At 72.4% G+C, this 57,465-nt stretch carries 48 protein-coding genes and 1 riboswitch (1 of these 49 only partly in view); of the genes, 33 read left to right on the top strand and 15 right to left on the bottom strand.

The genetic code is table 11. The features are described from left to right. A protein-coding gene (whiG, locus tag AC3EUJ_RS25635) for an RNA polymerase sigma factor WhiG (protein WP_431965224.1) crosses the window boundary here: on the top strand, window positions 1–599 show its 3' portion. The gene continues 238 nt to the left of window position 1, outside the view; only the last 599 of its 837 coding nucleotides appear in the window; its start codon lies off the left edge, out of view; its stop codon occupies window positions 597–599. 80 nt (window positions 600–679) lie between these two features. Then, on the top strand, window positions 680–1,237 hold the full coding sequence (locus AC3EUJ_RS25630) for a TetR/AcrR family transcriptional regulator (protein WP_431965263.1): 558 nt from the start codon (window positions 680–682) through the stop codon (window positions 1,235–1,237). On the opposite strand, the gene AC3EUJ_RS25625 is transcribed toward AC3EUJ_RS25630, so the two are convergent. After that, a complete protein-coding gene (locus AC3EUJ_RS25625; protein ID WP_431965222.1) occupies window positions 1,206–1,850 on the bottom strand; it encodes a murein hydrolase activator EnvC family protein in 645 nt (214 codons plus the stop codon). The two genes, AC3EUJ_RS25630 and AC3EUJ_RS25625, sit on opposite strands and share 32 nt — an antisense overlap. A 285-nt stretch (window positions 1,851–2,135) precedes the next feature. Here AC3EUJ_RS25625 and rpsB point away from each other — a divergent pair, with 285 nt between their 5' ends. From rpsB to AC3EUJ_RS25600, 5 genes are all read left to right on the top strand, one after another. Beyond that, on the top strand, window positions 2,136–3,026 hold the full coding sequence (gene rpsB, locus AC3EUJ_RS25620; protein ID WP_431965220.1) for a 30S ribosomal protein S2: 891 nt from the start codon (window positions 2,136–2,138) through the stop codon (window positions 3,024–3,026). A 115-nt stretch (window positions 3,027–3,141) separates the two neighbouring features. Then, window positions 3,142–3,978, top strand: a complete 837-nt coding sequence (gene tsf, locus AC3EUJ_RS25615) for a translation elongation factor Ts (protein WP_431965218.1) — start codon at window positions 3,142–3,144, stop codon at window positions 3,976–3,978. 160 nt (window positions 3,979–4,138) lie between these two features. After that, the gene (pyrH, locus tag AC3EUJ_RS25610; protein ID WP_431965216.1) at window positions 4,139–4,903 is read left to right on the top strand and encodes a UMP kinase; all 765 of its coding nucleotides are present in this window, start codon (window positions 4,139–4,141) and stop codon (window positions 4,901–4,903) included. A gap of 134 nt (window positions 4,904–5,037) precedes the next feature. Then, the gene (gene frr, locus AC3EUJ_RS25605) at window positions 5,038–5,595 is read left to right on the top strand and encodes a ribosome recycling factor (protein WP_319159891.1); all 558 of its coding nucleotides are present in this window, start codon (window positions 5,038–5,040) and stop codon (window positions 5,593–5,595) included. A 115-nt stretch (window positions 5,596–5,710) separates the two neighbouring features. Further along, the gene (locus tag AC3EUJ_RS25600; RefSeq protein WP_431965214.1) at window positions 5,711–6,712 is read left to right on the top strand and encodes a phosphatidate cytidylyltransferase; all 1,002 of its coding nucleotides are present in this window, start codon (window positions 5,711–5,713) and stop codon (window positions 6,710–6,712) included. 37 nt (window positions 6,713–6,749) lie between these two features. On the opposite strand, the gene AC3EUJ_RS25595 is transcribed toward AC3EUJ_RS25600, so the two are convergent. Then, entirely contained in the window at window positions 6,750–7,589 is an 840-nt protein-coding gene (locus tag AC3EUJ_RS25595; protein WP_431965212.1) for a sulfurtransferase, read from the bottom strand. A 186-nt stretch (window positions 7,590–7,775) separates the two neighbouring features. Between AC3EUJ_RS25595 and AC3EUJ_RS25590 the strand changes: the two genes are divergently transcribed. Next, window positions 7,776–8,165, top strand: coding sequence for a DUF6233 domain-containing protein (locus tag AC3EUJ_RS25590; protein ID WP_431965210.1), 390 nt, complete (start codon window positions 7,776–7,778; stop codon window positions 8,163–8,165). Window positions 8,166–8,340: 175 nt separating this feature from the next. Here AC3EUJ_RS25590 and AC3EUJ_RS25585 read toward each other — a convergent pair whose 3' ends face one another. The 3 genes from AC3EUJ_RS25585 to AC3EUJ_RS25575 form a co-directional block, all read right to left on the bottom strand. Beyond that, window positions 8,341–9,744, bottom strand: coding sequence for a vanadium-dependent haloperoxidase (locus AC3EUJ_RS25585; RefSeq protein WP_431965208.1), 1,404 nt, complete (start codon window positions 9,742–9,744; stop codon window positions 8,341–8,343). Window positions 9,745–9,996: 252 nt separating this feature from the next. Further along, complete coding sequence (locus tag AC3EUJ_RS25580) at window positions 9,997–10,734, bottom strand: hypothetical protein (protein WP_431965206.1); 738 nt, start codon at window positions 10,732–10,734, stop codon at window positions 9,997–9,999. 439 nt (window positions 10,735–11,173) lie between these two features. Next, window positions 11,174–11,896, bottom strand: a complete 723-nt coding sequence (locus tag AC3EUJ_RS25575) for an SMI1/KNR4 family protein (protein ID WP_431965204.1) — start codon at window positions 11,894–11,896, stop codon at window positions 11,174–11,176. Between the two features lie 410 nt (window positions 11,897–12,306). Between AC3EUJ_RS25575 and AC3EUJ_RS25570 the strand changes: the two genes are divergently transcribed. From AC3EUJ_RS25570 to AC3EUJ_RS25550, 5 genes are all read left to right on the top strand, one after another. Next, a complete protein-coding gene (locus AC3EUJ_RS25570; protein WP_431965202.1) occupies window positions 12,307–12,969 on the top strand; it encodes a Type 1 glutamine amidotransferase-like domain-containing protein in 663 nt (220 codons plus the stop codon). A 337-nt stretch (window positions 12,970–13,306) separates the two neighbouring features. Next, window positions 13,307–14,413, top strand: coding sequence for a dual-specificity RNA methyltransferase RlmN (rlmN, locus tag AC3EUJ_RS25565; protein ID WP_431965200.1), 1,107 nt, complete (start codon window positions 13,307–13,309; stop codon window positions 14,411–14,413). Between the two features lie 67 nt (window positions 14,414–14,480). Then, window positions 14,481–14,585, top strand: a riboswitch (TPP riboswitch). Further along, the gene (locus tag AC3EUJ_RS25560; RefSeq protein ID WP_431965198.1) at window positions 14,577–15,662 is read left to right on the top strand and encodes a thiamine ABC transporter substrate-binding protein; all 1,086 of its coding nucleotides are present in this window, start codon (window positions 14,577–14,579) and stop codon (window positions 15,660–15,662) included. It overlaps the preceding riboswitch by 9 nt. A 68-nt stretch (window positions 15,663–15,730) precedes the next feature. Then, window positions 15,731–17,344 (top strand): ABC transporter permease, encoded by a 1,614-nt coding sequence (locus tag AC3EUJ_RS25555; protein ID WP_431965260.1) that lies wholly within the window; start codon window positions 15,731–15,733, stop codon window positions 17,342–17,344. After that, the gene (locus tag AC3EUJ_RS25550) at window positions 17,344–18,369 is read left to right on the top strand and encodes an ABC transporter ATP-binding protein (RefSeq protein WP_431965196.1); all 1,026 of its coding nucleotides are present in this window, start codon (window positions 17,344–17,346) and stop codon (window positions 18,367–18,369) included. The genes AC3EUJ_RS25555 and AC3EUJ_RS25550 overlap by 1 nt, the downstream gene beginning before the upstream one ends. A gap of 105 nt (window positions 18,370–18,474) precedes the next feature. On the opposite strand, the gene AC3EUJ_RS25545 is transcribed toward AC3EUJ_RS25550, so the two are convergent. The 5 genes from AC3EUJ_RS25545 to AC3EUJ_RS25525 form a co-directional block, all read right to left on the bottom strand. Continuing rightward, window positions 18,475–19,584, bottom strand: coding sequence for an LOG family protein (locus AC3EUJ_RS25545; protein ID WP_431965258.1), 1,110 nt, complete (start codon window positions 19,582–19,584; stop codon window positions 18,475–18,477). Window positions 19,585–19,639: 55 nt separating this feature from the next. Further along, complete coding sequence (locus tag AC3EUJ_RS25540; RefSeq protein ID WP_431965194.1) at window positions 19,640–20,794, bottom strand: hypothetical protein; 1,155 nt, start codon at window positions 20,792–20,794, stop codon at window positions 19,640–19,642. Further along, entirely contained in the window at window positions 20,776–21,501 is a 726-nt protein-coding gene (locus AC3EUJ_RS25535; RefSeq protein WP_431965192.1) for an ABC transporter ATP-binding protein, read from the bottom strand. The genes AC3EUJ_RS25540 and AC3EUJ_RS25535 overlap by 19 nt, the downstream gene beginning before the upstream one ends. Before the next feature lie 494 nt (window positions 21,502–21,995). Further along, the gene (locus AC3EUJ_RS25530) at window positions 21,996–23,357 is read right to left on the bottom strand and encodes an aspartate aminotransferase family protein (protein WP_431965190.1); all 1,362 of its coding nucleotides are present in this window, start codon (window positions 23,355–23,357) and stop codon (window positions 21,996–21,998) included. A 2-nt stretch (window positions 23,358–23,359) separates the two neighbouring features. Continuing rightward, on the bottom strand, window positions 23,360–23,863 hold the full coding sequence (locus AC3EUJ_RS25525) for an Lrp/AsnC family transcriptional regulator (protein WP_431965188.1): 504 nt from the start codon (window positions 23,861–23,863) through the stop codon (window positions 23,360–23,362). A 164-nt stretch (window positions 23,864–24,027) separates the two neighbouring features. Here AC3EUJ_RS25525 and AC3EUJ_RS25520 point away from each other — a divergent pair, with 164 nt between their 5' ends. Further along, window positions 24,028–25,464: a gamma-aminobutyraldehyde dehydrogenase gene (locus AC3EUJ_RS25520; protein ID WP_431965186.1), complete on the top strand. Its 1,437-nt coding sequence runs from the start codon at window positions 24,028–24,030 to the stop codon at window positions 25,462–25,464. A gap of 82 nt (window positions 25,465–25,546) precedes the next feature. Further along, window positions 25,547–26,047 (top strand): hypothetical protein, encoded by a 501-nt coding sequence (locus tag AC3EUJ_RS25515; RefSeq protein WP_431965184.1) that lies wholly within the window; start codon window positions 25,547–25,549, stop codon window positions 26,045–26,047. A gap of 195 nt (window positions 26,048–26,242) precedes the next feature. Here the strand turns inward: AC3EUJ_RS25515 and AC3EUJ_RS25510 are convergent, their stop codons facing one another. Together AC3EUJ_RS25510 and AC3EUJ_RS25505 are read right to left on the bottom strand one after the other, a co-directional pair. Beyond that, window positions 26,243–26,905 (bottom strand): glycerophosphodiester phosphodiesterase, encoded by a 663-nt coding sequence (locus tag AC3EUJ_RS25510; protein ID WP_431965182.1) that lies wholly within the window; start codon window positions 26,903–26,905, stop codon window positions 26,243–26,245. Further along, on the bottom strand, window positions 26,893–27,927 hold the full coding sequence (locus tag AC3EUJ_RS25505) for an adenosine deaminase (RefSeq protein WP_431965180.1): 1,035 nt from the start codon (window positions 27,925–27,927) through the stop codon (window positions 26,893–26,895). Before AC3EUJ_RS25505 ends, AC3EUJ_RS25510 begins: the two co-directional genes overlap by 13 nt. A 114-nt stretch (window positions 27,928–28,041) precedes the next feature. Between AC3EUJ_RS25505 and AC3EUJ_RS25500 the strand changes: the two genes are divergently transcribed. After that, window positions 28,042–29,547, top strand: coding sequence for a DUF4190 domain-containing protein (locus AC3EUJ_RS25500; RefSeq protein ID WP_431965178.1), 1,506 nt, complete (start codon window positions 28,042–28,044; stop codon window positions 29,545–29,547). 18 nt (window positions 29,548–29,565) lie between these two features. On the opposite strand, the gene AC3EUJ_RS25495 is transcribed toward AC3EUJ_RS25500, so the two are convergent. After that, complete coding sequence (locus AC3EUJ_RS25495) at window positions 29,566–31,215, bottom strand: PucR family transcriptional regulator (protein ID WP_431965176.1); 1,650 nt, start codon at window positions 31,213–31,215, stop codon at window positions 29,566–29,568. Between the two features lie 282 nt (window positions 31,216–31,497). Here AC3EUJ_RS25495 and AC3EUJ_RS25490 point away from each other — a divergent pair, with 282 nt between their 5' ends. From AC3EUJ_RS25490 to AC3EUJ_RS25450, 9 genes are all read left to right on the top strand, one after another. Next, a complete protein-coding gene (locus AC3EUJ_RS25490) occupies window positions 31,498–33,015 on the top strand; it encodes a gamma-aminobutyraldehyde dehydrogenase (RefSeq protein ID WP_431965174.1) in 1,518 nt (505 codons plus the stop codon). 90 nt (window positions 33,016–33,105) lie between these two features. Beyond that, window positions 33,106–34,335, top strand: coding sequence for a polyamine ABC transporter substrate-binding protein (locus AC3EUJ_RS25485; RefSeq protein ID WP_431965172.1), 1,230 nt, complete (start codon window positions 33,106–33,108; stop codon window positions 34,333–34,335). A gap of 29 nt (window positions 34,336–34,364) precedes the next feature. Continuing rightward, window positions 34,365–35,549: an ABC transporter ATP-binding protein gene (locus AC3EUJ_RS25480; protein ID WP_431965170.1), complete on the top strand. Its 1,185-nt coding sequence runs from the start codon at window positions 34,365–34,367 to the stop codon at window positions 35,547–35,549. After that, entirely contained in the window at window positions 35,549–36,484 is a 936-nt protein-coding gene (locus AC3EUJ_RS25475) for an ABC transporter permease (protein WP_431965168.1), read from the top strand. The genes AC3EUJ_RS25480 and AC3EUJ_RS25475 overlap by 1 nt, the downstream gene beginning before the upstream one ends. Further along, window positions 36,484–37,284 (top strand): ABC transporter permease, encoded by an 801-nt coding sequence (locus AC3EUJ_RS25470; RefSeq protein WP_431965166.1) that lies wholly within the window; start codon window positions 36,484–36,486, stop codon window positions 37,282–37,284. Before AC3EUJ_RS25475 ends, AC3EUJ_RS25470 begins: the two co-directional genes overlap by 1 nt. A gap of 34 nt (window positions 37,285–37,318) precedes the next feature. Further along, window positions 37,319–38,713 carry an NAD(P)/FAD-dependent oxidoreductase gene (locus AC3EUJ_RS25465; protein ID WP_431965164.1) on the top strand — a complete coding sequence of 465 codons (1,395 nt, stop codon included), beginning with the start codon at window positions 37,319–37,321 and terminating at the stop codon, window positions 38,711–38,713. Window positions 38,714–38,851: 138 nt separating this feature from the next. Then, complete coding sequence (locus AC3EUJ_RS25460; protein WP_431965162.1) at window positions 38,852–39,322, top strand: hypothetical protein; 471 nt, start codon at window positions 38,852–38,854, stop codon at window positions 39,320–39,322. Window positions 39,323–39,475: 153 nt separating this feature from the next. After that, window positions 39,476–40,168 carry a nucleotidyl transferase AbiEii/AbiGii toxin family protein gene (locus AC3EUJ_RS25455; RefSeq protein WP_431965160.1) on the top strand — a complete coding sequence of 231 codons (693 nt, stop codon included), beginning with the start codon at window positions 39,476–39,478 and terminating at the stop codon, window positions 40,166–40,168. A gap of 90 nt (window positions 40,169–40,258) precedes the next feature. Beyond that, on the top strand, window positions 40,259–41,764 hold the full coding sequence (locus AC3EUJ_RS25450; protein WP_431965158.1) for a CoA-acylating methylmalonate-semialdehyde dehydrogenase: 1,506 nt from the start codon (window positions 40,259–40,261) through the stop codon (window positions 41,762–41,764). Window positions 41,765–41,905: 141 nt separating this feature from the next. Here AC3EUJ_RS25450 and AC3EUJ_RS25445 read toward each other — a convergent pair whose 3' ends face one another. Both AC3EUJ_RS25445 and gabT read right to left on the bottom strand, forming a co-directional pair. Continuing rightward, window positions 41,906–42,544, bottom strand: a complete 639-nt coding sequence (locus AC3EUJ_RS25445; protein ID WP_431965156.1) for a phosphatase PAP2 family protein — start codon at window positions 42,542–42,544, stop codon at window positions 41,906–41,908. Between the two features lie 346 nt (window positions 42,545–42,890). Beyond that, on the bottom strand, window positions 42,891–44,222 hold the full coding sequence (gene gabT / locus AC3EUJ_RS25440; RefSeq protein ID WP_431965154.1) for a 4-aminobutyrate--2-oxoglutarate transaminase: 1,332 nt from the start codon (window positions 44,220–44,222) through the stop codon (window positions 42,891–42,893). Window positions 44,223–44,509: 287 nt separating this feature from the next. Here gabT and AC3EUJ_RS25435 point away from each other — a divergent pair, with 287 nt between their 5' ends. The 8 genes from AC3EUJ_RS25435 to AC3EUJ_RS25400 all read left to right on the top strand — a co-directional run. Continuing rightward, a complete protein-coding gene (locus AC3EUJ_RS25435; protein WP_431965152.1) occupies window positions 44,510–46,729 on the top strand; it encodes a type IV secretory system conjugative DNA transfer family protein in 2,220 nt (739 codons plus the stop codon). A 293-nt stretch (window positions 46,730–47,022) separates the two neighbouring features. Further along, entirely contained in the window at window positions 47,023–48,558 is a 1,536-nt protein-coding gene (locus AC3EUJ_RS25430) for a PucR family transcriptional regulator (RefSeq protein ID WP_431965150.1), read from the top strand. A 90-nt stretch (window positions 48,559–48,648) separates the two neighbouring features. Continuing rightward, window positions 48,649–50,094: an aldehyde dehydrogenase family protein gene (locus AC3EUJ_RS25425; RefSeq protein ID WP_431965148.1), complete on the top strand. Its 1,446-nt coding sequence runs from the start codon at window positions 48,649–48,651 to the stop codon at window positions 50,092–50,094. Between the two features lie 148 nt (window positions 50,095–50,242). Further along, window positions 50,243–52,435: a M48 family metalloprotease gene (locus AC3EUJ_RS25420; RefSeq protein WP_431965146.1), complete on the top strand. Its 2,193-nt coding sequence runs from the start codon at window positions 50,243–50,245 to the stop codon at window positions 52,433–52,435. A 122-nt stretch (window positions 52,436–52,557) separates the two neighbouring features. Beyond that, window positions 52,558–54,495: an acyl-CoA dehydrogenase family protein gene (locus AC3EUJ_RS25415; RefSeq protein WP_431965144.1), complete on the top strand. Its 1,938-nt coding sequence runs from the start codon at window positions 52,558–52,560 to the stop codon at window positions 54,493–54,495. Window positions 54,496–54,584: 89 nt separating this feature from the next. Next, on the top strand, window positions 54,585–55,853 hold the full coding sequence (dxr, locus tag AC3EUJ_RS25410) for a 1-deoxy-D-xylulose-5-phosphate reductoisomerase (protein ID WP_431965142.1): 1,269 nt from the start codon (window positions 54,585–54,587) through the stop codon (window positions 55,851–55,853). After that, window positions 55,850–57,175: a M50 family metallopeptidase gene (locus AC3EUJ_RS25405; RefSeq protein WP_431965140.1), complete on the top strand. Its 1,326-nt coding sequence runs from the start codon at window positions 55,850–55,852 to the stop codon at window positions 57,173–57,175. Before dxr ends, AC3EUJ_RS25405 begins: the two co-directional genes overlap by 4 nt. A 101-nt stretch (window positions 57,176–57,276) precedes the next feature. Next, window positions 57,277–57,465: flavodoxin-dependent (E)-4-hydroxy-3-methylbut-2-enyl-diphosphate synthase (locus tag AC3EUJ_RS25400; protein ID WP_431965138.1), on the top strand; the 189-nt coding region annotated here is incomplete at its 3' end.

Below are 57,465 nucleotides of genomic sequence, written 5' to 3'. Positions count from 1 at the left end.
GCGTCTTCGGGCTCATCGACGCCATCGAGAAGTTCGACCCGGAGCGCGCGATCAAGTTCGAGACCTATGCGATCACCCGGATCCGCGGTGCCATGATCGACGAGCTGCGCGCCCTGGACTGGATCCCGCGCTCGGTGCGCCAGAAGGCCCGCGCCGTCGAGCGCGCGTACGCCACGCTCGAGGCCTCCCTGCGGCGGACCCCGAGCGAGTCGGAGGTCGCCGCCGAGATGGGTATCGCCCTGGAGGAGCTGCACGGCGTCTTCAGCCAGCTCTCCCTGGCCAACGTCGTCGCCCTGGAGGAACTGCTCCACGCGGGCACCGAGGGCGGCGACCGGCTCACCCTGGTCGACACCCTGGAGGACACCGGCGCCGACAACCCCGTCGAGGTCGCCGAGGACCGCGAGCTGCGCCGGCTGCTGGCCCGTGCCGTCAACACGCTGCCCGAGCGCGAGAAGACCGTGGTCACCCTCTACTACTACGAGGGGCTGACCCTGGCGGAGATCGGTCAGGTGCTCGGGGTCACCGAGAGCAGGGTCAGCCAGATCCACACCAAATCCGTTCTGCAATTGCGCGCGAAACTGGCCGACGTGGGCCGTTGACCCCGCTTTGCCGACGGGTGCGCCCGGTGGGCGGACCGCTTCCGTACAGTGGTGAGGTGCCCAAGATTCGAGCGGCCTCGGTGGCCGAGCACCGGTCGATGCAACGCGACGCCCTGCTGGACGCCGCACGCAGTCTGCTCTCCGAGGGCGGGACGGAAGCCCTGACCTTCCCCGCCCTGGCGGAGCGCACCGGGCTGGCCCGGTCCTCCGTCTACGAGTACTTCCGTTCCCGGGCCGCCGTCGTCGAGGAGCTGTGCGCCGTCGACTTCCCCGTCTGGGCGGCCGAGGTCGAGGCGGCCATGGAGGCCGCCCCCACCGGCGAGGCCAAGATCGAGGCCTACGTCCGCAGCCAGCTCGCGCTCGTGGGTGACCGCCGGCACCGCGCCGTGGTCGCGATCTCAGCGGGCGAACTCGACGTCGGCGCCCGCGAGAAGATCCGTGCCGCCCACGGCGGTCTGGTCACCATGGTCGTCGCGGCCCTCGCCTCGCTGGGCCACCGCGAGCCGAGGCTCACCGCGATGCTGCTCCAGGGCATCGTCGACTCCGCTGTCCGCCGGATCGAGCTCGGCGCCGCCGAGGAGCCGGACACCATCGCCGACGCGGCCGTCACCATGGCCCTGCGCGGAGTCCTGGGCTGACCGGCCGTATCGCTCCGAGGGCTCCGGCCGGCCCCACCGCCCCGCCCAGGCTGTCGGGCAAGGGCACCTCGAAGACCGGCAGCAGCCGCGACGGCCCACCGCGCAGCAGCCGCTCCGGCAGCAGCGACAACGGGTCGAGGTAGACCTCCCCGCGCAGCAGCCCCCAGTGCAGGCACCCGCCGGTGCAGTGCCACGGGCCCTCGGTGAGCACTCCCACCACCTGCCCCGCGCCGACCCTGTCGCCCACCGCGACCGAGGCGCGCACCGGCTGGTACGTGATGCGCAGGCCACCCGCGAGCTCGATCGCCACCACTTGGCGCCCCGCCACCTGCCCGGCGTACGACACCTTGCCTGGCGCCGCCGCGCGCACCGGTGCGCCCGGTCCCGCACGCAGGTCCACCCCGCGGTGCCCCGCAGCCCACGGCACCGCCGGCGGATCGAAGCCCCGCTCCACGACCGGTCGCCGCTGTCCGCCGGACGGCGCCACGGGCCAGGCCCGCTCCGCGTCCCCGCCGGCCGGGACGACCGGTGTCCGAACAGCCGCCCCCACCGGGTGCACGAGCCCCGCCAGCCACGACAGCACCGCCAACACCACAACCACGTATGTCCTCATGCTCCAACGATGACGTGTTCCGCCACATCGGGACGATCATGGAACCGGCCTGTGGACAACCCCGGACGGCCCCCGCCCCCAGGCACGATGTCGCCCGCCGCTCCGGCGGTCCCGTACACTTTCCATGGCGATCCGGGTCACCGGGTCGACTTCGCACGCCCCGCCACTGCCCTACAGCGAGCGGTGGACGCGCTCCTCGGTCCCTCGTGGCACGGCGCGTTCGGGGCGTCAGGCGTGGCCGCCGTCCGGCGGCCGCGAAAACCGAGTATCTCTAGGAGTACGGCCATGGCCGTCGTCACGATGCGGGAGCTGCTGGAAAGCGGCGTCCACTTCGGGCACCAGACCCGCCGCTGGAACCCGAAGATGAAGCGCTTCATCTTCACCGAGCGCAACGGCATCTACATCATCGACCTGCTCCAGTCGCTGTCGTACATCGACCGCGCCTACGAGTTCGTCAAGGAGACCGTCGCGCACGGCGGCACCATCCTCTTCGTCGGTACGAAGAAGCAGGCCCAGGAGGCCATCGCCGAGCAGGCGACCCGTGTCGGCATGCCCTACGTCAACCAGCGCTGGCTGGGCGGCATGCTCACCAACTTCTCGACCGTCTACAAGCGCCTGCAGCGCCTGAAGGAGCTCGAGGAGATCGACTTCGAGGACGTGGCCGCCTCCGGCCTCACCAAGAAGGAGCTCCTGGTTCTCTCCCGTGAGAAGGAGAAGCTGGAGAAGACCCTGGGCGGCATCCGCGAGATGCAGAAGGTGCCGAGCGCCGTCTGGATCGTGGACACCAAGAAGGAGCACATCGCCGTCGGTGAGGCGCGCAAGCTCCGCATCCCGGTCGTCGCGATCCTCGACACCAACTGCGACCCCGACGAGGTCGACTACAAGATCCCGGGCAACGATGACGCGATCCGCTCCGTCACCCTGCTGACCCGTGTGATCGCCGACGCCGTCGCCGAGGGCCTCATCGCCCGCTCCGGTGCCGCCACCGCCGGTGACAAGGCCGAGGGTGAGCCGCTCGCCGCCTGGGAGCGCGAGCTGCTCGAGGGCGACAAGGCGAAGGCCGAGGAGACCGCCGCCGAGGCTGCTCCGGCCGAGGCCGCTCCGGCTGAGACCCCTGCCGAGGCGCCCGCCGCCGAGACCGCCGAGGCGCCCGCCGCCGACGCCGAGCAGGCCTGAGCCTCAGCCCGCCTTCCGATGCGTGTGAGGACGGCGGGGGCTCCGGCCCCCGCCGTTCGTCCGTAGAACCACCGCTCACCGGATCCACCGACTTCCGAGAAGAGACTGACAGACCATGGCGAACTTCACCGCCGCCGACGTCAAGAAGCTCCGCGAGCTGACCGCCGCGGGCATGATGGACTGCAAGAAGGCGCTCGAGGAGGCCGAGGGCGACCTGGACAAGGCCGTCGAGATCCTCCGCGTCAAGGGCCAGAAGGGCGTCACCAAGCGCGAGGGCCGCTCCGCCTCCAACGGCGCCGTCGTGTCCCTGATCGCCGGTGACAACAGCGAGGGTGTCCTCGTCGAGCTCAAGTGCGAGACCGACTTCGTCGCCAAGGGCGACAAGTTCATCGCCGCCGCCGACGCCATCGCGGCCCACGTCGCCGCCAGCAAGCCGGCCGACCTGGAGACGCTGCTCGCCTCCGAGATCAAGGACGGCCAGACCGTCCAGGCCTTCGTCGACGAGGCCAACGCCACCCTCGGCGAGAAGATCGTCCTGGACCGCTTCGCGCAGTTCACCGACGGCTACGTCGCCTCCTACCTGCACCGCACCAGCCCCGACCTGCCCCCGCAGGTCGGTGTCCTGGTCGAGCTGGACAAGGCCGACGCCCAGGTCGCCAAGGACGTCGCGCAGCACATCGCCGCCTTCGCCCCCACCTTCCTGTCCCGCGAGGAGGTGCCCGCCGAGACCGTCGAGAACGAGCGTCGCGTCGCCGAGGCCACCGCCCGCGAGGAGGGCAAGCCCGAGGCCGCCCTCACGAAGATCGTCGAGGGTCGCGTCAACGGCTTCTTCAAGGAGAACGTCGTTCTCGAGCAGGCCTTCGCCAAGGACAACAAGAAGTCCGTCCAGAAGGTGCTCGACGAGGCCGGCGTCTCGCTGAAGCGCTTCGCCCGCTTCCGCGTCGGCGTCTGAGCGACCACCGCGCAAGCGACAGACCGACGGCCCCGATAGGGTCGTACGCAGCCGGCCGCTCACCGGCAGGCCGCAGTTGTGACGAGGAGGCCATTGCCCACAGGGAACCATCACGGACCCTCGGCAATGGCCTTCTTCGTACGTGCACGAGGAGACCTCCATGGAACAGGACGCCGACAAGGCACCCACCGAGACCGGCAGCACGCACAAGGGCCGGTACCTGCTCAAGCTCTCCGGCGAGGCCTTCGCCGGCGGAGGGGGACTCGGAGTCGACCCCGACGTCGTGCACACGATGGCCCGTGAGATCGCCGCGGTCGTCCGCGACGGCTACGAGATCGCCGTCGTCATCGGCGGCGGCAACTTCTTCCGTGGTGCCCAGCTCCAGCAGCGCGGCATGGACCGGGCCCGTTCCGACTACATGGGCATGCTCGGCACGGTCATGAACTGCCTCGCCCTCCAGGACTTCCTGGAGAAGGAGGGCATCCAGTCGCGCGTGCAGACGGCGATCACCATGGGCCAGGTCGCCGAGCCCTACATCCCGCTGCGCGCCGTGCGCCACCTGGAGAAGGGCCGTGTGGTGATCTTCGGCGCCGGTATGGGCATGCCGTACTTCTCCACCGACACCACCGCCGCCCAGCGCGCCCTGGAGATCCACGCCGAGGCGCTGCTGATGGGCAAGAACGGGGTCGACGGGGTCTACGACTCCGACCCCCGCTCGAACCCCGACGCGGTGATGTTCGACGCCCTGGAGTACGCCGACGTCATCGCCCGCGACCTGCGCGTCGCGGACCTGACGGCGATCACGCTGTGCCAGGACAACAAGCTCCCGATCCTCGTCTTCGAACTGCTCGCGGAGGGCAACATCGCGCGAGCCGTGAAGGGTGAGAAGATCGGCACGCTCGTCAACGACACGGGCGCCCGCTGACGGCAGGCGCCGGCCGCAACCCGGTCGGCGATCCGCCCGGAACGGGGATGGACAAGACGCTGCCGGTCGGACACCGTGCAGGAAAGACGCGCGCAAGGGCCGAGGCTCTGCCTTCTGAATACCAGGAGCACATGGTGATTGAAGAGACCCTCCTCGAAGCCGAGGAGAAGATGGAGAAGGCCGTCGTGGTCGCCAAGGAGGACTTCGCCGCGATCCGCACCGGCCGTGCCCACCCGGCGATGTTCAACAAGATCGTGGCGGACTACTACGGCGCCCCGACCCCGATCAACCAGCTCGCCTCCTTCGCGGTGCCCGAGGCGCGGATGGCCGTGATCACCCCGTTCGACAACTCGGCGCTGCGCAACATCGAGCAGGCGATCCGGGACTCGGACCTGGGTGTCAACCCGACCAACGACGGCCGTATCATCCGGGTGGTCTTCCCGCAGCTCACCGAGGAGCGGCGCAAGGAGTACATCAAGGTCGCCCGCGGCAAGGCGGAGGACGCGCGGATCTCGATCCGCAGCGTGCGCCGCAAGGCCAAGGAGACCCTCGACAAGCTCGTCAAGGACGGCGAGACGGGCGAGGACGAGGTGCGCCGCGCGGAGAAGGAGCTCGACGACACGACCCACAAGTACGTGGCACAGGTCGACGAGCTGCTCAAGCACAAGGAATCCGAGCTGCTGGAGGTCTGATCCGGCGCGCTGCCGGATTCGCTCCCCGGCCCGGTCCGTCCGCGGCTGAGCCACCCATCCACCCGACCACCCATCCGACCCACCCGGACCGGACGAAAACGCGAGGCGAAACTCCGTGAACGACTCTTCTTGGGGGCCCTCGCCACACGCCGGTTCCTGGGGAGGCGAGGATGAGGTGGGCACCCGGGTGGGCGGCCCCTTGTTCCGCGAAGACACCCCCGAACCCGAGCGGCACTCCGCCCGGCCCGACCGTTCCGTGCCGCAGCCTTCGGCGGCGGGCGGGAACGGCGGCCGGGCGAAGAAGAGCGCGGGCCGCAACCTACGCGCCGCGATAGGGGTCGGCGTCGGCCTCGGCGTCGTCATCATCGCCTCGCTCTTCATCGTCAAGTACGTCTTCGTGGGCGTCGTCGCCGCGGCGGTCGTGGTGGGCCTGTGGGAGCTGACCTCGCGCCTGGCCGAGCGCAAGGAGATCCGGGCTCCCCTTGTGCCGCTCGCCGTCGGCGGCGCCGCCATGGTCGTCGCGGGTTACGTGCGCGGTGCGGAGGGCGCATGGGTGGCGATGGCGCTCACCGCGCTCGCCGTCCTGGTGTGGCGCATGACGGAACCCCCGGAGAACTACCTGCGCGATGTCACGGCGGGTGTCTTCGCAGCTTTCTACGTACCCTTCCTGGCCACGTTCGTGGTGATGATGCTGGCGGCGCACGACGGCCCGTGGCGGGTGTTCGTGTTCCTGCTCCTCACGGTGATCAGCGACACCGGTGCCTACGCCGTCGGCTGGCGCTTCGGCACGCACAAGCTCGCTCCCCGCATCAGCCCCGGCAAGACCCGCGAGGGCCTGCTCGGCGCGATCGCCTTCGCGATGACCGCGGGCGCGCTGTCCCTGCAGTTCCTGATCGACGACGGCAAGTGGTGGCAGGGCCTGCTGCTGGGCCTCGCCGTGGCCGTCAGCGCCACCCTCGGCGACCTGGGCGAGTCCATGATCAAGCGGGACCTCGGCATCAAGGACATGGGCAAGCTGCTGCCCGGTCACGGCGGCATCATGGACCGCCTCGACTCGCTGCTGCCGACCGCCCCCGTGGTGTGGCTGCTGCTGGTCGTCTTCGTCGGCTCGGGCTGAGCCTCGACCGGCCCGTCCGGGCCCGGCCCCCAGGCGTTCAGCCCGGCTGCGGCCCTCTCGCCACCGGTCTGGCGGGGTCCGCGCTCCACTCGCTCCACGAGCCGACGTACAGCGCTGCGTCGATCCCCGCGACCGCCAGGGCCAGCACCTGCTGTGCGGCCGAGACCCCCGATCCGCAGTACACGCCGACCCTGCCGCCGTCCGCGGTGACCCCCAGAGCGGCGAAACGGCCGGCCAGTTCGCGGGCGGGGCGGAAGGTGCCGTCGGCGGTGACGTTGCCGGCGGTGGGCGCCGACACGGCCCCCGGGATGTGGCCGCCCACCGGATCGAGCGGCTCGACCTCCCCCCGGTAGCGCTCGGCCGCCCGCGCGTCGAGCAGCACCCCCGTACGGGCCAGGGCCGCCGCGTCGTCCGCGCTGAGCACCGGCAGCGCGCCCGGTACGGCCTCGAAGTCGCCGGGCTCCGGCGCCGCGCCCCCCGTGGTCAGTGCGCCTCCCGCGGCCGTCCAGGCGGGCAGTCCGCCGTCCAGCACGCGTACGTTCCTGTGCCCCGCCCAGCGCAGGGTCCACCAGGCCCGTGCCGCGGCCCAGCCCTGACCGCCGTCGTGGACCACGACGCGGCTGTCCCCGCGCACCCCGGCCCGCCGCATCGCCTCCATGAACAACCCGGCGTCGGGCAGCGGATGCCGGCCGCCCGGGCCCGCCGGTCCCGCGAGTTCCGCTTCCAGGTCCACGTACACCGCGCCCTTGATGTGGCCCGCCTCGTACGCCGCGCGGCCGGACGGTCCTCCGCGCTCGTAGCGGACGTCCAGGAGCACGGGAGCGGGTCCTTCGCGCAGGGCGGCGGCGAGTTCCGCGGCGCTGATGATCGTGTTCACCGGCCCATCCTGGCGCAGCCCGGCCGGGCCGGGAAGCCGGCCGTGCCCGCGGCGCCGCCGCTGTGCGGGCCCGCTGCCGACACCCCGCACTGACCTGCGCCGGCGCCGCGCGCCGTGACGGCGATCGCAGGGTGAGGCGGCGCGCGACGCTGGTCCGTGGTCCGTCCGCCGCTTACACTCGAACGTGTGTACGAGCTTCCTCCGGATCCGCAGCGCCTGCGGGTGATACGCCTCTATCTGCAGATGCAGATCGCCGCAGTCGACGCCAAGATCCAGGAGGCGGAATCCGGTTCCGCGACCGTGGCCGCGACCGTGGGCGCGGCGGGGGCGGAGGGTGAGACCGGCGATCCCCCGCGGGTCCCGGCCGGAAGCCGCGCTCGCACCCCCGCCCGCGCCTGGCGGCTGCAGAGCGTGCCCGATCCGCGCGGCGGCGCGGGCCGGGGCGTCCTCCACCGCGACGACTGTCGTGTCCCCGGTGGCGGCCGGCTGAACCGGCAGGAGTTCGAGGTTGCCCTCGGCATGCCGGAAGTCGCACCCTGCGAGGTCTGCCGCCCGGAATCGGGGCGCACCCCGTGACGACGCGAAGTCGTGTGCTGCTGCCGAGCGCGCATGACGGACAGTCACGTCTTACCGTCGTAACCGGTCCTCCCCTTCTTCCGCCGGGATCCGGCTCCCGGGCCGGCGGTTCCGGGCACTCCAGTGCCCGGAACCGCTCGGGGCGCCGCGTCGGCACAGACGGCCCCGGCCGCGCTCAACCGGAGGTGCCAGGCGGACAGGTCGGCGGGACGGGCCGCGGTGAGCCGGGGTGCGCCGGGTGGAGCGGCCGGAAGTAGTGCGCCAGTGCCCAGAGGCCGACGCGGGCGCCCGCGAGGCACCCCTCGGTGTCCGCCGTGCGGGTGTGGATGCCGGCCCAGACACGGGCGTCGATCATGTCCTGGTTGAACCGCACGGCGTCGTCGTAGTGCCGTGTGGTGCCCGTCGCGTCGGACGGGAAGGTGAGGTCGAGGCGCGGCGTGCCGAAGAGCCCGGTCAAGGTCTGGGCCACGGCGCCGGCGACCGCGGCGTGCCCGCTGATGTGATCGGGGTGCGGCGGCGTGACGAGCAGCGGCTGCCACTGCGGATCCGGCTCGGTCGCCGGATTGCCGTCGGTCCCGGCCAGTTGGACGGCGGTGAGCGGCCGCCAGGATCCGTAGTGGAGCTTGGCGTCCCACGTGGTGATCACGGCGTCGGTCGCCGCGGAGTTGGCCGCGGCGAACAGCCGGGCCGTGTCGGCGATGTCCAGGCGGTGGCGGGCGCTGTGGTCGCGGAACGCGGCCTGGAGCTGCACGGCCAGGTTGCCCCCGAAGAACAGCGCGGTCTCGGTCTGCTGCGCGGTGCGGGACGAACCCGTCCTCGCGCCCATCGTCCGCACCTCGTTCACGTCCTGGGCGTATCGGTCCGAGGTGAGGGTGGGCGGGGGGCCGGGCCGGAACTGGGACGGTGAGGTGAGCAGGAGCGGGCGCAGCCGGGCGAGCCAGGTGTCGATGAAGGGCAGGTTCCCCGGTGGGGTGGCACGCCAGACGCCGGGCGCGGGCGCGGGCGCGGTGGTGAACTCCACCGTCGCGAACCGGCCGTCACCCTGCCGGAGCTGGATGACGCGGTCGGCGGCGCGGGCCCCGAAGGCGACGCCCTGCCGCTTGGCGTTGCCGTCGGGGATCCTCGCGAGGGAGCCGGCGTACGCGGCGTCCAGCAACGTCCGGGACGCGGGGAAGTCGCAGAGCAGGACGTCGTGCGCGGCGGTCACGGCTGCCGCCTCCGGTGACGCGCCGGCGGGTCCGCGCGCGTGCCACTTGTAGGGGGCGTAGCGGCCCTCGATGCCGACCACGGCGTTGTAGACGGCGACCGAGACGAACCCGTGCCAGACGACGGCCTGCCCGGAGGGCCGGGTCGGGCCGAGGTTGGTGCCGATGACGTCCGCGGCGATGGTGTTCCACTCACGGATCGCGGCCGGATCGGCCGCGGGCTCCCGGTTCGTGCCGGCGGCCTGGGCGGGGGCGGGGGCGGTGACGGATATCGCCGTGGCGGCGAGGGCCACGGGCACGACCATGCCGGTGAGCCGTCGGCACCACCGGGAGAGCCGCCCGGCGGGCGGAGCGGTCCTGACTGCGGGGCTCATGGGGAGACTCCTCATCGACGCCGGGCCCGAACCGGACCGGAGGGAATTCCCGCCCGGTTCGGGCCCCATCGACGTGCTTCCTACCCATCAGCGGACGTGACGGTCGCCTGGCGCGTCAGGTGCGCGGCCGGGTCCCGCCCTCCGCCTCAGGGGCGGGACCCACCCGAGGACGAGTGCTCCTCGTACGACCGGCCACAGCGGTCCCCGTCGTTCGGCGGGCCACCACTGCGACGGGCCGTCAGCCCGCCCCGCTCAGGGGACGGAGATCGGGGGCGGCGCCTGCAAGGGGCCCTGCAGCGGATTCCAGGAGGTGCAGACCGGGAGAGTGCCGGCGGTGGTGCAGCGGCTCTCCGCCACGTCGCCGCGGAAGGTGATGACCTTGACCGACAGGTCCGTCGGCGAGGAGGCGCTCACGCTCGCCCCGCACACGCCGGTGACCGGGTATCCAGGGAGCCTGGTGAGGTCCTGCCAGGTGTAGGCGCCGCCCACCCAGGCGGTGTCGCGCTGCCCGACGAACGTCCGGCCGCGGACCACGGCGACGGAGAAATCGCGGTCGTCGGTCGCATTGGCCACGCCGATCGAGTCGATGTCGCACCCGGAGAGCCTGCCGGGGCCGGGGTAGGGGGCCGCCACGAAGGGCCCGCGCCCCGGGCCGATCAGGGGACCGGCGAGGTCGAGGAGGAGACCGTCGTCGAGGAGCGGACCGCGGCCGGGGCCGAGGAGCGGGTCGCGGCCGGGTCCCGGACCGGGGCCGGGGTCTTCGTCGGGGTACGGATAACGGTGGTCGCCGTACGGGTCGGGCCACGGGAAGCCCGGCGCCGAGGCCGCGGGCGTGGCCGCGTCGTCCGTGTCGGCGGCCTGAGCCGTCGTCAGGGAGGCCGCGGATATCGTGGCGGCGATCAGGGCCGCCGGCACGACCGCGCCCGCGAGCCGTCCGTACCGTCGAAGGGACCACCTGGAGGGCGGCGGGGTCCTGTCTGCAGGGCTCATGGGGACACTCCTCGTCGATCTGCGGCCGGCACCGAACCGGAGGGCCTTCCGGCACGGCTCGGGCCCCTGTCGATGGGATCCGTACCCGCGCCCACCGGCGTCCGGCGCCAAGGTCATCCCAGTGGCGCAGCCCGTTCCCGGCCATCGGGCCGTAGTCACCCGATCGACACCCCGTGCCTCGACAGAACCTGACAGTCCGTGGGCCGTACGGCGCTGGCCAACGTTCGCGGGGCAGACGGCACCAGGCCCCAAGATGCAGGCCGGGCACCATTCATGACGCAGCTGTGGAAACGGATGAGGCCTGGCCGGGACCTAAGCGCAGACGAGGTGGCTGAGGTGGCGGACGCCTCGACGGACGAGCCGGCCGGCGAGGGGAGCGTCGAGGAGGCTGAGCCGCCGCGAACGCCGCGCCGCGACGGGACGCTCACCGAACCAGCGATCAGGCGACCCATCGGGCCGGCAGGTCGCCGCGGATCCGCTCGAGATCCGCGGCCGTGCGTCCGCGTGCGTGGAGCCAGCAGTGGTCGAGCACGCCGTCGCGGCGCAGCAGGCGGCCCGGGGCCGCGTACCAGCGCAGGGGCGAGTCCTCCGCGCCGGCCCACATCGGATGGTCGGGCAGGTCGACTCGCGTGTAGTGAGCTTCGAGGTCCGGCAGGAGCGTTTCCGGCAACTCGCAGGCGTCGTACAGGCTTCCCACCCCGAGCAGCGACTCGCTCAGCACCAGCTCCACCCAGGCCACGGACATCCGGTCGAGGAAGGGCACCCATCCCTCGTGCGACTCCACCACCACGGGCGGATCGTCCTCCTCGACCCGGTCCAGAGGGATGCCCCATGCGGCGCAGCCCTGGTTCTCGACGCGGAAGACCAGGATGCCGCCGCAGCCGTCGACCACATGGAGCCCCATCGGCGGGACCAGGGGATCCTGCTGCCGGGTCAGGTCGTCACGGCGGCCGACCAGCGCGTGGCCCTCCCGCAGGGCGGCGGGGAGCTCGAAGCCCAACTCGGCCTCGGTAGCGTCCAGTTCCACGGCCGTGCAGCCGTCCTCGGGCCGCAAGGGACGGCCCGTCCACTCGTCGGCGAAGCGGCGCACGAAATCCCAGGCCTGGGAGCGGCCGGTCACCCCGCCACGCAGGGCCATCGCCACGTCGAGCGCGTCAGACATGACGCAGACGCTACCGCCGGCGTGCCCAGGGAAGGTGCCGGGCCGGCGTAGCCGTTCCCAAGGCCGCACGGGCCATCGGGACGAGTGACGCCGAGGAGTGGGGCGGGTGTCCGGCTCGTTCACTTCCGGGCGCGGGTCTTTCGGCTGCGTGCGCCCGATCGTAGGGTCGCTGCCATGCGATCCGCGAACGCAGCCGGAGGCCCCGCCCGGGCTGGTGTGCGCTGGGACACGTCCACGTTCCCGGACGGCGGTCAAGACGACGGTGTTCGGTTCACCGTGCCGGCCGAAGTGGCGGGCGCAAGCCCCGAACTTCTGGCTGCCCGGGAGCCCGGACTGGTACGCGATGAGTTTCGGCACGGTCCCGGGTCTTTCAGGTACACCCCTTTTCCGCGCGCGAATGTGGAGGCACCGTGAAGCTCTTGCTCACATCAGGCGGCGTCACGAACCCGAGCATTCACTCGGCACTTGTGCAGCTCCTCGGCAAGCCGGTCGCCGAGTGCCGTGCCCTCTGCGTCCCGACAGCTCAGTGGGGTCACCCGATGTGCGGTCCGGTATCGGTGCGGGGCTTGGCGGCCGCCGAGCCCACGTGGCAGTACCTGTCCGGCCTGGGCTGGGCGTCTCTCGGTGTCCTCGAGCTCACCGCACTGCCCACCATCGGCGCGGAGCGATGGGTCCCCTGGGTCCGGGAAGCCGACGTGCTCCTGGTCGACGGCGGCGACGCGACGTATCTGTGCCATTGGATGCGGGAGTCCGGGCTGGCCGATCTGCTGCCTTCGCTGCCCGAGATGGTCTGGGTGGGAGTGAGCGCCGGAAGCATGGTGATGACGCCCCGGATCGGGGCGTACTTCGTCGAGTGGCCGTCCGCGCCGGACGACCGCACTCTGGGGGTCGTCGACTTCTCGATCTTCCCGCACCTGGACGCTTTCCCGCAGAACACCCTGGCTGACGCAGAGCGCTGGGCCGCAGACATCGGCGTCCCGGCTTACGCCATCGACGAACAGACGGCGATCAAGGTGGTCGACGGCTCCGTCGAGGTGGTCTCCGAAGGGCAATGGACGAAGTTCGGGTCATAGCCGCCCGGCATTCGTGATGTCGCGTCCCTCCTGCGCAGCCTCGGTGTCGAGGGCGGTGGCGACCCCGATCGTATCGAACGGATGTGTGAATCCTTCCGGGGCTTGGAACGCCTGCGGGTGATCCGGCGCTGTATCCACAGATCCAGCTCGATGCCGCGGACGCGCGGATCCGCAGGGCCGATGCGACTGCGGGCTCCCGAAGCCGTCCCGCAGGCGGTCGGCGACTGCAGGGCCTTGTCTGGGCCGCCCTGGGCCGTGAAAGGGCCGCCGGAAGGTGACAGGACCCTCACCCGTCTGACCTGGGGGCGCCGAATCGATCTGCGACACTGGTAGCACCATGCCTGCACCCGGAGAACTCACATTCGTCGCGCCGCGCGGAGCCAAGAAGCCCCCGCGGCACCTTGCCGATCTCTCGCCCGAGGAGCGCCGGGAGGCGGTCGCGGAGCTGGGGGAGAAGCCGTTCCGCGCCAAGCAGCTGTCGCAGCACTACTTCGCGCGCTACGCCGATGACCCGGCCGCGTGGACGGACATCCCGGCGGCGGCGCGGGGGAAGCTGGCGGAGCGGCTGCTGCCGGACCTGATGTCGGTGGTGAGGCACAGCAGCACCGACAACGACACGACGCGCAAGACGCTGTGGCGGCTGTTCGACGGGACGCTGGTCGAGTCGGTCCTGATGCGCTACCCGGACCGGGTGACGATGTGCATCAGCTCGCAGGCGGGCTGCGGCATGAACTGCCCGTTCTGCGCGACCGGCCAGGCGGGCCTGGACCGGAACCTGTCCACCGGGGAGATCGTGCACCAGATCGTGGCGGGCATGCGCTCGCTGCGGGACGGGGAGATCCCGGGCGGTCCGGCGCGGCTGTCGAACATCGTGTTCATGGGCATGGGCGAGCCGCTCGCGAACTACAAGCGTGTCGTCGGCGCCATCCGCCGGCTGACCGACCCGGAGCCGGACGGGCTGGGGTTGTCCCAGCGGGGCATCACCGTGTCGACGGTGGGCCTGGTCCCGGCGATGCTGCGCTTCGCCGACGAGCGCTTCAAGTGCCGGCTCGCGGTGTCGCTGCACGCGCCCGACGACGAGCTGCGCGACACCCTGGTGCCGGTGAACACCCGCTGGAAGGTGCGCGAGGTGCTGGATGCCGCGTGGCACTACGCGGACGTGTCCGGGCGCCGGGTCTCGATCGAGTACGCGCTGATCCGGGACATCAACGACCAGGCGTGGCGGGCCGACCTGCTGGGCCGGCTGCTCAAGGGTCGCCGCGTGCACGTCAACCTTATCCCGCTCAATCCGACCCCCGGCTCGAAGTGGACGGCCTCGCGTCCCGAGGACGAGCGGGCGTTCGTGGCGGCGCTGGAGGCGCACGGCGTGCCGGTGACCGTCCGGGACACCCGGGGGCAGGAGATCGACGGCGCCTGCGGGCAGCTGGCGGCTTCCGAGCGCTGAACTGCGCTTGCTATGGTGACGGTCGTTTGCGGCTGTTTGCCGCGACGTCACGCACATCACACAAAAGAACATCCGACAGGGGAGCGCGCAGAGCGCTGAGAGTGCGGCACGGCCGCAGACCCTCGGACCTGATCCGGGTCATACCGGCGTAGGGAGTCACCACATGAGCACCACCCGTCGGCGTGTGGCCGGCACCGCACTGGCCGTCGCGCTCGGCGCGAGCGCGCTCGCCGCCTGCGGCAGCGACGACACCGCCAAGGGCGAGGGCGGCACCGCCTCCAAGACCGTCACCCTGGTCAGCCACGACTCCTTCGCCGCGTCCAAGGACGTGCTGAAGGCGTTCACGAAGCAGACCGGCTACACCGTCAAGGTGCTGCGCGGCGGCGACGCCGGCGCCGCGGTCAACCAGGCCGTGCTGTCCAAGGGCAACCCGCAGGGTGACGTCTTCTTCGGCGTCGACAACACCCTGCTGTCCCGGGCCCTCGACAACGACCTGTTCGAGCCGTACGAGGCCAAGGACCTCGGCAAGGTGCCCGCCGCGCTCCAACTGGACGCCGGCAAGCACCGCGTCACCCCGATCGACTTCGGCGACGTCTGCGTCAACTACGACCGGAAGTACTTCACCGAGCACAAACTGCCCGTGCCGGAAGGCCTCGACGACCTCGTCAAGCCGGAGTACAAGGACCTGCTGGTCACCGAGAACGCCGCCACCTCCTCACCTGGGCTCGCCTTCCTCCTCGCCACCACCGCCGCGTACGGTGACGGGGGCTGGGAGGACTACTGGAAGAAGCTCAAGGCGAACGGCGTCCAGGTCGTCGACGGCTGGGAGCAGGCGTACTACGACACCTTCTCCGGGGCGGGCGGCGGCAAGGGCGACAAGCCGCTGGTCGTCTCGTACGCCTCCAGCCCGCCCGCCGAGGTGCTCGGCCTGAAGACGCAGCCCGAGCAGGGGCCGACCGGTGTCGCGACCGGCACCTGCTTCCGGCAGGTGGAGTTCGCCGGCCTGCTGAAGGGCGCGAAGAACACCGAGGGCGGCAAGGCGCTCGTCGACTTCCTGCTGAGCCGCGCCTTCCAGGAGGACATGCCGCTCAACATGTTCGTCAACCCCGCGCGCGACGACGCGAAGCTGCCCGAGGTCTTCACCAAGTACGCGCCGGTGATCAGCGACCCGGCCACCGTCGCCCCGGAGAAGATCGCCGACAACCGGGAGCAGTGGGTCAAGTCGTGGTCCTCGCTCGTGCTGAAGTAACCAAGTCCGCCGAGGGGACGCGCGCCGGGGCGACGGCCGTCCGGCCGCTCGCCGTACGGCTCGGCCTGATGGCCGTCCCGGTCGTGTTCTTCGGGCTGTTCTTCGGCTACCCGGTCGCCGCCATCGTCGCCCGCGGGCTCCGCGAGGGCGGGCGGTGGCGGTTCGGCCGGTTCGCGGAGGTCCTGGGCGAGCCCGACATCCTGCACGTGCTGTGGTTCACCTGCTGGCAGGCGGCCGCCTCCACCGCGCTCACCCTGGCGATCGCGCTGCCCGGCGCGTACGTCTTCGCCCGTTTCGACTTCCCCGCCAAGCAGGTGCTGCGGGCGGTGGTGACCGTGCCCTTCGTGCTGCCGACGGTGGTCGTCGGTTCGGCCTTCCTCGCCCTGCTGGGGCGCGGCGGGCTGCTCGACGAGCTGTGGGGGGTGCGCCTGGACACCACGGTCTGGGCGATCCTCCTCGCGCACGTCTTCTTCAACTACGCCGTGGTCGTACGGACCGTGGGCGGGCTGTGGGCACAGCTCGACCCGAGGCAGGAGGAGGCCGCGCGGGTCCTCGGCGCGGGACGCCTCGCGGCCTGGCGCAAGGTGACGCTGCCCGCCCTCGCGCCGGCCGTCGCCGCGGCCGCGCTCATGGTCTTCCTGTTCACCTTCACCTCCTTCGGCGTCATCCAGATCCTCGGCGGCCCCGCCTTCTCCACCTTGGAGGTGGAGATCTACCGGGAGACCGCGCAGTTGCTGGACCTGCCGACGGCGGCCGTGCTGACGATCGTCCAGTTCGCCGCCGTCGCGGCGATCCTCGCGGTGCACGCCGGGACCGTGCGGCGCAGGGAGAGCGCGCTGCGGCTGGTGGACCCGGCCCGCACCGCGCGGCGGCCGCGCGGCGCCGGCGAGTGGGGGCTGCTCGCGGGCGTGCTCGGTGTGGCCGCGCTGCTGATCCTGCTGCCGCTGGGCGTGCTGGCCGAGCGCTCGCTGCACGGACCCGACGGTTACGGCCTCGGCTACTACCGGGCGCTGGGCTCGGTGGCGGGCAGCGGCGGGACCTTCCTGGTGGCGCCGGTCGCCGCGGTCTGGAACTCGCTCCAGTACGCGGCCGCCGCCACCGCGATCGCCCTGGTCGTCGGCGGGCTGGCCGCGGCCGCCCTCACCCGGCGGGCCGGGCGTCTCGTACGGGGCTTCGACGCCCTGCTCATGCTGCCGCTCGGCACCTCGGCCGTGACCATCGGCTTCGGCTTCCTCATCACCCTCGACGAGCCGCCGCTGGACCTGCGCTCCTCCTGGATCCTCGTGCCGCTCGCCCAGGCGCTGGTCGGGGTGCCCTTCGTGGTGCGCACCATGCTTCCCGTGCTGCGTGCCGTGGACGACCGGCTGCGCGAGGCGGCGGCGGTGCTCGGCGCCTCCCCGCTGCGGGTGTGGCGCGAGGTCGATCTTCCGCTGGTGCGGCGGGCGCTGCTGGTGGCGGCCGGCTTCGCCTTCGCCGTGTCCCTGGGCGAGTTCGGCGCCACCGTCTTCATCGCGCGCCCCGACAACCCCACCCTCCCGGTCGCGGTCGCCCGCTTCCTCGGGCGGGCCGGGGAGCTCAACTACGGCCAGGCGATGGCGCTCAGCACCGTGCTGATGCTGGTGTGCGCGGGTGCGCTGCTGGCGCTGGAACGTATCCGCATCGACAGGTCGGGGGAGTTCTGATGTCGCTGCTGCGACTGGACGGCGCCACCGTGCGCTTCGGCGGCCACACCGCCCTGGACGCCGTGGGCCTGGAGGTCGCCGAGCACGAGACGGTCTGTGTGCTCGGGCCCAGCGGCAGCGGCAAGTCCACGCTGCTGCGGGTCGTCGCCGGGCTGCAGCCGCTGGACGCCGGGCGCGTCCTGCTGGCCGGCCGCGACCAGGCGGGTGTTCCCGCGCACCGGCGCGGCGTGGGCCTGATGTTCCAGGACCACCAGCTCTTCCCGCAGCGCGACGTCGCCGGGAACGTCGACTTCGGCCTGCGCATGCGCGGCGCCGGTCGTGCCGAACGGGAGCGCACCGTCGGTGAGTTGCTGGAGCTTGTCGGCCTGCCCGGCACGCAGCGGCGCGCCGTGGCGTCCCTGTCCGGCGGTGAGCAGCAGCGCGTCGCCCTGGCCCGGGCCCTGGCACCGGGGCCACGGGTGCTCATGCTCGACGAGCCGCTCGGCCAGCTCGACCGGGGCCTGCGCGAGCGGCTGGTGGTCGAGCTGCGCGGGCTGTTCCGTCGGCTGGACACCACGGTGCTGGCCGTCACGCACGACCAGAGCGAGGCCTTCGCGCTGGCCGACCGCGTTGTCGTCATGCGGGACGGACGCGTCGAGCAGATCGGCACCCCGCTGCAGGTGTGGCATCGGCCCGCCTCGGAGTTCGTCGCGCGCTTCCTCGGCTTCGACAACGTGGTGGCCGCGACCGTCACCGGCGACGCCGCCGACACCGTCTGGGGCAAGGTCCCCGTCCCCCCGGGCTCCGCACAGGGCGCCGGACGGCTGCTCGTCCGGCCCGGCGGCGTGCGGCTCGTCCCGGCCGAGGACGGGCTGCGCTGCCACGTGCTCGCGCGCACCTTCCGCGGCGACCAGGTCACCCTCCTCCTGCGCCCCGAGGAAGGCCCACCGCTGGAGGCCGGCTGCGCCCTGCGCGACGCCCCGGCCGAGGGCGACACGGTGGGCGTCTCCTTCGCGGTGGACGAGGTCGTCGTCCTGGGCGGGTAGACCTCGTCCCGCCGGCCGCCCCGCCCGCGGGAGGCCAGGACGGCCGAACCTTGTTGCGGGCCCGGCCCTGGTCGTACGGGCCCCGGAGCCCGCGTCAACCCCGCGTCAACCCCGCGTCAGGCGTGCCAGGGCCTGCGGGGCGTCCTCGACGGAGTCGACGAGCGCGATGCGAGGCTCCATGGGGCGGTCTTCGGCGAGCGCCTGGAGCAGGGGCCACGCCGGGAGGCGCCGGGTCCAGTGGTCGCGGTCGACCAGCACCATGGGGCGGGGAGTGCCGTTGGACTCGTAGTAGTTCGGCGTGCTGTTGTCGAAGATCTCCTGGACGGTGCCCGCGGCCCCCGGCAGGAAGACGACCCCGGCGGTGCAGCGGGCGAGCAGGCCGTCCTCGCGGGTGGCGTTGGCGAAGTACTTGGCGATGTGCGCGGCGAAGGCGTTCGGCGGCTCGTGGCCGTAGAACCACGTCGGCACGCCGATGGAGGCACCGCCGCCGGGCCAGCGGTCGCGCACGTCGAAGGCGACGCGCGCCCAGTCCGTGACCGACGGGCGGAAGGAGGGGACCTTGGCCACCGCCTCCAGGGCCTGGACGAGCATCGTGTCGTCGAAGGGCGCGGCGTAGGCGCCGAGGTTGGCCGCCTCCATGGCGCCGGGTCCGCCGCCCGTGGCCACGGTCAGACCCTCGCGGGCCAGCGCCCGGCCGAGGCGGGCGGCGCCCGCGTACGCGTCGGTGCCGCGCTCCATGGCGTGACCGCCCATGACGCCCACGACGCGGGAGTCCGCGACGAGTTCGTCGAAGGCGTCGGAGACCGCGTCGTCGTGGATGCTGCGGAGCATCGACGCGTAGATGTCGCCGCTGCCCCGGGTACGCAGGAACCACTGGTAGGCGCGGGCGTCCGGCGTCGCCTCGTAACCCTCGCCGAGGCCCTCGAACAGGGCGTCCGGGCCGTAGAGCGAACCCCGGTAAGGGTCGAAGGGCAGGTCCGGGACCGGGGGGAAGACCATGGCGCCGCCGGCGCGGACGTGGGCGGCCGCCTCCGGCTCCATGGGGCAGCCCAGGAACACGGCCTCGGTCGTGTCGGCGGACAACAGGGCGGGCGTACGGGACGTCAGGTCGACCGACTGGACGCGGTGTCCGCGCAGCGAGCCCGACGCGGCGATGCGGTCGAACTCCTCGAGGGTCTCTATCTCGTGATCGTTCGGCGACAGCACGCCCGCCACCCTAGCGCCCGCGGCGGGAGCCGCCGCCGCGGGGTTCCGCACCCCGCGCACGGCGCTACGGCAGCGGCACTGTGCCCAGGTGGGCGATGAGCAGGGTCAGCGGCAGCACCGCGCCGAGGACCACGAGGGCCCGCACGGCGGCCGCGTTGCGCAGCAGGGCGGCGGGCGCGCCGAGCCGGCTGAGGGCGGCGGTGGCCGGACGGCGGGCGCGCTTGGCGTCCACGGTCGCGGTGAGGGCGGTCGCGGCCGCCGACAGGACGACCAGGACAGCGCCGAGCACGGTGAGCGGTCCTACGGGGTGCGCCGCGGCGCCGAACCGGTCGCTGCCGGCGAGGGCGGTGGCGGCCACCGCGCACAGCGCGCCCAGCGGGCGGCCGACGAGCGCCGCCTCCTCCTGGAGGGCCCGGCCCGCGAGGAGCCGCAGGGCACTCGGCCGGTACGCCGCCAGCAGCCGTCCGCACAGATGGACGAGGCCCGGCATGGCCAGCACCATGCCCGTGGCGGCCAGCAGCCAGCCGCCGACGACGGCGGGCGCGACCTGGCCGAGACCGCCCGGCAGCGGGAGCGTGCCGCCGGGTCCCGGGGCACCGGCCTTCCCGGCCGTGGAGACCTGTACGGCCAGGCCGATCGCGATGAGGGCGGCACCCCACGGCAGGCCGGGCGGTGTGCCGCCCGCGAGGGCGGCGGGTTCGCCCCCACGGGACCGGCGCGGCCGCAGCACGATCGCGGCCGAGACCGCCGCGGCCAGGGGCAGCGTGGCCGGCAGGGTCAGCGCCCCGGCGAGCGGGAGTTCGCGCTCCGCGCCCAGCGCCCCCGCGGCACCGCTGAGGTGTGGGCCGGGCAGGTCACCGCGGAGGCAGAGGAAGCCCAGGAGCGCGATCAGGACGCCCAGGCCGCAGTTCAGGGCGGAGCTCGCCGCGGCCAGCAGGGGCAGCCCGTGCCGGCCGAGTCCGGCCGCGGCCAGGCCCGCGTGCAGCCGTCCGCTCGGTTCCGTTCGGGCCACGAGCACCGACAGATGGACGGTGGCGGCGAACGGCACGGCGCACCAGAGCAGCCGGACCAGCCCGTCCGGGGCGTCCCCGGGGTGGGCAAGGGCGTGCCCGAGCACGGCGAGCAGCAGGAACCCCGTGCCCGCGGCCGCGGCGACGACCAGCAGCCGGCGCAGCAGCACCTCCGGCCGGGAGCCGAGGGCTACACGGAGGCTGAGCACGAGTCGGCGTCCTCCCGGTCCTGTTGCGGCATGGCGGCCTCGAAGCGCCCGTCGACGAGGGTGACCACCCGGTCGGCGAGCGAGACGACCTCGGGCTCGTTGGAGGCGAGCACCACGGTGATGCCGTGCGAGCGGGCGGCGCTGGTCAGCATGCGCAGCACCTGGGCGCGGTCCGCGCGGTGCAGCGGGGCGGTCGGTTCGTCGGCGAAGACCACGGAGGGCCGGTTGACCAGGGCCCGGGCGATCGCCACCCGCTGCCGCTCGGCCTGCAGCAGCCGGCCGGGACGCTTGCGGGCCGCGCCGCCGATGTCCAGCCGGTCCAGCCACTCCTGCGCGGCGGCGCGGGCCGTGCGGTACGGGACGCCGCACAGCAGGAGCGGCAGCGCGGCGTTCTCACGGACGGTCAGTTCGGGCAGCAGCTGCGGGCTGCTGTCGATCCAGCCGAAGCGCTCACGGCGCAGCCGCTCGCGGGCGGTGGCGCCGAGGGTGTGGACGGGGGAGCTGTTGAACCACACCTCGCCCTGCTCGGGGAGCAGTTCGCCGGACAGGCAGCGCAACAGGGTGGTCTTCCCCGCGCCGTGCGGTCCGAGGACGCCGAGGATCTCGCCCTCCCGTACGCCGAGGGACACGCCGAGCAGAGCGGGTGAGCGGTCGTGCGCGTGGCGCAGGCCGCGGGCCCACAGCACGTCGTTGTCGGGTGGGTTCACGTTGGCCTCTAACGAACGCGGGGAGTCCGGGTCACTGCGGCACCGTACGTGCCCCACGGCCCCCGCCCGCGGTCACCGTGGTGTGTTTCCGGCCCGCGCCCACCCGTGCGGCGTAGCGGGAGAGGGGTTCGCCGGGAAGGTCATCCGTTCACCCGCTTGTCGTGCGGCTGTGACGGGACGTGGCGGCGGTGCCTTTGGCGGTCGCCGGGCCTGCTGCCCGCGCCGCCGGCATCGCGGTCACCGGCACGACCGTCACGACGGCAAGGCGACACAACGTGCCGGTCGGGCCGGGCGCCGATATGACGTGCGCCGGAACCACCCGAACCCGCGCAAGGCCAGTCCCGCGGTGGGCGTTCGCCGGCGCCACCGGCGTCGCGCCCGTGGCGGCCGGTGGCGTGCCGCTCTGAAGTGAGCGGGGTCCGACGAACGGTCGGGGCCGCCCTCACGGCGGAGGGCGGCCCCGACCGCTGGATGCCGTACGTCGACGGGGACCGTCAGAGCTTGGTCCAGGCCTCCGTGAGGACGGTACGCAGGACGCCCTCGATCTCGTCGAACGTCGACTGGTCGGCGATCAGCGGCGGCGCGAGCTGGACGACCGGGTCGCCGCGGTCGTCGGCGCGGCAGTAGAGGCCGTTCTCGAAGAGCGCCTTGCTGAGGAAGCCGTACAGGACGCGCTCGGTCTCCTCGTCGGTGAAGGTCTCCTTGGTGACCTTGTCCTTCACCAGTTCGATCCCGTAGAAGAAACCGTTCCCGCGGACGTCGCCGACGATCGGCAGGTCGTGGAGCTTGTCCAGGGTGGCGCGGAAGGCGCCCTCGTTGTCGAGCACGTGCTGGTTGAGCTGCTCGCGCTCGAAGATGTCGAGGTTGGCCAGGGCGACCGCCGACGACACCGGGTGGCCGCCGAAGGTGTAGCCGTGCAGGAAGGTGTTGTCGCCCTTGTAGAAGGGCTCGGCGATGCGGTCGGAGATGATGCACGCGCCGATGGGGGAATAGCCCGAGGTCATGCCCTTGGCGCAGGTGATCATGTCCGGGACGTAGCCGAACTTGTCGCAGCCGAACATCGTGCCGAGCCGGCCGAAGGCGCAGATGACCTCGTCGGAGACGAGCAGCACGTCGTACCGGTCGCAGATCTCGCGGACCCGCTGGAAGTACCCGGGCGGGGGCGGGAAGCAGCCGCCGGCGTTCTGCACCGGCTCCAGGAAGACGGCCGCGACGGTGTCGGGGCCCTCGAAGAGGATCTGCTGCTCGATCTGGTCCGCGGCCCAGCGGCCGAAGGCCTCGGGGTCGTCGCCGAAGAGCGGCGCGCGGTAGATGTTGGTGTTGGGCACCTTGTGGGCGCCGGGGACCAGCGGCTCGAAGGGGGCCTTCAGGCCGGGCAGGCCGGTGATGGACAGGGCGCCCTGGGGGGTGCCGTGGTAGGCGACGGCGCGCGAGATGACCTTGTACTTGGTCGGCTTGCCGGTGAGCTTGAAGTACTGCTTGGCGAGCTTCCAGGCGGTCTCGACGGCCTCGCCGCCGCCGGTGGTGAAGAAGACCTTGTTGAGGTCGCCGGGGGCGTAGTCGGCCAGGCGGTCGGCGAGCTCGACGGCCTTGGGGTGGGCGTAGCTCCACACCGGGAAGAAGGCGAGCTCCTGGGCCTGCTTGTAGGCGGTCTCGGCGAGCTCCACGCGGCCGTGGCCGGCGTTGACCACGAACAGCCCCGCGAGGCCGTCGATGTAGCGCTTGCCCTTGTCGTCGTAGATGTACGTGCCCTCGCCGCGCACGATGGTCGGCACAGGGGCGTTCTCGTACGACGACATGCGGGTGAAGTGCATCCACAGGTGGTCGTACGCGGTCTTGGAAAGGTCCGCGCTCATGGCTATCTGGTTCCCCAGGTGTAGGTCTGCTTCCGGAGCTTGAGGTAGACGAAGCTCTCGGTGGACCGCACGCCGGGCAGCGTGCGGATCCGCTTGTTGATCGTCTCCAGGAGATGGTCGTCGTCCTCGCAGACGATCTCGATCAGCAGATCGAAGGAGCCCGCGGTCACGACGACGTACTCGACCTCCGTCATCTCCGCGAGCGCGTCGGCGACGTGTTCGATGTCGCCCTCGACGTTGATGCCGACCATCGCCTGCCTCTGGAACCCCACGGTGAGCGGGTCGGTGACGGCGACGATCTGCATGACGCCCTGATCGAGCAGCTTCTGCACGCGCTGCCGTACGGCCGCCTCGGACAGGCCCACGGCCTTGCCGATGGCGGCGTACGGACGCCTGCCGTCCTCCTGGAGCTGTTCGATGATCGCCTTGGAGACGGAATCGATCACGGAGGCACCGGTGGAGCCCCTGTGATCCGGAGTACGAGTGGCCACGCCCCCACTCTGCACGAGAGGTCAGCCGTCACGCAACCCCCGATCGATGAAATCCGTGGTTTGAGGGGTCGAAACTGACGGAATCCATTGTCTCGGAGTTTCGGCTATGCCGAATACGGCAGTGCTGCCGGTAGGCTGGTGTCCGTCTCACACATCGGACAGGAACAGGGAGAGGTGCAGTGAGCGAGCTCCGTACCTTGCGCAACCACATCAACGGAGAATTCCGCGACGCCGCCGACGGGCGCACCACCGACGTGGTGAACCCCGCCACCGGCGAGGTCTACGCGACCGCCCCGCTCTCCGCCGCCGCCGATGTCGACGCGGCCATGGCCGCCGCCGCGGCCGCCTTCCCGGCCTGGCGCGACACGACGCCCTCCGAGCGCCAGAAGGCGCTGCTGAAGATCGCCGACGCCTTCGAGGCGCGCGCGGACGAGCTCGTGGCCGTCGAGAGCGAGAACACCGGCAAGCCGATCGGTCTGACCGCCAGCGAGGAGATCCCTCCGATGGTCGACCAGATCCGCTTCTTCGCGGGTGCCGCCCGCCTGCTCGAGGGCCGCTCGGCCGGCGAGTACATGGAGGGCATGACCTCGATCGTCCGCCGCGAGCCGGTCGGCGTCTGCGCCCAGGTCGCGCCGTGGAACTACCCGATGATGATGGCCGTGTGGAAGTTCGCCCCGGCGATCGCCGCGGGCAACACGGTCGTGCTCAAGCCCTCGGACACCACCCCGGCCTCCACCGTGCTGATCGCCGAGATCATCGGCGAGATCCTGCCCAAGGGCGTCTTCAACGTCGTGTGCGGCGACCGCGAGACGGGTCGGCTGATGGTCGAGCACCCGACCCCGGCGATGGCCTCCATCACCGGCTCGGTCCGGGCCGGCATCCAGGTGGCCGGCAGCGCCGCCAAGGACGTCAAGCGGGTCCACCTCGAACTCGGCGGCAAGGCACCGGTCGTGGTCTTCCCGGACACCGACATCGCCAAGGCGGTCGAGGACATCGCCGTCGCCGGCTACTTCAACGCCGGCCAGGACTGCACCGCCGCCACCCGGGTCCTGGTCCACGAGTCGATCCACGACGAGTTCGTGGCCCAGCTCGCCAAGACCGCCGCCGAGACCAAGACCGGCGCCCCGGACGACGAGGACGTGCTGTACGGCCCGCTGAACAACGCCAACCAGCTCGCCCAGGTCACCGGCTTCATCGAGCGCCTCCCGGCGCACGCCAAGGTCGAGGCCGGCGGCCACCGGGTCGGGGAGCAGGGCTACTTCTACGCCCCGACCGTCGTCTCCGGCCTCAAGCAGGACGACGAGATCATCCAGAACGAGGTCTTCGGCCCGGTCATCACCGTCCAGTCCTTCTCCGACGAGGACCAGGCCGTCGATTGGGCGAACGGCGTCGAGTACGCCCTGGCCTCCTCGGTGTGGACCAAGGACCACGCGCGCGCGATGCGCATGTCCAAGCGCCTCGACTTCGGCTGCGTGTGGATCAACACCCACATCCCGCTGGTCGCCGAGATGCCGCACGGCGGCTTCAAGAAGTCCGGCTACGGCAAGGACCTTTCCGCCTACGGCTTCGAGGACTACACGCGCATCAAGCACGTCATGACGTCCCTGGACGGCTGACGCCGCGGGGCGCGAGCCCACGTCACGGCCCCGGTGCGACCCCGCGTCCGGGGCCGTGGCATGTGCGCGTACGCTCCGGACCATGAAGGATCGAAGATCTCTTGAACGGCGCATACGCGCCTGGCTCGTTGTCTTCGTGGTGTGCCTGGTGCTGAGCGGCGCGACCGCGTTCCCGCTCGTGCACGAGGTGCGGTGGGTGGACGGCTGGGGTCTGCCCGGGGCCGTCGGCGACTGGATCTCCCAGGTGCGGGAGGGGCTGGACGCCACCGACGCGAAGTACCCGTTCATGCTCTACGGCACGGACTGGCTCGCCTTCGCCCACCTGGTGATCGCCGTCGCCTTCTACGGCGTCTGGCGCGATCCTGTGCGCAATGTGTGGGTCGTGGAGTGGGCGATGATCGCCTGCATCGGGATCATCCCGCTCGCCGCGATCTGCATCCCGCTGCGCGGCCTGCCGCTGTGGTGGATGCCGGTCGACATGGCCTTCGGCGTCTTCGGGATCGTGCCGCTGCTGATCCTGCGTGGGATGATCAAGCGGCTGGAGCGCTTTGACACAGTGTCAGCCGTGCCGGCCGGCGTCTGACGGACCGGCGGTTGCCGCGGGCGTCCGCCGCCCGGTCTCCCTGGCGCGCACGGCTGATGCACCCGGCGTACGGCGCCGCACGGCCTCGGCGCACCCGGCGCCCTGGCGGGCCTCACCGTGATCGGTGGGGGCTGTTCTTCGCCCGCGGCATCACCGCGGAGGAACGCCCGGTGCTCGCGGCCGGGCGGGAGAAGCTCACCGGCCGCCGAACTCCGCGCGCAGCACGTCGATGCGGTTGCTCGTGACCGCGTCCACGCCGAGCCGCGCCAGCCGTCGCATCGTCCGGCGCAGATCCACCGTCCACGCGCCGACCAGCAGGCCCTCGCCGCGCGCCCACCCCATCAGGGGCGCGCTCACCAGCCCGAACCGCAGGTTGATCCAGCGCGGCCGCAGTTCCGACAGCAGCAGCGCGGGCACGGGCGCTGAGGTCTTCCAGGTCAGCGCGATCTCGGCGGCCGGGTCGCGGTCCCGGACCGCCAGCACGGCGGCCGCCTCGCCGCAGTAGTAGGTGCGGTCCCCGGCGCCCGCGTCCCGGACCGCGGACAGCACGGGACCCGCGGACTCCGGCAGGGTGAGGTCGACCAGGGCCCGGCAGCCGTCCACGGCGGCCAGCGCCTCGTGGAGGGCCGGCACGCCCGGCGGCAGCCGGTCCGCCGCGAGGTCCGCGACGGCGGACTCCACACCCCACAGCCGCTTGAGCGTGGGGTCGTGGAGCAGCACCGGCACCCCGTCGCGGGTCAGCCGTACGTCCATCTCCACCGCGTCCGCCCCCGCGCGCAGCGCGCTGCGCAGCGAGGGCAGGGTGTTCTCGCTGTGGCGGTACGGGTCGCCGCGGTGGGCGATCGCTAGCGCTGCCATCCCGCCAGGTAGGAGTCGATCTCGGCGGTGAGCTTCGCCTTGCCGGGTGCGTCGAGGAAGGAGGCCTCGACTGCGTTCCTGGCGAGCTGCGCCAGGCCGCCCTCGTCGAGCTGCAGCAGCCGCGCGGCCACCGCGTACTCGGTGTTGAGGTCGGTGCCGAACATCGGCGGGTCGTCGCTGCTGATGGTGACGAGGAGTCCCGCGGCCACCATCTCCTTGAGGGGGTGCTCGTCGAGCGTGGCGACGGCGCGGGTGGCGATGTTGGAGGTCGGGCAGACCTCCAGCGGGACGCGGTGCTCGCCCAGGTGGTCCAGCAGGCGCGGGTCCTGGGTGGCGCTGGTGCCGTGGCCGATGCGCTCGGCGCCCAGCTCGTTGATGGCGTCCCAGATCGTCTGCGGGCCGGTGGTCTCACCCGCGTGCGGCACGCTGTGCAGGCCGATCGCGCGGGCGCGCTCGAAGTACGGCTTGAACTGGGGCCGCGGCACACCGATCTCGGGTCCGCCCAGACCGAAGCTCACCAGCCCGTCGGGCTGCAGCTGGGTGGCGATGCGCGCGGTCTCCTCGGCGGAGGTCAGTCCGGCCTCGCCCGGGATGTCGAAGCACCAGCGCAGCACGATGCCGAACTCCGCCTCGGCCGCCTTGCGGGCGTCCTCGATCGCCTCCACGAAGGCCCGGTCCGGGATGCCGCGGCGCACCGAGCTGTACGGGGTCACGGTCAGCTCGGCGTAGCGGATGTTCTGCCGCACCATGTCGCGGGCGACCTCGTACGTCAGCAGGCGCACGTCCTCCGCGTCGCGGATCAGGTCGACGACGGAGAGGTAGACCTCGATGAAGTGGGCGAAGTCCCGGAAGCTGAAGTACTCGGCGAGGGCGGCGGGGTCGGTGGGCACCTTGGAATCCGGGTGCCGCGCGGCCAGCTCCGCCACGATGCGGGGTGAGGCCGAGCCGACGTGGTGCACGTGGAGCTCTGCCTTGGGGAGCCCCGCGATGAAGGCGTCGAGGGCTGACGCGGTGTCGGACATGGGGTGATCCTCCTGCGGGGTGGTCGGCAACCGACATCGTAAACGCGAAATTGCCGCCTCCCGGTGTCTTCGCAGGCCATAGCATTGCCCGACGTAGCCACCAGGAAGGCAGCGATGTCCCACGACCCCGAGAACCCGACGCCGCGCGACGCCGCGAGCGACACCCCCGCAGCGGCGGCCCCCTCGTCCTCGGCGGCCCCGGCGGACGCACGGCCCGCACCCGGCTTCGAGCTGCCCACCCCGGCGCCCGTGGCGCCGGCGGACGCCGCGGCCGATGCCCCGGCTGCCCAGGATGCGCCGTCCGCCGACGGACCGGTCGCGGACACCGAGCCCGGCGCCTCGTTTGCCGGGGACGCCGCAGTGGCTGCGGACGACGGGGGCACGAAGGTGCCGGGAGACGCGGCGCCCGCGGATGCCGTGCCTCCTGCTGACGCGCCGGCCGCGGATGCCGCGCCTGCCCAGGCGCCGGTCGCCGGCTTCGGGCCCGTTTCCGGGGCCGCCGCCGCGCCCCCCGCCGGGGTGCCCGGGCCGCGGGATCCGTGGGCGCCGCCGGTGCCGGTCGCTCCCGGGTACGGGCAGCCGGGTGTGCCGGCCGGGTACAACCCCTGGGCGCCGCCCGTCCCGCAGGCGCCGCAGGAGAACGTGACGCTGACCAAACGCCCGGTGCCCGAGGACGCGCCCGCGCCCGGGCCGGAGGATCAGCCGCGCGATCCATGGGCGCCGCCCGCCCCGGACGAGGCGGCGGCCGTGCCCCCGCAGCCGCCCCACGCCACCTTCCCCGGTCACCCCGGACCCCCCGGGCCGCCCGGTTACCCCACGTACCCGGCGTACCCCGGCTACCCCGGATACCCGCCGCAACCCGGATACCCCGCCCACCCCGGCTACGCGATGGGCCCGTACGGCGGATGGGCACCACCCGTCGCCCGCAACGGCATCGGCCTGACGGCGATGATCCTGGGCATCGTGGGCGCCGTCCTGGCCATCTCCTGCTTCGGGTCCTTCCTCGGCCTCCCGCTCGGCATCGCGGCCCTCGCCTGCGGCATCGTCGGTCTGCGGATCGCCCGGCGGGGCGAGGCGACCAACCGGCCGCAGGCGATGACCGGTCTGATCCTCGGGATCATCTCCGTCCTCCTGTCGGGCGCCATGATCGCCCTGCTGATCGGCGGGATCGACGACGGCTGGTTCGACGGACGGGGCGACGACCTCATCACCTCGCGGAACGGCGACTGGGGGGACCCGCTGGACGTCGACGGCACCGCGCTCTACGACGACGGGGTCCACGTCACGATCTCGGACGTCCACCCGGCGACCGACCTCCCGACGGGCCTGGTCGGGGAGGGCACCCCCGTCACCTTCTCCATCGAGTTGGAGAACACCGGCGACGAGACCGCCGACCTGGGCGAGAGTGAGGTCTCGGCCTACGGGGAGGACTACGAGGAGGAGAGCCTGCGCGACCTGACCACCGGTGTCGGCCTGCCCGACGAACTGGCGCCGGGGGAGAGCGCGACCAGGCAGATCACCGTCGTCGTGCCGAAGGACGACGAGGACGGCAGCTTCCAGGTCGAGGTCGCGCCCGGTTTCGACTACGACTACACCTACTGGCACCTGGACATCCCGTAACGGGTGCGCCGCGGGGCCTCAGCGCCGCACGGCGTCCAGCGCCAGCAGGGCCACGTGCAGCGAGAGGCAGGACTCGACCTGGTCCAGGTCGATGCCGAGGACGCGCTCGACGCGGTGCAGGCGGTCGTAGAAGGAGGGCCGCGACAGGTGCGCGGCGTCGGCCGCGGCCGACTTGTTGCGGCCGGCGTCCAGGTAGACGGTGAGGATCCGGACGAGGTCCGTGCCGTGCTCGGCGTCGAACGCGAGCAGCGGGCCGAGCTCGCGCTCGACGTACGTCTGCAGCCGTGCGTCGTCGCGCAGCAGGTGCAGCAGGCCGCGCAGCCGGACGTCCGGCAGCCGGTAGAAAGTGCCCGCCTTGCGGCCCCCGTGCATCGCGGCGTCCGCGACCTGCGCGGCCTCCAGCAGGGTGCGGCGGGCGTCGCGCAGCGAGCCGACCGAGGAGCCGGCCGCCATGACGAAGGCGGGACCGCCGTCGGGGGCGGGCTCGGTCAGCCGGGTGAGCGCGGCGGCGAATTCCTCCAGCGCGGTGTGCTCGTGGTCGGACGGGCCGAGGGAGACCAGCACGCCGACGCCGCCGTCGTCGAGGGTGCCGGTGAGCGCGGTCAGGCCGCGCTCGCGCACGGCCTGGCCCGCGGTCTCGGTGAAGTCCCGCAGCCGGGCCTGCGCCTCCAGGGCTGCCGAGGCCGGTCCCCCGCGCAGCCGCAGCATCACGCCGACCAGCCGCCGGCCCTCCAGCGGCACGCCCAGCGCACGGGCGCGCAACGCCACGTCGGAGACGGTCAGGGCGTGGGTGAGGATGCCGGAGAGCAGGGTCCTGTGGGTCTGCCGTTCCAGGGACTCCCGGTCGCGCTCCAGCAGCCGGTTGAGCGCGAGGGTGGCCGCCCCCCGCTCCAGCAGCACACTGTGGCGGTGCGGGCGTTCGCCCGGCTCCGGCCCCGTGCCGGGCGCGGGCTCGTCGACGATCACCAGCCTGCCCCAGTCCCGGCCGCGCGCCCCCACGGCGGTGACCAGCCAGCCGGTGCGCGGGTCGTGGCCGGTGCGGCCGGCCGGGTGGACGCCGCGGCTGCGCCGTTCCCAGCCGTCGAGCAGGGCCTCCGGGTCCTGGCCCGCCGGGTCGAAGGCGAGCACCTGGTGGGAGAGGTTCTCCAGTACGACGGGCGCGCCCGCCATCCGGGCCACCTCGCGGACGACCTCCTCGGGCTCGGCGCCCTCGACGGACAGCTCGTTGAAGATCTGATGCACCGCCTCCGACGCCCGCAGTCGCGTCAGCTGGCCGTCGACGACGCGGGCGTGCACGGCCTCGGTCACGGCGACGAAGCGCACCTCGGTACGGAGGGCCACCAGCGGCAGTCCGCGCCGTTCCGCGGCCCGGACCAGGGGGCGGGGCAGGACGTCCGCGTAGCGACGGCCCAGTTCGACGACGAGGCCGGCGGCTCCGACGTCGGCGAGGCCGTCGATGTAGCGCGCCAGCGACTCCTTGTCGTCGGGCAGCATCACGCCTGTGGTGAGGACCAGTTCGCCCCCGTGGAGCATGCCCGCGATGTCGGCCAGCTCGCTGATGTGCACCCAGCGCACCGGGCGCTGCAGACCGCCGGAGCCCGCGACCACCTGCGGCGAACCCCGCCTGAGCACGTCCAGTGCCAGGACCTCGGCGACGGTGGGGAACACGGGTGACCTCCGGGGCGGAACAGGGTGCGACGTCGTGCCACCGTAGCTCCAGGGTGTAAAGGTCCCGGCCGCACAACATGCGATGTGTCGGTTGCCCGGCGCGCCCGGCGCCCGGCATCGTCCACCGTGACGATCTGCGGTGGGCTGTCAGGTGAACACAGAATTCGTCGCGTAACCAAAAGGCAACAACGGAATCACTTGTTGGGGCGAGCCTACTCTGTCAGGATCGTCCACCAATCCCAGCTTTGGCCACGCCGCCGAGCGGAGTGCGAGGAGAAGACGATGGACCTCAGCGCGAACGGCGAGTTCGATGTGCGGGAGCGTTTCGCCGAGGGGGCCCAGTTCATCGGCGGAACCCTGCGCAGCGGCACCTCCGGCCGGCCGCACCCCGTGGTCGACCCGGCCACCGGCGAGACCGTGTACTCCTGTGAACTGGCCGGCACCGCCGACGTGGACGCCGCCGTCGCCGCGGCCGCGCGGGCGCTGCCCGGCTGGGCCGGCGCCACCCCCGGCGAGCGCTCCGACGCCATGCACCGCTTCGCCGCCGTCCTCGCCGGGCGGGCCGCCGAGTTCGCCTACGCCGAGTCGTTGCAGTGCGGCAAGCCGCTCCGGCTGACCACGGAGTTCGACGTCCCGGGCACGGTCGACAACACCGCCTTCTTCGCGGGCGCCGCCCGCCATCTGGAGGGCAGGGCGGCGGGGGAGTACTCCGGCGACCACACCTCCTACGTGCGGCGCGAGCCCGTCGGCGTCGTGGGTTCCATCGCACCGTGGAACTACCCGTTGCAGATGGCCGCCTGGAAGGTCCTACCGGCGATCGCCGCGGGCAACACCCTCGTGCTCAAGCCGGCCGAGCTGACCCCGCTGACCTCGCTGATGTTCGCGCAGGCGGCGACCGAGGCGGGTATCCCGGCGGGCGTGGTCAACATCGTCACCGGTTCGGGGAAGGAGGCGGGCGAGCACCTGGTGGGGCACCCGGACGTCGCCATGACCTCCTTCACCGGCTCCACCGCGGTCGGCAAGCGCGTCGCGGAGATCGCCACCGCCACCGTCAAGCGGCTCCATCTGGAACTCGGCGGCAAGGCGCCCTTCGTCGTCTTCGACGACGCGGACCTGGAGGCGGCCGTCCACGGTGCGGTCGCCGGAGCCCTGATCAACACGGGGCAGGACTGCACCGCCGCCACCCGCGCCTATGTGCAGCGCCCCCTCTACGACGCCTTCGTCGCCGGTGTCGCCGACCTCTTCTCCGGCATCCACGTGGGCGACCCCTTCGACGCCAAGACCGACCTCGGCCCGCTCGTCTCCCACGCCCAGCGCGACCGCGTCGCCGGTTTCGTGGAGCGCGCCCGCTCCTACGCCACGGTCGTCACCGGCGGACAGGCCCCCGCCTCGCCGGGCGCCTACTACCGGCCCACGCTGGTCACCGGCGCCGCGCAGGGCAGTGAGATCGTCCAGTCCGAGATCTTCGGGCCGGTACTGGTCGTGCTGCCGTTCGACAGCGATGATGAAGGTCTGGCCCTGGCCAACGACACGCCGTACGGTCTTGCCGCGTCCGCGTGGACGCGTGACGTCTTCCGCGCGGGCCGTGCCACCCGGGAGATCAAGGCTGGATGCGTCTGGGTGAACGACCACATCCCGATCATCAGCGAGATGCCGCACGGCGGCTTCAAGGCCTCCGGGTACGGCAAGGACATGTCGGCGTACTCCCTGGAGGAGTACACGCAGGTCAAGCACGTGATGTACGACAACACCGCGGTCGCCAGGAAGGACTGGCACCGCACCGTCTTCGGCGACCGCTGACCCCTTGGCCGCCCACCCCTCCGGGACCGTCCCCACCGGCCCGACAGTCCGTCCGTCCCACGCACCACCGCCCCTGGAGGCCGCACCGCAATGGAGATGTTCGAGGGCCTGTCCGAGCCCGTACGCAAAGCGTGGGAGCGCAGCCTGACCAACGGGAGGGCGTCCCTCAGCCGGCGCCGGGTGCTCGGCGCGGGCCTCGGCGTCGCGGGCGCCGGCGCGCTGTCCGCCTGCGGCATCCCAGCCGCCACCCACAACCAGGGCGGTGTCAGGAGCGACGACCTGTCCGACAAGGACAAGTCGCTGGTCTTCTCGAACTGGCAGCTCTACATCGACATGAGCGACGACGAGAAGCACATGCCGACCCTGGAGGCCTTCGAGAAGAAGACCGGGATCAAGGTCAAGTACAGCGACGACATCACCGACAATGTCGAGTTCTTCGCCAAGATCAAACCGCAGCTGGCAGCCGGCCAGTCCACCGGCCGTGACCTGGTCGTCCTCACCGACTGGATGGCCGCCCGGATGATCCGCCTGGGCTGGGCCCAGCCGCTGGACCCCACGTATCTGCCGCACGCCTTCACCAACCTGGAGCAACGTTTCCGCAACCCCGACTGGGACCCCGGGCGCGCCCACTCCTACCCGTGGCAGGGCATCGCCACCGTCATCGCCTACAACGAGAAGGCGACCAAGGGGAAGAAGGTCGGCAGCGTCTCCCAGCTGCTGGACGACCCCGACCTCAAGGGCCGCGTCGCGATGCTCAGCGAGATGCGCGACACCATAGGCATGACCCTGCTCGACATGGGCAAGCAGCCGGAGTCCTTCACCTCGGACGACTTCGACGCCGCCGTGGCCCGCGTCCAGAAGGCCGTGGACAGCAAGCAGATCCGCCAGTTCACCGGCAACGAGTACACCGACGGCCTCGCCTCGGGGAACATCGCCGCCTGCGTCGCCTGGGCCGGCGACCTCGTCCAGCTCCAGGCCGACAACCCCGAGATCAAGTTCGTGATCCCGCCCGCCGGCTACATCTACTCCACCGACAACATGCTGGTCCCGGCGGGCTCGAAGCACCGCAAGAACGCCGAGCGGCTCATCGACTGGTACTACCAGCCCGCGATCGCCGCCGAACTCGCGGCATGGGTCAACTACATCACGCCCTGCTCAGGCGTGTACGAGGAGCTCCTCAAGATCGACAAGGATGTGGCCAACAACCCGCTGATCATTCCCAACGCGGAGATGAAGGCGAAGGCCCACCCCTTCCGGTCGCTCTCCTCCAAGGAGGAGACCGCCTTCGAGGACAAGTTCGCCAAGCTCATCGGCGCCTGACCGGCCACCGCAGTTAGGGATCTGACGACATGACCCAGCAGACCGCACCGCTCACCGACGAGCCGGCCGGCAGCAACAACCCCGCCTCCGCGGGCGGCGCCGTGACCCTCTCCGGCATCGGCAAGGACTACGGCGACTTCACCGCCGTCCACCCGCTCGACCTCACCATCCCCGAGGGCTCCTTCTTCGCGCTCCTGGGCGCCTCCGGCTGTGGAAAGACCACCACCCTGCGCATGATCGCGGGCCTGGAGGACCCCAGCAGCGGCACCGTCCGCATCGGCGACCAGGACGTCACCGGCCTGCCGCCGTACAAGCGCCCGGTCAACACGGTCTTCCAGAACTACGCGCTCTTCCCGCACCTCGACATCTACGAGAACGTCGCCTTCGGCCTGCGCCGCCGTGGCGTCAAGTCCGTAAAGGGCCAGGTCGAGGAGATGCTCGACCTCGTCGAGCTCGGTCACCTCGCCCGCCGCAAACCGCACCAGCTCTCCGGCGGCCAGCAGCAGCGCGTCGCCGTCGCCCGCGCCCTGATCAACCACCCCAAGGTGCTGCTCCTCGACGAGCCGCTGGGCGCCCTGGACCTGAAGCTGCGCCGTCAGATGCAGCTGGAGCTCAAGCGCATCCAGACGGAGGTCGGCATCACCTTCGTGCACGTCACGCACGACCAGGAAGAGGCCATGACCATGGCCGACACCATCGCCGTGATGAATGCCGGCCGCATCGAGCAACTCGGCGCCCCCACCGACCTGTACGAGAACCCGCGCACCACCTTCGTGGCCAACTTCCTCGGCCAGTCCAACCTCATCGAGGCCGAGGTCGCCGGCACCAGCGGCGACGACCTGCTGCTCAGCGTCGGCGACGGCCGCCTGGCGATGCCCACCGCGCGGTGCGTCCCCTCCGTACAGGCGGGCGACAAGCTCCTCGCCGGGGTGCGCCCGGAGAAGATCTCCATCGGCCACGCCGACGACGCGGCCGATGTCCCCGAGGGCCGCAACACGATCACCGGACGGATCGTCGACGCCAGCTTCATCGGCGTCTCCACGCAGTACGTCGTCAACAGCCCCTGGTGCCCGGAGCTGGCCGTCTTCGCGCAGAACGTGGAGCGCGACAGCCGCCTCGCCCCCGGTGCCGAGGTGGTGCTGCACTGGAGCCCCGCGCACACCTTCGGTCTCGACGCCGCGCAGGACATCGAGGCCGGGGAGGTCAACGCGTGATGGCCGCCCTCTCCACCGCCCCCGCGGGGGCGCCGGCGGAGACCCCGCCGGTCCCGCCCGGCGCCGCCGCCCGGCGCCGCAGACTCGTTCCGTACTGGCTGCTGCTGCCCGGCATCCTGTGGCTGCTGGTCTTCTTCGCGGCCCCGATGGTCTACCAGGCCTCGACCTCCGTGCAGACCGGCTCCCTGGAGACCGGCTACCGCGTCACCTGGCACTTCGCGACGTACTGGGACGCGTTCACCGAGTACGACGTCTTCTACCTGCGATCGCTGATCTATGCCGGCATCGCCACCGCGCTGTGCCTGGCGATCGGCTACCCGCTGGCGTACACCATCGCCTTCAAGGCGGGCCGCTGGCGGAACGTGCTGCTGGTGATGGTCATCGCGCCGTTCTTCACCAGCTTCCTGATCCGCACCCTGGCCTGGAAGACGATCCTCGCGGACGACGGCTACGTCGTCACCGCGCTCGACAAACTGCACATCCTGAACGTCACCGCGTCCCTCGGCATCACCACCGACGACCGCGTGCTGGCCACCCCGCTGGCGGTGGTGTGCGGCCTGACGTACAACTTCCTGCCCTTCATGATCCTGCCGCTCTACAGCTCGCTGGAGCGCATCGACCCGCGGCTGCACGAGGCGGCGGGCGACCTGTACGCCCGGCCCTTCACCACCTTCCGCAAGGTGACCTTCCCGATCTCGCTGCCCGGTGTCGTGGCCGGCACGCTGCTCACCTTCATCCCCGCCTCCGGCGACTACATCAACGCCGAGCTGCTGGGCAGCCCCAGCGAGCAGATGATCGGCAACGTCATCCAGTCCAAGTTCCTGACGGTGCTCGACTACCCGACCGCCGCCGCACTGTCCTTCATGCTCATGGCCGCGATCCTGGTGATCGTGTCCGTCTACATCCGCAAGGCGGGGACGGAGGAGCTGGTCTGATGCCCGTGCTCAACTGGGTGCGACGGCACCTCGTCGTCTTCGCCGGCGTGGCCGCACTCGCCTACATGACGATCCCCAACGTGATCGTCCTGGTCTTCTCCTTCAACCAGCCCAAGGGCCGCTTCAACTACTCCTGGAACCACTTCTCGCTCGACGCCTGGAAGAACCCCTGCGGCGTCGGCGACATGTGCGACTCGGTCTCGTTGTCCCTGCAGATCGCCGTCCTGGCCACCCTCGGCGCCACCGTCCTCGGCACCATGGTCGCCTTCGCGCTCGGCCGCTACCGCTTCCGCGGCCGCGGCCCGGTGACCGGCCTGATCTGGCTGCCGATGGCGATGCCCGAGATCGTCATGGGCGCCTCGCTCGGCACCCTGTTCCTCAACATGCGCATTCAGTTCGGCTTCTGGACCATCCTCATCGCGCACATCATGTTCTGCCTCAGCTTCGTGGTGACGGCGGTCAAGGCGCGCGTGATGAGCATGGACCCGCGACTGGAGCAGGCCGCCCAGGACCTGTACGCCACCCCGTGGTCGACGTTCTGGCGGATCACCTTCCCGATCGCCGCGCCCGGCATCGCGGCAGGAGCGCTGCTGAGCTTCGCGATCTCCATCGACGACTTCATCATCACGCAGTTCAACGCCGGCCCGGCCACCGTGACCTTCCCGATGTTCGTCTGGGGCGCGGCCCAGAAGGGCCTGCCCGTCCAGGTGAACGTCATCGGCACGCTGATGTTCGTCGTGGCGGTGCTCTGCGTCGTCGTCGGACAGCTGCTCAGCCGCCGCAGGAAAGCCCATAGTTGATCCGCCGACCGCATCCGCAAAGGTGTGAGACCCCATGGATCCAGCCCGTTCGCTCGCTGACGCGCAGCCGACACCGTTCTGGCTGGAGGACCCCGGCAGGCCGCGGGCCGGCTCCGCCCTCGTCGGCGACGAGCACTGCGACCTGCTGGTGGTCGGCGGCGGCTACACCGGGCTGTGGACGGCGCTGCGGGCCAAGGAGCGTGACCCGCGCCGCGACGTCGTCCTGATCGAGGGCAAGGAGGTGGGCTGGGCGGCGTCCGGCCGCAACGGCGGCTTCTGCGCCGCCAGCCTCACCCACGGCCTGGCCAACGGACTCGCCCGCTGGCCCGAGGAGTTCGCGCGACTGGAGGAGCTGGGCCACCGCAACCTCGACGGCATCGAGGAGGCGATCGCCCGCTACTCCATCGACTGCGACTTCGAACGCTCGGGGGAGATCGACGTCGCCACCGAGCCCTACCAGCTCGACGACCTGAGGGCGTCCGCGCAGGAGGCCGCCCGGCACGACATCGAACTGGAGCTGCTCGACCGTGACCAGGTCCGTGCCGAGGTCGACTCGCCGACCTTCGTCGGCGGCCTGTGGGACCGCACCGGCGTCGCCATGCTGCATCCGGCGAAACTCGCCTGGGGGCTCAAGCGGGCCTGCGAGGAACTGGGCGTACGCGTCTACGAGCACACCCGCGCCACCCGGCTCGCCCACAACGGCTCCGGCATGGCCGTGCGCACCCCGTACGGGCGGGTCTTCGCCCGGCACGTCGCGCTCGGCACCAACGTCTTCCCCTCGCTGGTGCGCCGGGTGCGCCACTACATCGTGCCCGTCTACGACTACGCGCTGGTGACCGAGCCGCTGACGCCGCAGCAGCTCGGCGCGATCGGCTGGAAGAAGCGCCAGGGGCTGGGCGACAGCGCCAACCAGTTCCACTACTTCCGGCTCACCGCCGACAACCGCGTCCTGTGGGGCGGCTACGACGCCGTCTACCCCTACGGCGGCCGCCTGGACGCCGCCCGTGAGGAACGCCCGGAGACCCACCTGAAGCTCGCCGGACACTTCTTCCGCTGCTTCCCGCAGCTGGAGGGCGTGCGCTTCACCCACTCCTGGGGCGGCGCGATCGACACCTGCTCCCGCTTCGCCGCCTTCTACGGCACCGCCCACGACGGGAAGGTGGCCTACGCCGCCGGCTACACCGGCCTCGGCGTCGGCGCCACCCGCTTCGGCGCGGACGTCATGCTCGACCTGCTGTCCGGCGAGCGCACCGAGCGCACCGAACTGCGGATGGTCCGCACCAAGCCGCTGCCCTTCCCGCCCGAGCCCCTGGCGTGGGCGGGCATCGGCCTCACCAAGTGGTCCCTGGACCGCGCCGACCGCAACGCCGGCCGCCGCAACCTGTGGCTCAAGGCGATGGACCGGCTCGGCCTCGGCTTCGACAGCTGACCGGGCCCCGCACCCCGCGGGTGCCCCATGATCCGGATCACCCCATCGGGCGTGGTGAAACCCGCGTAATGATCCGCCGCCGGCCCCCTCTCTCCGCGTGACAGCACGACAGCGCACACACGGAACGGAGGAACCGGCATGGTGGGCACAGACGCGCGGGGCGCGGTCGATTGGCTGGTTTCCGTGGCACCCGACCCCGACGCCACCCGGTGGGAATGGGAGCGCCATCCCCTCGGCGTGACGCTCCTGCCCGCCGGGAGGCTGTGGGACGTCCTCATCCTCACCGGCGAACTGGGCCACCCGACGCTCGACGTCCTCACCCGGCTCACCGACCGCCCCGGCCCGGTCCTGGCCGACTCCGGCGACTCCCGCATGGGCTACTTCGTGCCCCCGGGCACCGCCGCCCGGTGGATCGGCACCGGTGTACGCACCGCGGGCCCCGGCACCTGGATCGTGGTCCCGTACCCCGGCCGCGCAACCGGCGGCGTCCGCTGGCTGGTGCCACCGGACGGCACCGGCATCCTCACCGACCCCGGCGTCCTGGAGCTGGCCATGCACGAGGCGGCGGCCCGTGTGGCGGTACGGCGCGGCCGTGATCCGGGTGAATGACCCCGCGCCGGGGGGCCCGGCGGCCGTACGCCTTCGTGCGCGACACTGGTGCCATGATCCCGACGGACCGCGGCCGGCCCCGGAGCGGCCGCGGACACCCGGGCGCACCACGGCGCGCCCCCGTTCCCGCGCCCCGCGTCGCGGCGGGCTGACATGGCCCTCACGCCCGGCCTCGCCCACCTCGTCGAGACCGCCCTGCCCGTCTGCGGGCGCCACGGCCTGGCCGTGGCGGGCGGTCTCGCGCTGATCGCGCACGGCTTCGACCGCCGCCCGTCCCGCCATCTCGACCTGGTGACCTTCAGCTCCACTCCGGCCGGCGACATCGGCGCCGCGCTCGCGGCCGCGTACACCGGGGCCGGGTACGACGTGGTCCCGCTGCCCGGCACACCGCTGGCCGCCCACCTCGGCGCCACGCCGCCGGGCGACGCCGGCTACACCGTCCACGTGGCCAAGCAGCCGCTGTCCCGTCCCCCCGTCCGCGTCGGCCTCGGCCTGTCAAGGCCGGTGCCCGTGGTGGCGCTGGAGGACTGCGCCGCCCTGAAGGTGGCCGCCGTCGCCGACCGCGCCACGGTGCGCGACCTGGTCGACGTCCACGCCCTGACCGCCTGGTTCACGCCAGGGGAGCTGCTGGCCATGGCGGTCCACCTCGACGAGGACCTCCAGCCGCGCCTGCTCGCCGACCGCCTCGACAAACTCGTCGAGGCCGACGACGCGGCGTACGCGGCCCAGGGACTGGACGCCGCGGCCGTCGCCGACGCCAAGCGCTGGGCCTTCGACTGGGCACAGGACATCCGCCTGGACCTCATGGAGGGCATGGAACACCCCGACGAGCTGTACGACCTGTAAAGCTCCCCGCCCCGGCGCCGACACCTTGGTGCTTGAGCCCGTCCTGCCCACTGACGACACTGGCAGGAGACGAGGAGAGGAAGGTCCGCCGTGACCGACAAGCACATCACGCACTGGATCGCCGGACAGGCGTGGACCGGCACCACGGAGCGGCACGGGGACGTGTACGACCCCGCGACCGGGGCCGTGACCGGGCGGGTGGACTTCGCGTCGATCGCCGAGGTCGACCAGGCCGTCGGCGCGGCCGCCGCGGCGTTCAAGGAGTGGCGCCACGCCTCGGTGGCCAAGCGGACCACGGTGCTCTTCGCCTTCCGTGAACTGCTCAACGCCAAGCGCGAGGAACTGGCCGCGATCATCGTCTCCGAGCACGGCAAGGTGCACTCGGACGCGCTCGGCGAGATCGCCCGCGGCCTGGAGGTCGTCGAGTACGCCTGCGGCATCCCGCAGCTGATCAAGGGCGGTTTCACCGAGCAGGCCTCGACCGGCATCGACGTCTACTCGATCCGCCAGCCGCTCGGCCCGGTCGCGATCATCTCGCCCTTCAACTTCCCGGCGATGGTGCCGATGTGGTTCTTCCCCATCGCCATCGCCGCGGGCAACACCGTCGTCGTCAAGCCCTCCGAGAAGGACCCGTCCGCCGCCGACTTCCTCGCGCGGCTGTGGAAGCAGGCCGGCCTGCCGGACGGCGTCTTCAACGTCGTGCACGGCGACAAGGTCGCCGTCGACCGCCTCCTGGAGCACCCGGACGTCAAGTCCGTCTCCTTCGTCGGCTCCACCCCGATCGCCCGCTACGTCTACGAGACCGGCACCCGCTACGGCAAGCGCGTCCAGGCCCTGGGCGGCGCCAAGAACCACATGCTGGTGCTGCCGGACGCGGACCTGGACCTCGCCGCCGACGCCGCCGTCAACGCCGGGTTCGGCGCGGCCGGCGAGCGGTGCATGGCCGTGTCCGTGCTGGTCGCGGTCGACCCGATCGGCGACACGCTGGTCGAGAAGATCAAGGAGCGGATGGCCACCCTCACGGTCGGCCCCGGCTGCAACGCCGCCTCCGAGATGGGCCCGCTGGTCACCGGCGCCCACCGCGACAAGGTGACGTCCTACCTCGACGCGGGCCTCGCGGACGGCGCGACCCTCGCCGTGGACGGCCGTACGCACGCCGTCACGGGCGAGGACACCGAGGACGGCTTCTGGCTCGGCCCGACCCTCTTCGACGACGTCAAGCCCGGCATGTCCGTCTACAACGACGAGATCTTCGGCCCGGTGCTGTCCGTGGTCCGCGTGGGCTCGTACGACGAGGGCCTGGAGCTGATCAACTCCAACCCGTACGGCAACGGCACGGCCATCTTCACCAACGACGGCGGCGCCGCCCGCCGCTTCCAGCACGACGTCGAGGTCGGCATGGTCGGCATCAACGTGCCGATCCCGGTGCCGGTGGCGTACTACTCCTTCGGCGGCTGGAAGGCCTCGCTGTTCGGCGACACCCACGCCTACGGCCCGGACGGCGTCCAATTCTTCACCCGCGGCAAGGCCGTCACCCAGCGGTGGCTCGACCCGAGCCACGGCGGCATCAACCTCGGTTTCCCGACCAACAACTGACACCCCCACCCCGAAACCCGTTGACCTGCGCTTATGCGGTCAGCGGGTCTCGTCTGTCCGCGCCGGGTCCGCATGCTGCTGCTCTCCTGCGAGGGGAAGTGACCACCACGGGCGGGCGCCCCGGGCAAGGCGAAGCGCGGCTCAGCGCGCAGGGTGATGACGCCCCGACCGGCAACCGACCGCCAGGGCGGCTCCCGCGAGCAGGGCGCCGCACAGCAGCCAGCTCCCCACGACGTCGAGCGGCCAGTGGTAGCCGCAGTGGACCAGGGCGACCCCCACCGCACCGTTGAGCAGCAAGGCGGCCGCGACCAGCAGCCGCCGTGCCGCCCTGCGTGCCAGCCACGGCAGCAGCAGGAGCGCGGCGCCGCCGTAGGCGGCGGCCGCCGTGGCGGTGTGTCCGGAGGGGTAGAGCCCGGGATAGCCGGGGGAGAGGGTCAGCGAACCGGGGCCGGCCCGGCCGATCAGCGGCTTCACCAGCGCGACCAGCAGGGGCGCGGCGGCCATCACGAGCGCGTACGCCAGCGGCGGCAGCCAGGGGCGGGGCAGCCCGTACCGGCGGGCGCGCCAGGTGGTGCAGACCATCGTCAGCAGCAGCACGGGCACGGCGACCTGCCAGTTGCCCAGGTCGGCGAGGAACTGCGGCACGGCGGAGCGGTCTGCGGGGTGGGGGGAGGATCCCGCAAAGGTGGCGCGCACCGGCCCGTCGAGGGCCAGCAGGCGCCCTCGTAGTGCCTCCTGCCAGGTCAGCAGTCCGAAGAGCGCCGTGCACACCACGGCCACCAGAGAAGTTGGCCGCCCCGGAACAGGGGGGAGAGTTCCGGGGCGGCCAGAACGATCGCCGTACCGCCCGCCCCGGGGGGTTTGGGGCAAGCGGCCGACCGATCGGCGAGGATTGCCGGAGCCTTCGGCTTCGGCGCTGTGCGCGAGGGCACTGCTGTGCCGATGATGGGGAGTCACCGGCAAAGTGTCGCCCGCGGACTTCCGCAGACGGGGTGTTTCATCCATCTGCGGAAACCGTACGTCACCGGGGGCCCGCCGGGCAGGGGTTGCACCCTCCCGCCATCAGGCCCGCACACCTTCTTCACGCTGTGTGTCGTGCACGCTCGGTCACGGGCGAAGCGCCTGGTCACAGCCGGGCGAACGCGCCCTCGATGATGTCCAGACCCTCGTTCAGCAGGTCCTCCCCGATGACCAGCGGCGGCAGGAAGCGCAGCACGTTGCCGTATGTGCCACAGGTCAGGACCACCAGGCCCTCGGCGTGGCAGGCCTTGGCCACGGCGGCGGTCGCCGCGGCGTTGGGGGTCTTGCCGCCCGGCTCCACCAGCTCGATCGCGATCATGGCGCCGCGGCCGCGGACATCGCCGATGATCTCGAACTTCTCCTGCATGCCGCGCAGCCGGCCGAGCATGATCTCGCCGATGCGGCGCGCCTTGGCGTTGAGATCCTGCTCCTTCATCGTCTCGATGGCGCCGAGCGCACCGGCGCACGCCACCGGGTTGCCGCCGTAGGTGCCGCCCAGACCGCCGGAGTGCGCGGCGTCCATGATCTCGGCGCGGCCGGTCACCGCGGCCAGCGGCAGACCGCCCGCGATGCCCTTGGCGGTGGTGATCAGGTCCGGGACGATGCCCTCGTCCTCGCAGGCGAACCACTGGCCGGTGCGGCAGAAGCCGGTCTGGATCTCGTCCGCGACGAAGACGATGCCGTTCGCCCGGGCGAACTCCACCAGCTTCGGCAGGAAGCCCTTGGCGGGCTCGATGAAGCCGCCCTCGCCCTGGATCGGCTCGATCACGATCGCGGCCACGTTCTCGGGCCCGACCTGCTTGGTGATCATGTCGATCGCCTGGGCCGCCGCCTCCTGCGCGCAGTTCTCCGCGCCGGTCAGCCAGCGGTAGGGGTAGGCCAGCGGCATCCGGTAGACCTCGGGCGCGAACGGGCCGAACGAGTGCTTGTACGGCATGTTCTTCGCCGTCAGCGCCATCGTGAGGTTGGTGCGGCCGTGGTACCCGTGGTCGAAGACGACGACGGCCTGCCGCTTGGTGTACGCGCGGGCGATCTTCACCGCGTTCTCGACTGCCTCGGCACCGGAGTTGAACAGCGCGGTGCGCTTCTCGTGGTCGCCCGGGGTCAGCTCGTTGAGGGCCTCGGCGACCTCCACGTAACCCTCGTACGGCGTCACCATGAAACAGGTGTGGGTGAAGTCGGCCAGCTGTGCCGACGCACGGCGTACGACCGCCTCGGCGCTGTTGCCGACCGAGGTCACCGCGATGCCGGAGCCGAAGTCGATCAGGGAGTTGCCGTCCACGTCCTCCAGCACGCCGCCGCCGGCGCGGGTGACGAAGACGGGCAGGGTCACGCCGACACCGTTCGCGACCGCCGCCGTCTTGCGCGCCAGCAGCTCCTGCGACTTGGGGCCGGGGATCGGGGTGACGAGTCGGCGCTCCTGGGCCAGATCGGTCATGGCGGACGTACTCCTTCGAACCGTGGTCTTTTCTCGCAGGCTAAGCCCGTACGGCGGAGCCCCGCACACTCCGATAGGGCGCACTGCGGAACGCCTCTTCGACGTGGCGGACATGAGCGTGCCAAGATCCTTCAGACTGCGGTGGCCGCTCGACTACATTGAGTGCGGACCTGCGAGGGGTGGCACACGCGATGGAACGCGACGGTACGCACGAGAAGCCCGCGGCGCCTCCGCCCGGAGGCCCCGGCCCGCAACCGGGCACGCCGCCGGTACCCGGTGCCCGGCCGATGCCGGGCACCCCGCCCGCGCACGCCGGACCGCCGCCCGTGCCCGGCGCCCGGCCGGGCCCCGCCGGCCCCGGCCGCGCACCCAGGGCCGTCCCGGCCACGCCCCCGCTGCCCCCCGGACCGCCGCCCCAGCCGGGTACCCGCCCCGGCGCCGGCTCGTGGCACGCCCCGGCGGAGTCCGCGGCGACCGCCACCTCGGACGGGTCCGGTTTCCTCGCCTGGCTGCGCGCCCCGCGCCCGGCCGCCGCCCCCGGTGTGTGGCGCCTCGGGCACCGTCCCCGCCCCGCCGCCGACCCGGACGCCGTGCCGGGCCGCCAGCTCGTGGCCGGCGCCCTGATCTCCTTCCTCGGCGGCTGGCTGCTGTGGTCCCTGCTGTGGAACGGCTACCTCGGCAGCTACTGGCTGTGGCCGCTGCTCGCCCTGACCCCCGACTCCTGGCGGCAGGCCGACGGCAACCAGACCGCCTACCTGTGGGCCTCGTACCTCTACTACGCGCTCATCGGCGGCGCGCTCCTGGTCTTCTTCGCCCGCATCGGACGCTGGGCCGAACTGTGGCGCCGCTACATCACCGCCCCGCTCCAGCGGTCCCGCGAGCAGGAGCGCACGGCCACCGGCAGCGAACCGGCCGACCCCGCCCAGGACCCGGCGGCCTTCCCCGCGCTCCGCCAGGGCGGCGCCGCCGACGCCGCGGAGCGGCTCGCCGAGGACGCGCGCTCCGGGCTGATGAACGACGTCGACTTCGCCCGCCTCTCCCGCGCTTGGCAGTCGGTGCGCTCCGAGCCCGGCCGGCTGACCGCCTTCACCGACACCGTCCTGCGGTACGGGGCCGCCGCCTGCGCCCACCCCTCCGGCGCCCGCGACCTGCCGACCCGCACTGCCCGGCACGACCTGCTCGCCGGCCAGGTCCGCATCGGCGCCGCCCCCGAGGACGAGCGCAACCCCCGCTCCCACCGCGGCGCCGGCTACGCCCTGGACCTCTCCGTGCTCGGCACGTCCCTGCTGGCCGTCGGGCCGCCCGGCTCCGGCAAGACGGTGCGCGTGGTGCGGCCCGCGCTGGAACTCATGTGCCTGCAGGCCCTCGCCGGGCGGGCGGCCGTCGTCGTGGTCGGCACCGAGGGGGCACGGCTCGCGCCGGACGAGTCCTTCGACGTCGTCGTCAAGATCGGCCACCCCGACTCCGCCTACGACCTCGACCTGTACGGCGGCACCGCGGACCCCGACGAGGCCGCAGGTTTCCTCGCCGAGGCCCTCGTCGGCGACCTCGCCGCGGCACTCCCCGGCAACGACAGCCGCCGCGCCGCCACCGCCCTCGCCCAGCTCCTCGGGCCCTTCCAGGCCGCCCACGACCGCTTCCCCTCCGTCCCCGAGCTGCGCGAACTCCTCGACGGCACGCCCTCGGCGCTGGCCGCGCTCCGTTCCGCCCTGCAGGGCCGCGGCGGCGCCGCCCAGGGGCAGCTGCGCGAGCTCGACGCACGGGAGCGGCAGTCCGCCCGCGCCGGCGACGCGGGCCCCCTCCTGGCCGACCGCATCGCGTTGCTCGACCGGCCCGCGTTCGCCGGGTTCTTCGACACCACGGGGGGCAGCCACCCCTTCTCGCTGCGGGGCCTGGAGCACCCGCTGCGGGTCCGCATCGACCTCCCGGAGCGGGGCCACGCCGAGGTCTCCCGGATGCTGGCGCGGCTCGTCCTCGCCCAGTTCGCCGAGTGCGCCGCGGCCCGGCAGGACCGCTCGCTGTTCGCCTGCCTCGTCCTGGACGACGCCTCCCACACGGTGACCGCGGAATCCGTGCGCGGCCTGCAGCGCATGCGCTCCGCCAACGCGGGCGCGGTGCTCACCCTGCGGACGCTCGACGACGTCCCGGAGGCCCTGCGCGGCGCCCTGCTCGGCGCCGTCGGCTGCCGGGCGGCCCTCGCCGGGGTCACCGCCTGGGACGGCGCGCGGTTCGCGGAGGTCTGGGGCAAGGAGTGGGTGGACGTCCACGACGTCACGAACCGCCAGATCATCGCGGACGAGCCGCTCACGCGCGTGTTGCACACGGTGCGGCGCCTGGTGACGGGGAAGGCGGTCACGGCGGAGTCGGTCACCGTGCGGCGGGTCGAGCGCGAGCGGTGGTCCGCGTCCGACCTCGCGCACGCGGTCCCTGCGGGGCACGCGGTCGTGTCGCTGACGTCGGTGGACGGGGAGCCGGCGCCGCCGGTGCTGGTCGATCTGCGCGCCTGATCCCGCGTGTGCGGGTGCGTTGCGCCAGCGGCGGGCGGTTCCCCCCGCCCGCCCTCCCCCGCCGAAGGCCGGGCGACCCCCATCCGGCGCGATTGGTGCGGGCCTGCACCATGTGCCCCACAACGCACGCAGCGAGGTGGTCGCTGACCGCGCCGGGCAATCGGGCGGGCGAGGGGGGGGGAGAAACCACAACAGCAACCACGACGCACGCGCACACTCCAGACGCGCCGCACCGCAGGTATACGGTGAGGCAGAATCGGAAGTGAACGCACTCCGAGTTGGAGAAAAAGCCCGTGCCCCCCACGCTCGCCTCGTTGCTGCGGAACCCCGCACTGAAGCTGGTCGTCCTCGCCGGAGGCGACCGCCTGGGGGAGGCCGCCGTGCGCTGGGTACACACCAGCGAGCTGGACGACCCGGCGCCGTACCTGGAGGGCGGCGAGCTCTTGCTGACCACGGGCCTCAAGCTGGACGTCGGCTCGCCCGAGGCCCTCGGCCAGTACGTGGCCCGCCTGGCCGAGGCCGGCGTCGTGGGTCTCGGGTTCGGCGTGGGGGTGAGCCACGACGCCGTGCCGCAGGCGCTCGTGGACGCGGCGGCCGCGCACCGGCTGCCGTTGCTGGAGGTGCCGCACAAGACCCCGTTCATCGCGATCAGCAAGGCCGTCTCCGCGGAGATCGCCGCCGACCGGTACAAGGCGGTGACCGCCGGGTTCGAGGCGCAACGGGAGCTGACGCGGGCGGCGCTCGCGCCGGACGGGACGGCGGCACTGCTGTCCCGGCTGGCGGCGCATCTGAACGGCTGGGCGGCGCTGTACGACGCGTCGGGCGCGGTGGTGGCCGCGGCGCCGGAGTGGGCGGGGCGGCGGGCGGCGCGGCTCGCCGGCGAGGTGGAGCGGCTGCGCGGCAGGCCCGCCCCGGCCAGCGCAGCGGTCGCAGGACCGGCCGGCACGGAGGACCGCGTCGAGCTGCAGTCGCTGGGCACCGGCCGGCGCCCGCGCGGCTTCCTCGCCGTCGGCACGGAGGAGCGGCCGGACACCTCCGCCCGGTACCTCGTGCACGCCGCCGTCGCGCTGCTGACGCTGTCCCTGGAGCAGTCCCGCGCGCTGCAGGACACGCAGCAGCGCCTGGGTGCCGCGCTACTGCGGATGCTGCTGGTCGGCGAGCCCGAGCACGCGCGCACCGTGGCAGGCCGGCTGTACGGCGGGCTGTTCGACGCCCACGTGCGCGTGCTGGTCGCGGAGCGCGCGCAGGCCGCCGGGGACGCGGTGGGGCTGCTGGCCGAACGGGTGGAGGCGGCCGGGATGCGTGCCGCGGAGCCCGTGCTGGCGGTGCGGGACGAGGACCGGCTTACGGTGCTCGCGGCCGCGAACGGCGACGTGATGCCGGCCTGCGTGGCGGCGGTCGACGGGAGCGACGACCTGGTGGCCGGGCTGTCAGCCGCGGTGGCCGCCGCGGGTGTTCCGGGCGCGCACGAGCAGGCCGAGCGCGCGCTGGCGGTCGCCCGGCGGCGTGGCCGCAGCCTCGTCGAGCACGACGAGGTCGGTGCCGGCTCGGTGCTGCCGCTGCTGAGCGACGACGCCGTACGCGCCTTCTCCGACGGCCTGTTGCGGCCGTTGCGGGAGCACGACGCCACCGCCCGCGGCGATCTGGTCGCCTCGCTGCGGGCGTGGCTGTCCCGGCACGGGCAGTGGGACGCCGCCGCGGCGGACCTCGGGGTGCACCGGCACACGCTGCGCTACCGGATGCGGCGGGTGGAGGAGATCCTCGGGCGCTCGCTGGACGACCCCGACGTGCGCATGGAGCTGTGGCTGGCCCTCAAGTCCTGCGGCTGAATGTGGCCTGCCAAAACGTCGCATCGGGCGACGCCCGCAGGACGCACTGGACAAGACCGACCGGGTGCCGTCCGCCCTACCGTGGTCCGCATGAGCACCCCCACCGCGTTCTGGCTCGCCGGCCGCCCCGTCACCGGCGAGGACACCTTCGATGTCGTGAACCCGTACGACGGCAGCGTCGTGGCCTCCGTCGGCGTGCCGACCGCCGCCCAGGTGGAGGAGGCCGTCGCCGCCGCCGAGGCCGTCGAGGCGGAGTTCGCCGCGACCCCCGCCCACGTGCGGGCCGCGGCCCTGGACCATGTGTCGAAGCGGCTGGCCGAGCGGGCCGAGGAGATCGCCCGGCTGATCACCGCGGAGAACGGCAAGCCCGTCAAGTGGGCCCGCGGCGAGGTCGGCCGTGCCGTGTCCGTCTTCCGCTGGGCGGCGGAGGAGGCGCGCCGCTTCAACAGCGGTGACGCCCAGCGCCTGGACACCGACGCGGGCGGCGTGGGCCGTCTCGCGCTGACCCGGCGCTTCCCGCGCGGAAGCGTGCTCGGCATCGCGCCGTTCAACTTCCCGCTGAACCTGGTGGCCCACAAGGTGGCCCCGGCGATCGCGGTGGGCACGCCGATCATCCTCAAGCCGGCCCCGGCGACCCCGCTGTCCGCGCTCGTCCTCGGCGAGATCCTTGCCGAGACCGACCTGCCGGCCGGCTCGTGGAGCGTCCTGACCGTCCCGAACGACCACATGTCCGCCCTGGTGCAGGACGAGCGGCTGCCGGTCATCTCCTTCACCGGCTCCGACCGGGTCGGCTACCAGATCATGGACTCGGTACCGCGCAAGCACACCACCTTGGAGCTGGGCGGCAACGCCGCCGCCGTCGTGCTGGCCGACTGGTCCTCCGAGGAGGACCTGGAGTGGGCGGCGGGCCGCATCGCCACCTTCGCCAACTACCAGGGCGGCCAGTCCTGCATCTCGGTGCAGCGGGTCGTCGCCGACGCCTCCGTGTACGACCGGCTGGTGGAGAAGGTCGTCGCCAAGGTCCGGGGACAGGTGACCGGCGACCCCTCGGACGACGCGACCGACGTCGGCCCGCTCGTCGACGAGAACGCCGCCGTGCGTGTCGAGTCCTGGGTCGAGGACGCCCTCGCCAAGGGCGCCAAGCTGCTGACCGGCGGCAAGCGCGAGGGCGCCGCCTACGAGCCGACCGTGCTGGCCGAGCTCCCCGCGGACGCGGTCCTGTCCACCGAGGAGGCCTTCGGGCCGGTGCTGTCCCTGCACAGGGTGGACGGCACCGACGAGGCCTTCGCGCTCGTCAACGACTCCCGGTTCGGCCTGCAGTGCGGTGTGTTCACCCACGACCTGCAGACCGCCTTCCGTGCCCACCGCGAGCTGGAGGTCGGCGGTGTCGTTATCGGCGACGCCCCCTCCTATCGCGCGGACCAGATGCCCTACGGCGGCGTCAAGGACTCCGGCGTGGGCCGCGAGGGCGTCAAGTACGCCATGGAGGACTACACCTACGAGCGGGTCCTGGTCCTGACCGGTCTCGCCCTGTAGTCCCCAGGGCAGGAGAAGCCACCCCTTCCAGCGGCCGGGGCGCATGTGCGGTGCGCCCCGGCCGCGCTGTGCGCGCTGTCGGCATGAGCACGTAAAGTGACGCTGTCATGGACGGCGCCAGAGAGGCGCCAGGGAGGGGAAACACAAGGTGGCAACGTATGCGGTGATCTGCGCGGCGGAGGCCGGGGCGACCGCGGAGGCCGTGGCTGGGGGACCGGTCGGCGGCTGGGTGGCCGGGGGCGGCGGCGGCACCGGAGTGCTGTTCGACGCGCCGGTGACCGAGGGCGAGGGCATCGGTATCGCTGACGTGGTGCCGGCGGGGCGCGAGCTGGCACGGCGGCTGGACGTACCGGCCCTGGTGCTGGTGGCGACGCCGCAGGTCGCGTACGCGGTGTTCGTGCGCCCGGACGGCGAGGGCAGCCAGAGCATGGTGTGGGCCGCGGACTGGGAGCCGCCCACCGACCCCCAGGAATACGCGGAGCACCGCGCTCAGTGGGACGCCCAGGCCGCCCGCTGCGCGCAGTGGTTCGGGCGCCCCGAGGCGGCCGCTGCCCTCGCGGAGGTCCGCAACGACCCGCGCCCCGGCGAGGCCAAGCCGGACACGGAGGAGCTGCTGCGCCGGGTGTGCGCGGCACTCGGGGTCCCGGCCGAGACGGTCGGCGCCTCCTCGCTCGCCTCCCCGGACGGCGTCGCGGACGCGGGCGTCCCGGACGGCTCGGTACGCGTCGAGGCCGCGCCGCCGGAAGGCGCCGGGCCGGCCGCGGCCAGCAGCTCGACGGCGCGCGCCGTGCGTGCCCTGATGCTGCTCGCCGGCTTCTACCTGCTGGGCGTGGTGCTGCTCGCGGTGCTGGCGGGAATCGACGTCCTGGTCGCCTCGTGGGGCTCGGGCGCACTCACCGGCAAGGTCGTCGTCGTCAGCGCCGTCCTGGCCGTCCCCATCGTCCGCGGCATGTTCATGCTGCGGCGTCCCGAGGACGGCGGTTCCTCGGGGGTCCCCGTCACCGAGCAGCAGCAGCCCGAGCTGTGGGCGGCCGTCCGCGACCTCGCCGCCCGCTACGGCACCCGGGCGCCGGACGAGATCGTCCTCGTCGGCGAGGTCAACGCCGCCGTGTCCGAGAAGTCCCGCCTCCTCGGCCTGATCGGCGGGCGCCGCCGCATGTACATCGGCGTGCCCCTGCTCGCCGGGCTGACCGAGCGCCAGCTGCACGCCGTCCTCACCCATGAGCTCGGCCACTACGGCAACAGCGACACACGGCTGTCCGCGATCACCCTGCGCGGCCAGGAGCGCATGCTGCGCACCATCGCCCACTTCGAGGAGCGCGCCGCCCGCGCCCAGGGCAAGGAACAGGTCAAGCAGGAGGAGCGGGCCGCCAAGGCACTGGCCAAGGGCCGCAAGGCCAAGGACGTCGACGCCTCAAGCGCCGGCGTCACCTACCGCGCCATGGCGGCGATCTACACGGCCTACGCCAAGTTCTACCTGCGCGCCTCGCACAGCGTCGGCCGCGCCCAGGAACTCGCCGCCGACCAGGCCGCCGTACGGCTCGCCGGGCGCGACGCCACCGCCTCCGCGCTGCGCGAGATCCCGGTCCTTGACGCCGCCTTCGACCACTACATGCGGCAGTACGCCGCCTTCGGCGCCCCGGCCCGGCTGCTGCCGCCCGCCGGAGAGGTCTACGGCGGCCTGCGTCGCTTCCTGACCGACCCCGCCCGCCACGCGGAGCTGGACCGGCTGCGCGCCCGGCTGCCGCGCGAGCAGCGCTCCCCGTATGACTCGCATCCCCCGATCGCCGAGCGCGTCCGCCTCGTCGAGGCGGCGCCCGCCGACGGGCCGGGCGCGGCGCCCGCCGGGCAGGACCGCCCGGCCCTGGAGCTGCTGCACGACCGGGACCAGGTGCTGATCGCCCTGGAGGCGGCCACCCTCAGCCCGGAGAGCCAGGCATTCACCCGAGTGGAGTGGAGCGCCCTCGCGGATCCGGCGGTGCGTCTGCTGCTCGCCGAGAACGCCGCGCCGCTGCGCGTCGCGCTGTCGGCCGCGGGCACCGAGCCGACCGTGACGGCCCTGCTCGACGCCGCAGACCAGGGCCGCCTCCCGGCCCTGGCGCAGGGGCTGCCCGAGGGCGCGCTGCATACCGGCGTCGCCGCCCTGGCCGGCCTCGCCCTCGCCGAATCCGGCGCGGCGCACTGGGAACTGACCTGGGATCAGGGTGTCCGGCTGGTGCTGGCCGACGGCACCGACGAGGCGGAGTTCGGCGCCGCCGTCGACGCCCTCGCCGACCCCGTCACCGAGGGCGGTCCCGCCCCGGACACCGCGCCGCTGCGCAAGCTGCTCGCGTCGGCCTGAACCGCCGTCGGAAAGGTCACCGGCCCTCCGCGCCCCGTGCGCGAGGGCTGGTGACCAAGCCGGAACCGGGGTACTAACGAACAAGTAGCACCGGTCGGTAACCGACGCGAGGTGACGCCCCCATGTCCGCAGCATCCGCCCGCCCCACCGTTTCCGAACGCGAAGCGCGCCAGGTCGCAGAGGCCGCCCGCGAACAGGAATGGCGAAAGCCGAGCTTCGCCAAGGAACTGTTCCTGGGCCGCTTCCGGCTCGACCTGATCCATCCCCACCCCACACCATCGACCGAGCAGGTCCAGCGCGGCGAGGAGTTCCTGGCCAAGCTGCGCGACTTCGTCGAGACGAAGGTGGACGGGGCCCTGATCGAGCGTGAGGCGAGGATCCCCGACGAGGTCATCACCGGGCTGAAGGAGCTCGGCGCCCTCGGCATGAAGATCGACCCCAAGTACGGCGGCCTCGGCCTCACCCAGGTGTACTACAACAAGGCGCTGGCCCTCGTCGGCTCCGCCAGCCCCGCGATCGGCGTGCTGCTCTCCGCGCACCAGTCGATCGGCGTGCCCCAGCCGCTGAAGCTGTTCGGCACGCCGGAGCAGAAGGAGCGGTTCCTGCCGCGCTGCGCCCGCACCGACATCTCGGCCTTCCTGCTCACCGAGCCCGACGTGGGGTCCGACCCCGCGCGCCTGGCGACCACGGCGGTCCCCGACGGGGACTCCTACGTCCTCGACGGCGTGAAGCTGTGGACCACCAACGGCGTCGTCGCCGACCTGCTGGTCGTCATGGCGCGGGTACCGAAGAGCGAGGGCCACAAGGGCGGCATCACCGCCTTCGTGGTCGAGGCCGGCTCCGAGGGCATCACCGTGGAGAACCGCAACTCCTTCATGGGGCTGCGCGGCATCGAGAACGGCGTCACCCGCTTCCACCAGGTGCGCGTCCCCGCCGAGAACCGCGTCGGCCCCGAGGGCGCCGGGCTGAAGATCGCCCTCACCACCCTCAACACCGGGCGCCTGTCGCTGCCCGCCTCCTGCGTCGCGGCCGGCAAGTGGTGCCTGAAGATCGCCCGCGAGTGGTCGGCCGCCCGCGAGCAGTGGGGCAGGCCGGTCGCCCGGCACGAGTCCGTCGGCGCGAAGATCTCCTTCATCGCGGCGACCACCTTCGCCCTCGAGGCGGTCATGGAGCTCTCCAGCCAGATGGCCGACGAGGACCGCAACGACATCCGCATCGAGGGCGCGCTGGCCAAGCTCTTCGCGTCCGAGATGAGCTGGACCATGGCCGACGAACTGATCCAGATCCGCGGCGGCCGCGGCTTCGAGACCGCGCAGTCCCTCGCCGCCCGCGGCGAACGGGGCGTGCCGGCTGAGCAGTTGCTGCGCGACCTGCGGATCAACCGGATCTTCGAGGGCTCCACGGAGATCATGCACCTGCTGATCGCCCGCGAGGCCGTCGACGCCCACCTGTCGGTCGCCGGGGACCTCATCGACCCCGACAAGGCGCTCGGCGACAAGGCCAGGGCCGGCATGAAGGCCGGCGGCTTCTACGCCCGATGGCTGCCGAAGCTGGTGGCCGGCCCCGGCCAGATCCCCGGCACGTACGCCGCCTTCCACCCGGCGGGCCACCCCGACCTCGCCGCGCACCTGCGCTACGTCGAGCGAGGCGCCCGCAAGCTCGCCCGCTCCACCTTCTACGCCATGTCGCGCTGGCAGGGCCGGATGGAGACCAAGCAGGGCTTCCTGGGCCGCGTCGTCGACATCGGCGCCGAACTGTTCGCCATGAGCGCCGCCTGCGTCCGCGCCGAGATGCTCCGCAACCGGGGCGAGAACGGACGCGAGGCCTACCAGCTCGCCGACGCCTTCTGCCGCCATTCGCGGATCCGCGTCGAGGAGCTCTTCGGGCGCCTGTGGACCAACACCGACGCCATCGACCGCAAGGTCGTCGACGGGGTCCTGGGCGGCGCCTACACCTGGCTCGAGTCCGGCATCGTCGACCCCTCCAGCGACGGCCCGTGGATCGCCGACACCACCCCGGGCGCCTCCGCCAAGGAGAACGTCCACCGGCCGATCCGCTGAGCGGACCGGGGCCGCGTCCCCCGTGCACACGGCACCGCCTCCCCGGAGGCGGTGCCGTCGCCGTCGTGGCGACCGGACACAATGGGGGGATGACGGACTCTCTCGCCGACCCGCACCTGCGGCTGCCCGGACCGGACGCGGCCACCGCCGCCCACGAAGGCCCCCGCGACATCGTGATCCTGGGTTCGACCGGATCGATCGGCACCCAGGCCATCGACGTCGTCCTGCGCAACCCCGACCGCTTCCGGGTGGTGGCCCTGTCCGCCGCCGGCGGCCGGGTGGAGCTCCTCGCCGACCAGGCGCTGCAGCTCGGCGTCTTCGCGGTCGCCGTCGCGGACGAGAACGCGGAAGGCCCGCTGCGGCAGGCGCTCACAGAGCGCTACGGCACCGAGCCCCTGCCGGAGATCCTGGTCGGCCCGGACGCAGCGACCGAGCTGGCCGGCCGTCCGTGCCACTCCGTCCTCAACGGCATCACCGGCTCGATCGGGCTGCGCCCCACACTGGCCGCCCTGGAGGCGGGCCGGACGCTGATCCTCGCCAACAAGGAGTCGCTGATCGTCGGCGGCCCCCTGGTGAAGGCCGCGGCCAGGCCGGGCCAGATCGTGCCGGTCGACTCCGAGCACTCCGCGCTCTTCCAGGCCCTCATGGGCGGCTCCCGCGCCGAGGTCCGCAAGCTCGTCGTGACCGCCTCCGGCGGCCCCTTCCGCGGCCGGGACAAGGAGGAGCTGGCCGGGGTCACCCCCGAGCAGGCGCTGGCCCACCCCACCTGGGACATGGGCCCGGTGGTGACCATCAACTCGGCCACCCTGGTGAACAAGGGCCTGGAGGTCATCGAGGCCCACCTGCTCTTCGACATTCCCTTCGACCGCATTGAGGTCGTCGTCCACCCGCAGTCGTATATCCACTCGATGGTGGAATTCACGGACGGCTCCACGCTGGCCCAGGTCAGCCCGCCCGACATGCGGATGCCGATCTCGCTGGGCCTCGGCTGGCCCGAGCGGGTGCCCGACGCCGCGCCCGGCTGCGACTGGACCAAGGCGGCCACGTGGACCTTCTTCCCGCTCGACGACGAGGCGTTCCCGGCGGTGGCGCTCGCCCGCCGCGTCGGTAGCCTCGGGGGTACCGCCCCCGCGGTGTTCAACGCGGCCAACGAGGAGTGCGTGGCCGCGTTCCTCGCGGGCACGCTGCCCTTCACGGGCATCGTGGACACCGTCGCACGGGTGGTCGAGGAGCACGGCACTCCCGCCGAGGGAACCTCCCTCACCGTGGAGGACGTCCTCGAGGCGGAGAACTGGGCGCGGTCCCGCGCCCGGGAACTGGCTGCGGAACAGGCGACGACGGAGGCTGCACACGTATGACGGGACTCATGTGGGGACTGGGAATCGCCGTCTTCTTGGTCGGTCTCCTCTTCTCCATCGCCTGGCACGAGCTCGGCCACCTCTCGACGGCCAAGCTGTTCAAGATCCGGGTGCCGCAGTACATGGTCGGCTTCGGGCCGACCATCTGGTCCCGCCACAAGGGTGAGACCGAGTACGGCGTCAAGGCGATCCCCCTCGGCGGCTACATCCGCATGATCGGCATGTTCCCGCCCGGCGACGACGGCCGGATCGCGGCCCGCTCCACCTCGCCCTTCCGGGGGATGATCGAGGACGCCCGCTCGGCGGCGTACGAGGAACTCAAGCCCGGCGACGAAACCCGGATGTTCTACACGCGCAAACCCTGGAAGCGCGTGATCGTCATGTTCGCCGGCCCGTTCATGAACCTGATCCTGGCCTTCGGGCTCTTCCTGGCGCTCTTCATGGGCTTCGGCATCCCGACCCAGACCACGACGGTCGGCTCGGTCTCGGACTGCGTCGTCCCCGCCTCCGACACCAAGGCCCTCAAGGCCAAGAACCCCTGTGCCCTCGGGGACTACCCGGACGCTCCCGCCAAGGCGGCCGGGCTGCGGCAGCGCGACCGGATCGTGGCCTTCAACGGGGTGAAGGTCGACGACAGTCAGTGGACGGTGCTGCAGCAGGAGATCCGCAAGACCATCGGCCCCGCCACGATCACCGTCGTGCGCGACGGCAAAACCGTCGACCTGCACGCGACCCTGATCGCGAACACGGTCGTCAAGACCGACGGGCACGGGGGCATCGTCAAGGACCAGTACGTCCAGGCCGGGTTCCTCGGCTTCACGCCCGCGGAGGGCGTGGTCAAGTTCGACTTCGGGCAGTCCATCGACCATATGGCCACCACGGCCGAGGAGGGTGCCCGCTCCCTCGTGGCGCTCCCCGGCAAGATCCCCGGACTGTGGAACGCGGTCTTCAGCGGCGCCGAGCGGCAGCCCGACTCCCCGGTCGGCATGATCGGCGCGGCGCGTCTCGGCGGCGACATCTTCGCCCTGCCGCTGCCGGCCACGCAGAAGGTCGCCACGATGGTGAACGTGCTCGCGGGGGTCAATCTGGCCCTCTTCCTGTTCAACATGCTCCCGCTGCTCCCGCTCGACGGCGGCCACATCGCGGGCGCCCTGTGGGAGTCCGTCCGCCGGCGGATCGCCAAGGTCCTCCGCCGGGCCGACCCCGGTCCCTTCGACGTGGCGAAGCTGATGCCCGCCGCCTACGTCGTCGCGGGGATCTTCATCTGCTTCACGGCGCTGGTCATGGCCGCCGATCTGATCAATCCGGTGCGCTTGACCTAGGCGCGATGTCGGAGGCGTGGGCGGGGTGACGTAGTCTCGTTCACCGGAGCCCGCCCACGCCGCCGGGACCTCGATCCGCGTACTTTGGGGATGCCACGCACATGACCGCGATTTCGCTCGGGATGCCGTCCGTTCCGATCAAGCTCGCCGACCGACGCAAGAGCCGCCAGATCCAGGTCGGATCGGTCGCGGTCGGCGGCGACGCCCCGGTCTCCGTCCAGTCCATGACCACCACCGTCACGGCCGACATCGGCGCCACACTGCAGCAGATCGCGGAGCTCACCGCGTCC

It is taken from the genome of Actinacidiphila sp. bgisy160 (genome assembly GCF_057707815.1).
This window is presented reverse-complemented; position numbering and strand designations above follow the sequence as displayed.

Coding starts and splice junctions, on each gene's coding strand:
- AC3EUJ_RS25625 (WP_431965222.1), bottom strand. CDS start 1,850: ATGAGGACATACGTGGTTGTGGTGTTGGCGGTGCTGTCGTGGCTGGCG.
- rpsB (WP_431965220.1), top strand. CDS start 2,136: ATGGCCGTCGTCACGATGCGGGAGCTGCTGGAAAGCGGCGTCCACTTC.
- tsf (WP_431965218.1), top strand. CDS start 3,142: ATGGCGAACTTCACCGCCGCCGACGTCAAGAAGCTCCGCGAGCTGACC.
- pyrH (WP_431965216.1), top strand. CDS start 4,139: ATGGAACAGGACGCCGACAAGGCACCCACCGAGACCGGCAGCACGCAC.
- AC3EUJ_RS25585 (WP_431965208.1), bottom strand. CDS start 9,744: ATGAGCCCCGCAGTCAGGACCGCTCCGCCCGCCGGGCGGCTCTCCCGG.
- AC3EUJ_RS25580 (WP_431965206.1), bottom strand. CDS start 10,734: ATGAGCCCTGCAGACAGGACCCCGCCGCCCTCCAGGTGGTCCCTTCGA.
- AC3EUJ_RS25575 (WP_431965204.1), bottom strand. CDS start 11,896: ATGTCTGACGCGCTCGACGTGGCGATGGCCCTGCGTGGCGGGGTGACC.
- rlmN (WP_431965200.1), top strand. CDS start 13,307: ATGCCTGCACCCGGAGAACTCACATTCGTCGCGCCGCGCGGAGCCAAG.
- AC3EUJ_RS25560 (WP_431965198.1), top strand. CDS start 14,577: ATGAGCACCACCCGTCGGCGTGTGGCCGGCACCGCACTGGCCGTCGCG.
- AC3EUJ_RS25555 (WP_431965260.1), top strand. CDS start 15,731: ATGGCCGTCCCGGTCGTGTTCTTCGGGCTGTTCTTCGGCTACCCGGTC.
- AC3EUJ_RS25550 (WP_431965196.1), top strand. CDS start 17,344: ATGTCGCTGCTGCGACTGGACGGCGCCACCGTGCGCTTCGGCGGCCAC.
- AC3EUJ_RS25530 (WP_431965190.1), bottom strand. CDS start 23,357: ATGAGCGCGGACCTTTCCAAGACCGCGTACGACCACCTGTGGATGCAC.
- AC3EUJ_RS25515 (WP_431965184.1), top strand. CDS start 25,547: ATGAAGGATCGAAGATCTCTTGAACGGCGCATACGCGCCTGGCTCGTT.
- AC3EUJ_RS25510 (WP_431965182.1), bottom strand. CDS start 26,905: ATGGCAGCGCTAGCGATCGCCCACCGCGGCGACCCGTACCGCCACAGC.
- AC3EUJ_RS25505 (WP_431965180.1), bottom strand. CDS start 27,927: ATGTCCGACACCGCGTCAGCCCTCGACGCCTTCATCGCGGGGCTCCCC.
- AC3EUJ_RS25500 (WP_431965178.1), top strand. CDS start 28,042: ATGTCCCACGACCCCGAGAACCCGACGCCGCGCGACGCCGCGAGCGAC.
- AC3EUJ_RS25490 (WP_431965174.1), top strand. CDS start 31,498: ATGGACCTCAGCGCGAACGGCGAGTTCGATGTGCGGGAGCGTTTCGCC.
- AC3EUJ_RS25485 (WP_431965172.1), top strand. CDS start 33,106: ATGGAGATGTTCGAGGGCCTGTCCGAGCCCGTACGCAAAGCGTGGGAG.
- AC3EUJ_RS25480 (WP_431965170.1), top strand. CDS start 34,365: ATGACCCAGCAGACCGCACCGCTCACCGACGAGCCGGCCGGCAGCAAC.
- AC3EUJ_RS25475 (WP_431965168.1), top strand. CDS start 35,549: ATGGCCGCCCTCTCCACCGCCCCCGCGGGGGCGCCGGCGGAGACCCCG.
- AC3EUJ_RS25470 (WP_431965166.1), top strand. CDS start 36,484: ATGCCCGTGCTCAACTGGGTGCGACGGCACCTCGTCGTCTTCGCCGGC.
- AC3EUJ_RS25465 (WP_431965164.1), top strand. CDS start 37,319: ATGGATCCAGCCCGTTCGCTCGCTGACGCGCAGCCGACACCGTTCTGG.
- AC3EUJ_RS25460 (WP_431965162.1), top strand. CDS start 38,852: ATGGTGGGCACAGACGCGCGGGGCGCGGTCGATTGGCTGGTTTCCGTG.
- AC3EUJ_RS25455 (WP_431965160.1), top strand. CDS start 39,476: ATGGCCCTCACGCCCGGCCTCGCCCACCTCGTCGAGACCGCCCTGCCC.
- gabT (WP_431965154.1), bottom strand. CDS start 44,222: ATGACCGATCTGGCCCAGGAGCGCCGACTCGTCACCCCGATCCCCGGC.
- AC3EUJ_RS25435 (WP_431965152.1), top strand. CDS start 44,510: ATGCCGGGCACCCCGCCCGCGCACGCCGGACCGCCGCCCGTGCCCGGC.
- AC3EUJ_RS25425 (WP_431965148.1), top strand. CDS start 48,649: ATGAGCACCCCCACCGCGTTCTGGCTCGCCGGCCGCCCCGTCACCGGC.
- AC3EUJ_RS25415 (WP_431965144.1), top strand. CDS start 52,558: ATGTCCGCAGCATCCGCCCGCCCCACCGTTTCCGAACGCGAAGCGCGC.
- dxr (WP_431965142.1), top strand. CDS start 54,585: ATGACGGACTCTCTCGCCGACCCGCACCTGCGGCTGCCCGGACCGGAC.
- AC3EUJ_RS25405 (WP_431965140.1), top strand. CDS start 55,850: ATGACGGGACTCATGTGGGGACTGGGAATCGCCGTCTTCTTGGTCGGT.